Below are 48,907 nucleotides of genomic sequence, written 5' to 3' on the forward strand. Positions count from 1 at the left end.
CAGAACTGATTGGGGCAGCAGTTCCAGAGCTTCAAAGCTATTTGGGATAGCTGGCGGTTTGATTTCCATGGTTCTACACTACTACTCATCCTTCCCTTTTTGTCAACCCCATCACCTGAATGCTTACTTGATCAGGGCAGGGCTATAACATTGCTCATGAATAAATTGTAAATTAAATCGGGTGAAAGCTAGCTGGGGTAATGGAGAGAAGGTTTTTTTCAGGTTAACAATACCTTTTTATTAGCAAAAATCTCCCTATCTCCCTATCTCCCTATCTCCCTATCTCCCTATCTCCCCAGAAATCCATTTTAGTCCGACAATGAAACAGCCCTGCTTGATCAGGTCGGTAATGCTGGGATTGCTTTTAGCTTTTGCCTTCATCAATCACTTGATAAACTGTTGCGCATTTACATTGGATATTATTCAGTCAGAAAAAAAACCGTCAAACCCTCTCCACTGCTCCCCTGCTATCAGAACAATAGAATTTAAATAAAGACTAGCTTACCAATTTGGGAAATTACGGCTGCACATCAACTTCATATCCTCATCACCCCATCGCCCCATCGCCCCATCGCTCCATCTGCATATGTAGTCTAGCTTTGAAGAATTGGTATGACTTTATGACACACATTATGCACTACATTGTGTAGTTCTAAAAGATTACGAATTTTGAGGATTTTGCAATGGGGCTTACGCCGCCGCCTGAAGGGCTAATCACAAATCCCTGGCTAAACCTGAGTATTTATACTTATGCTGAAAAGTCAGGATGAGCATTACATATATTACTTAATGTAATACAAATTGAAGTTTGTTCAAAAATAAACGGTGCTACATTAAGTAGTGTTAAAAAATCACCCATCCTTGCTCCAAGCAGATGGAATAAAAATTCACAAAAATTTACATAACTATAAAAACTTTGGTTCGACTAGTGATAAGCATTGGGTTATCCCCAAATGGGCTGATAAGGGACACGCTGATAGCGTCCGTCAAAAGCTCAGTCCCAAATTCGGTCACCTTCCCTGGTTTATCGAGATTTGCGGCTATAATGAAAAGGCGGTGAGGGGGGACCCAGAGATGAGGAGTGTGTATGAAAATTTGTTTCAACACTGGCAACTATGCAATTAAAATGCACAACAGCTTAATTGCACAACTTAATTGCACAACCCAAGTAGGAGGTTAGTCACCTTAATGTCTATGTTATCATAAAAGGTGAGTATAGGTATCGGTTGCAGTTTTTGTTTTCAGTGTTGACAGGTTTCTTCTGTTTCATATTGCTAAGCATGCCTCCGAAATTTCTATCTCTACATAAATCAAATTTTGGAGATATTGTATGTCTGTCTACGTTGGTAACCTTGCACGTGAGGTGACAGAAGAGGATCTGAAATCTGTGTTTGAAGAATATGGCCAAATCAAGCGAATTCACATGCCCACCGATCGCGAAACAGGTCGCTTAAGGGGCTTTGCTTTTGTGGAAATGAACACAGAGGAGGAAGAAGCAAAGGCCATTGAAGAGCTTGATCGAGCTGAATGGATGGGGCGCGAGCTCAAAGTCAATAAAGCCAAGCCTCGGGAAAAAAGAAACTCATTTGGGGGCAATCGCGGCAGAGGTGATAACTTCGGTGCTCGTCGCTACTAAGCTCGCTTTGATCTAAATCAAAACCCAATTCTCTGGTCTGAGGACAGGGCAGGGGTTTTACCCCTGTCAAGTTCTACGCTGCGCGTCAGAATTTAGGGAGTAATCCTGGTAGGGTAAAGCAAACCCGAACTATAGTTGAAAGATACTAGTGTGCTTAGGATTGCTGTCTATAAGTGGATTGAAGGCATCTTAAACTCTTTGATTCAGACAAGTATGGACTTTTAAGACCTAGAGTAGGAAAACCCACATAGGTAGTGTTCAGATCGAGAATCACACTAGTTGTAGTGTGTGAGTTAACCAAAAATATCATTAATTCGGTATTGCTGAATCAAGGAATGAATATGAGTGGGGTCGGCATCCTGGCTGCCCGAAAATATTGAGAAGGGGCAAGATGCCCATTCCAAAAAACTCTTCAAATCATTCCATTATTAAGCAAAGCCATTAATTCCACGGCTCATAGCTAAAGTCAGTTTTAAGCGATATATTGTAGCAAACTCTGCAGGCTGAAGCGTGGAAATAAACCATCACAGTTCCCTTGACAAGGAGTAAGGAAAAAATAAGGATTTGAGAGCTTGCTTTTGGCAGGCTAAATTCGGATTTCCTTGCCATAGACGAGTGCAGGCTATCCAGGTGCAATATTATGATTTTTAACGGACTTGAGATATGAGCCATTCGTTTTAAAAACTGGCCGGATGCCAACACCTTCCGTCAGTTGTAGGAGTTTTGTCAGTCAATCAGAGGTTTGCCCTGTCCTGTTCTTATGGGATGAATGATGACTTGTTATTCGACCACGGAAGCGATCAAAACAGGAGGACATTGAATGACCCAAGTGGTGGTTGGTGAAAATGAGCACTTAGAATCAGCCCTACGTCGATTTAAGCGAAAAGTCTCCCAAGCTGGCATCTTTGCTGATATGAAAAAGAATCGTCATTTTGAGACATTTGCACAAAAACGCAAACGTAAAGAAATTGCGAGACATCGGGAACGTCGAAGACTCCGAAACCGTAGAAGACGGTTCTAGCAGGGTAGATTCCTATATTAATTTTTTAGATCCACTCCGGTAGCATCGTTATTGTAAGGCGTGGGTAATAGGTAAGAGGTAATGGGTAATTGGCAATTGCGATTACTCCTGTACCATTACCGATTACCCCTTGCCTATTTCTGTTACCGATTACCCAAAACAACCTTCGATTATGAACACTACAAATGACAAACAACAAAAGCGGACTTGATATGACCTGATTTTTTGCTCAAGTTGTTAATGGCTGAGGATTCTTAGTCAGTAAATTTCGCAACCAGCGTCGAGTATTGGGAGAGAGTAGCCACATACCGAAGTACAAACCTATATCCATAGGTAGGGGTTTGCCACAGCGAATGGCTTCCCACAGAAGGGGAAAAATGCCTTCCACTCACAAGCAAAGGCAGCTATTGAACTTACCTCTGTCAAGATAAAGGATGCGTAAGCACGGGGTCTGACTAAGTCTTGTACTTTTTGAATCCAGTTTAATGAATTCCGCCATTTAGTAGTGCTACTAATACTAGGACGGTTTTATCCTAAATACCACACTGACAATGGTTCAGTCACAAACTCAATTCCTACCTCTTCCAAAGTAGTGGCCCGTAACAGCCAGTCCCAATCTTCGTGAACCTCACCGCTTCTCCTGGGGGGGATTTTTTGCAATAACTCTTTGGATGTAAAAATAGTTGAACCTTGAATTACTGCTTCTCCCTGGAATAAGGTATTGCGAACAAATAGATATTAACTCATTGGTTCTAATTTAGAGGGAATTATTCTCGGCCAAATCGAATCGTCTTGGGGAGTCCGAGCAATTAGGTAACAGCTGACAATGGGGTATTTGTATTGGGAACAATTAGCAGCTTCCAGTTGCAGTTCTAGTTTTTGGGGCATCCATTCGTCATCATCATCTAGATGAGCAATCCATGGGGCTTGAGCCGCAGCAACCCCCACCCTACGAGCGGCGGTGCAACCTTGATTGGTGGGCAGTTCAATCACTCTTAGCCTGGAGTCATCCACTTCTGCAAGTGAGGCACAAGTAGCTTCATTCGGACCATCTATAACAACAATGACTTCAATTTGACTAAGGGTTTGAGCTAGAGCGCAACAGCTCGTTTAACTAATTTTGGTCTGCGATAGGTAGGTATTACGACACTAACTAAGGGTTTCAAGGTTATATCCTCCTGATGATATGTGAACTGAAAACTTTATGCTGATTATAAATCCTATGATTGGCAATTTTTTTTAAAAAAATAACCAGTTTCAGGGACTGATTAGCATTACTACCCATATTTGGGTAGTTAGGGGGGCGAAACCAACTAAAATTCGTAATTCCTTTTAGGAAGAAATATTAGCTAACAGCCTCTTTATATAGCCCCTACGCCAATAGGATGATTTGAATGAACTGAATAATTTCTAAAATCTCACTCAATACTAGTAGAGGGATATCAGTGGGAGGTTTAGCAATATACCGTTTATCGTTAATATTTCCAAAACTTTCAGAATGCTCAATATCTCCCAGTTTTTCGGCTTCATAAAGAGTGGGATTTTTGATAACTCTATACAAAGGTTGAGTGGCAATTTTTTTGAGGGGCTTAATGAAGGGATAGTTTTGGATAAATTTCTGGTATTGACTAATGAATTATAAAGCACCCTTTTGGATAAGTAGGGCTTTTATTCTATCCTGTAAGCTGAGGTCATGTTCATCAAGCAATGGCTTAACCTCTTGTCCTATACAAGCATACTTATTAACACTGCCATGGGGAGCGGCATGGATAAACTCCAACAATGGCAAGCATAGCTTTACTAGATTTTTGTAATATTTCGGCTTGCCTAAATCAATTAGATAACTAGACAATCAATTCTTTGTTTATGATTTTTTGCCGCCTGCTTAAGTGTTTCACAATAGTATCCGTTGATTTCTATATCTTTTCTAAAATTTTTAAGCAATGTAGATAGATAATCTTGCATGGTTCCATTCCCTAATATATCTACTATTGCTATTTATTGATCATCGAAATAAAAATAAGTTTTATGTAATTTTAAAAAAATAATTCAGATTTTTATAACTGTCTAATCTCACTATTTAATAATTCATATAAATTATTAAATAGGATATAATCTTCTTTAGTTTTAACCTTTTGATGACTATCTAAAAAACCAGCCATTTGAATTTATTGCTGATATTGCTTAGGGTCAATATCAATTCGCTCTAAAAACTGTGAAACTGTTAAGATACCCGTTCCACTCGCTAAAAAATCCATCGCTACATCGTTTAATTCAAAGATGCTAGGAATATTGAGAGCTCCTCTTGAGGCATACATATATTCTGCCCTTGGACTATTATCTCTATATCCGGCTAGCAGGTAATAAACCTTATGCATGATATAACCATCACGGGATAAGAATAAAATTTTGTCTATGCCATCTTTAGTGGTTGCATCTAGCAACCAATTCATGAAACTAAAAAAAAGGATTCCAACATTCTTAAACCCGAAGTTATACCAAAATTACTCTTCGTAACTAGTTTGATTATCCTGAGTATCACAATAATACTGATTGATAATGGTTGCTAGATAAAATGAACTGTCAAGAGATTGTTTTTGTTAACAATCTGATGAAACTTTTCCTTTTGGAACCAATAATTTTTGATAGCTATATGTATTATTTTTTTATTAAAAAAAATAATACACCATTGGCTTTGGCATTTAAAATATCAGACTGATAATTATCACCAATGTGAAGGATATCTTCTGGGTTACATCCTAGCTTTTCAACAACATATCCATAAATATCTCCTCTAAATTTAGTTTTGCCTATAGTAGAGGATAAAAATAGCTTTTCACTATCATCATAGCCTGCCGAATGAATAATTTTATTGATCACCGATAGGGGGAGATACATATCTTAGATAAAAATAATCTGTTTATAAATTTTTCGGCAATAGTTATAGACCGAAAAAATAAATTCATTACGTCTGCAAACATCCCCTTCGGTTTGTATTTCAATTTTTTTAGTATTTGTGCGCTTTGGTCATTAAGTCCAAAATCTTCTACCAAACACTCAAATATGGTATCCAAGGTAACTTCTGAGAGGATATATGAAAAGTTTTTTGATACTGAATTTTGCCCCCCTAGCCCCCCAAATTTGGGGGAAGAGTCAATTTGCTTCTAAAAGTCCCCCAATTTTGGGGGATTTAGGGGGCTTGGATGTAGCAAATGATACTTCTCAGACAACCTCTGAGACCTGTTCTCGTCTCCAGAGTTTGTCCCTAGATTTTTTTTATGCTTTTTGTCTAAGCTTAGGATAATTTGGTAATAACTCGGAATGACAATAATCATATTGCTTTTGAACCAGTGTAAAGACATCACTTTGCTCTAAAACATTGCGTATAATTGCGGTATCAAAGATATCAAATGATACGTATTGGGATGTATTGATGATCTTGGCTAGTGTGTGATCCATCTGACCTATATTGAAACTAAGCTCCTAAAAACCCACCTAATCCAGTGTTGGGTTTGCCTTGCCATATCTATGTGTTCCTAACTACTCTGATTTTGCTATTCAAGGGAAAAGTAAGGATAGATAAGCAGTTAATGGGACTAGCATTGACAAGAGTAATTAGAAAACGGGCAATAAAAGCATTGCCCTGGCTAAGTGAGAAATCTCAGACTATCTAATGACAGAATTCCCATTAGTGGAGAAAAAGTAACACTATTACTCTCAACCATAAAAATTATCGATCATGAAAGCAGTGTCTTTGTGGAAACTCCAAAACTCTCTCCCGATCTTGGAAGGTTGGTGAATTACCTCTGTGGTGTCTATACAATTGGGATACAACTATACACCACATAAGACCCCCAGCTTGGCCGCAGGCTGACTGGGGGAATGCTGCCAAGGTATTCACAGCATTTTGCCTATGTCAATAGTGATCAGTGAACCGACACTCTCAAATGCCGAAATATACCTGAAACATACCAAGTGTTTTGTAAACGTCAAGCGTAGCTAATGGGCAAGTGATACTAAGTTGGAATCAAAGATAGTATCTTCCTCAAAAGGTGATGGGGTGATGGGGTGATGGGGTGATGGGGTGATGGGATGAAAGTGCTAACTATAAATGCAACTTAGTATCACTTGGTATGAATCACGATCATGGTGGTCTTGCACCATGACTGAGACAAAATTAATTTTAATTTTATTAAAATTAATTTTATCAGTTATTCTGAGTTTACTGACTAGAACTCGCTAACAGCTGCAGATCAGGTGCATCCTGATTTTGCTAGTTCATTCCCTGAGGTAATGGTGAAAGAAGGCTGACAGGCTCGCCTAAACTGTGTTTTTGTCCATTTAGCATGTACCCCTTCTTCTCTACTCTCAAAGGTTGTGCATAAAATTTAGCTAGAGCAAGTTGAAAGAAAAAGGCTGGATTACCGAGTAAGTAGCGAGCTGCCAGACGTTTGGGTTCACGGGATAAACGATAAAGCCACTCTCCACCAAGATTGGAAATAAATTCTGGACAGTCAGGAACCAAACCTGCCAATCGGTCGATCACTGCACCACAAGGCATGAACACATTGACATTAAGACGACTACGATGCTGCCAAATCCATTTTTCTTGAATTGGCATACCCATGCCTACCAATAAAATATTAGGTTTTGTGTGGTTAATTTTATTAATTATCTCTTGATTTTGGCTGGGGTCTTCTTTATCACAATATCCGTGGTGACCATTGACAATAATATTGGGGTATTGTTGTCTAAGGTTAGTAAGGGCTGTTTCTAGATGCTTAGGCTTTGACCCCAGCAGAAAAATTAACAAGCTATTTTGGTTAACATTCTCCAGCAATTTTGGCAGTAATAGTGTGTAATAAGCGCGGTATTTTAGTGATAAATTGTACCCCATAAACTTAAGGGCTTTTAAGATACCCATACCGTCACAATGGGCGATTTATGCACTTTGGATAAATTCATAAAACCAGGGTAGCTGCATCGAAAGATTAAAACTATGTACGTTATAGTTAGCTACGGTTATTTTTCTGTCTTCAACGCAAGCGGCATGAATGGCATCTACAATCCTAGGGACGGTTACACAAGATATTCTACGCTCTAGCAAATGTACATTAATAGCAGGTAAATAATCTAATTCATTCAGTTGATTTTTTCTGGCCATTGCCGTAATAGTTAGAGTAGTGATTATTTACAGTATTGCTACCGGCTGTCCGCGATCGCGTTTTCATGATGTCCAAATTATGAATAAGTTATGTGTGTCGATCACAAGTAGGACTTACCCAGGTTATCGAGAAATTAAGGTTTTAGCCAATAGGGAACTTCGGCTCTGGAAAGAACCGGCAATAGGGAATTACAGCAGTTTTACAGATCTGATTTTACAGATCTGAGTGGGTCAGTCTTGAGGAGGTAAAAGGCTTGTATGGTGGCATGGTATGCCCCTATTACCCCCCTAAAAAAGCTGGGTAAACAAGAGGCTTACATCCATAGTCTTTACAAATGACAAATGACTAACTTATCTTTTCCAAATTACCAACATTACACCGCAGATAATCACACCCAAGCCCACGGCACGACTAAGGGGGATGGTTTCCTTAAAGAAAAAATAGCCCATCAGTACGGAGAAGACGTAAGTCAAGGATACTGAAGGACCAGCAACGCTGAGATTTACCCGCGTCAGCAACAAAATGTATGCCAGTGCCCCTAAACCATAACAACTTAGCCCTGCTATAATTTCTGGGGTCTTGGGTATACTGAATATCTGATCTAGCCAATTGCTAGCGTTAACTTTATCCAGCTTTTCGGCTCCAGTTTTGAGCAAGAACTGTCCAGTAGCACTGGTTAGGACTGACATTAAGAAAAGACTAAATTCTGCTAGAGTCACGAATATCTCAGAATTATAAGTGGTCGATGCTTCTTAATCCGATTGCTATTTTGATGTTATAGGCTTCAACCTTATGGAGCGATTAGTTATTGTGATTGCTCCTAAAATAGTGTTAGGAGATTGATTTTAAGTATTTATGGCTACTTCCAGCACTGCTACCTACACCGAAGAACAGATTTCAGCTTGGCTGCGGGGTTTATTTGCCGTTGCCTGGGCTGATGGTCACTTTGACCCAGAAGAACAAGAGGTTATGGCTCAAATCACCCAAGAGACATTGGCTCCTGGCACTGATTTGCAGTCTTTTGATCAACCCATTACTCCTGAAGAACTGGCAGCAGCTTTAGGTAAGGATAACACAACGGCAGAGAATTTTCTACGAACTGCCGTAATGGTAGCCTTGGCAGATGGGGTGTACTCTGCGACTGAAGCTGATGTTCTACACCAGTTCTGTGAAGCGCTAGGTCATAAGGTTGAGGCTCTTGAATCACTGCAGGTAACTCTTTATGACGGTAAGGCAACTGAGCAAAGCGATTCTGCTGATGCCTTAGCTCAAGAACCAGGAAGTTCTGACCATCCCCATTCGGATATTCTACAGCCAATGCGGGATTGGTTAGATGGTATGGATGTTAATGACCCACGGGTCGCTCGATTTATGTGTAAACTGATTCCTTCTCAGTGTCCGTTTGAACGGGACGTGAAGCTATTTAATCACAAAATCGTCCACATCCCACCGATGTGTAAGCTTAATCCTCTCTATGATCAGTTAGTCGGCTTGCGCTTCCGGGCTTTATCTTATTTAGCCGATGATTGTGGTGAAGATGTTTCAGCATATTTATAAGTGGTGATTGGTGATTGGTGATTAGTCATTAGTCATTAGTCATTGGTCATTAGTAGTTAGATTAATTAAGGGTAATCGGTTCAACTGACTGATGTCAAGAAAACACTAAGGACTAAGACCTAAGCACTAAGGACTAAAAACTAATTATGCAATTTATCGACCAAGCAGAAATTGAAGTTGTCGCTGGTAACGGGGGCGATGGAATTGTGGCGTTTCGGCGGGAAAAGTATGTTCCTGCTGGAGGACCGGCGGGGGGTAATGGTGGTCGGGGGGGTAGCGTGATTTTCAATGCTATCGAGCACCTGCAAACATTGCTAGATTTCAAATACGCCCATTGCTTTCGAGCTGAGAATGGGGGTCGGGGAGGCCCTAATAATCGGACGGGAAAAAATGGTAGCGATCGCATTATTGAAGTTCCCTGTGGCACGGTTGTCTACAATGCTGACACAGGAGAACTGCTGGGGGATTTGGTGAAACCTCGGCAAATGCTGTGTGTTGCCAAAGGTGGTAAAGGAGGTTTGGGAAATCGGCATTTCCTGAGTAATCACAATCGCGCACCAGAGCATGCTTTACCTGGACTACCAGGAGAGCAACTCAGGTTACGCTTGGAGTTGAAGTTACTGGCGGAGGTGGGCATTATTGGTCTACCTAATGCTGGTAAGTCTACTCTGATTTCAGCACTCTCAGCGGCACGACCCAAGATAGCCAATTACCCCTTTACCACTTTGATTCCGAATTTAGGTGTGGTTCGTAAACCAACTGGGGATGGTACTGTATTTGCTGACATTCCTGGGTTGATTGCTGGAGCTCATCAAGGTATTGGTCTGGGTCACGACTTCCTACGTCATATCGAACGCACTCGGTTGTTACTGCATTTGATTGATATTACTGCTGCTGACCCGATTGCTGATTATCAAACCATTCAACAGGAGTTACAAGCCTATGGCAGAGAATTGCCAGAACGTCCCCAAATTCTTGCCCTTAATAAGGTAGATGCGGTTGATCAAGACATGATCGATGAGGTGTCTACTTACCTAAATCAGCTTACTCAGGTACCAGTTTTTTCAATTTCAGCTGTTGCTAAAATCGGCTTGGATGCTTTGTTATCGAAAATCTGGCAATCTCTAGATCAGTTGTCAGTAGCAGATTGCTCAAAGGCAGCAGTCAACCTTCAACAGTCAACTTTCAAGGTTTAACCGGTAATTAATAAATAACTAATTATAAATTGCTAATTATTCAAGTAGTCATAGGCTTGTCGAGAAATGGTGCGAATCAGTTTTTCGGCACTGGCATCATTAAAGGGGCGTTTGACCATTACGCTGATAATGTAACGCTTGCCGTTGGGCATTTTTACTAAACCTACATCGGCCAGAAGTCGGCCAAGGGTGCCAGTTTTATGGGCAATGGTGGCACCATTACCTAGTCCTTGGGGTAATAGTGTGTTGGTCTTAGTTTGGATCATGATATCGATCAGGTCAGTACGAGATTGGGGAGAAATCCACTTACCTTGCTCAAGGTGAAAAATCAAACTAGCCAGTTCTCTTGGGCTAGTGGTGTTTGTTCCTGGCAAATCTGGTAGGGGGTTGCGCAGTACAGTTTTTTTCAAACCCCAAGAGCGGAATCGTTGATTGAGAACTTCGATGCCACCAAGACGTTCAATCAGCATATTCGTAGCAGTGTTATCACTAATGGTGATCATTTTGGTGGCTACTTCCAGAGCTTTGTACTGTTTGCCTGGTTTTTGATATTGCATGTTTCCAGAACCACCAGCAATCATCTCTGGTTTCATGGTTATATATTCATCTAAGAAAACTTTGCCTGCATCTACATCCTGAAAGAAAGCAATTAGAATTGGTAACTTAATGGTGCTAGCAGCAGGAAAAATGAGACGGCTATTTGATTCTAGGAAAGCACCGGTATCGAGATCATGGATGAAGATTCCGGGTTGCAATTGGGGGTGTTGCTTTACTAGAGTTTGAATTTGTTTTTGTAAGGGAGATTTGTTGAGCAGCAGGGGTGTCAATTGAGAACTAATTGTCTGACTCAAAGTCTGCTGGACTTCAATTGGAGCATTGTCTGTGGTTTTGGTAGATGGTTGGCTAGCAGTACCCAAGCTCGATAATACGGTACCTGCGATCGCTCCGAGACCAATTCCTACAATCAGCAAACGGATAATCAAAATCCATAGCCTGGTAGAGGAGTTTTCGGAACGGCGCTCTCGGCGAGTTCTCCGAATTTGTACAGATTGGTGATTGGGGGTTGGGAGGGGTAGTCTAGCTTTTAGTTGGCTTGTTTTGGAGGATTTAGGGGATAAATCAGCAACTAATTCTGGCTGAGGACGTTGCCGAATTGGATTACGAGAATTGGTTATGGTGGGCAAGGATGAGGACGCTCGTGTAGCAAAGGGATTGAGTCTTCTACGAAGGTTTGGTAACTGGGGTGTTCGGTATGCTACCCTCAGCTGGGATTGACTGGAGGGAATTGTAGAAGAGTTTGGTGAACGGGATAGACGAGCACGGGTACGCGGGGTAGGTGGCGGAGTTGACCGAGATTTATGTGATTTTGCGGATGAGCTTTGGCGGCGCGCTTTCTGTTTTGGTTGGGATTTGGAGGGTTTAATCTCCTTAGTTTGTGGCTGTTTACTAAGGTGGCGACGCGGGCGGCGGCGGGAGGAGGTTGGTTTCTGTTGTTTTTCCACTGCTGAATCTTAGGCTGAAGTTTACCAGATACATAAAACCCGAAAAAATCGGCTAGTTCTCGGAATTTTCTGAGTATGGTCTAATGATAAGGGAGAGAACTTTAATGGATATAGCAGTATCAAACTTCGCTTTCAGTTTTTCGTGAGTGTTCCGATTACAGAGTTTTGATCTAGTACCAACAGTTGAAGCGCCCATCTATCAAACCTCCAATAGAACCTATGCAAGCCTATTTTAGGACTGGTTTGGTTTTGATGGATCATCTACCCCAGACTTTGGTAAAAATTGTAGCGCCCATTCTACCTGGCGGAGCATTCCTCTGAGCATGTTGATCTCTTCTGTGGTAGGGGTTGCTCGGTTTAATAGACGTCGCAGCTTTTCCATCCGTGCTGCTTTGGTATGGGGATAAAGATAACCAATGTTCAATAATAAGGCTTCTAGATGCTTAGAGTAGCGTTCTATCTGGTCCAAAAGAGCAGAATCTTGGTAGGGGGGAGCGGGGGATAAGGGTTGACTTGGGACTGGTGATGGCTGGTGTGTACTTTGATAAAGTTGATATTGATAAAGTTCATAACAGCACACTGTTACCGCTTGGGCTAGGTTTAAGACTGGATAGGTGGAACTAGTGGGAATCCGGACAAACCGCTGAGCATGATTGAGTTCATCATTGCTCAATCCCCTAGATTCAGGGCCAAAAATCAGGGCAGAGGTTACGCCAGCTGACAATAACCAGGGTAAGGCGGTTCTGGGATGTTCGAGAGTAGTGGGAATGGCGCGGCTACGAGCAGTGGTTGCGATCGCTCTTTGACACCCGACTAAGGCATCTGGTATGGTTGCTACGACTTGGGCTTTTTCTAAGATATCTACCCCATGCACTGCCATCTGCTGTGCTTCTTGGCTGAGATGGTCACACTGAGGATTCACTAGCACCAGCTGCGATAACCCCATATTTTTCATCACTCGCGCTACAGAACCCACATTCAATGGACCAGCGGGTTCTACTAAAACAATCCTGACTCCCATAAACATTTTCAAGGTTTAAGAAGGTTGTTCTTGCCCAGGCCTCCCTTGTCGGGTAGGTTGAAAGTCACCCTTCCAGCACAAAACAGTTGCACCATTTGTGCAAGTTCAGGACTTACCCAAAACTGGGCAACAAACACGCTGATGGTATAGGGTGCGTTATTAAGGCACCCTACAGGTAGAGTCGCTGCTTCAGTCCTGGTTCCTCTTGTCCCTGCTGATGGGGAAGCGACTGCATCAAGACATGGTGCTATCTTTGAGGGCAACTTTGGTATTCACCACTTGATATTAACCTGAGTTGGACTCAAGTCTGGACTAAAAATTCCTCTGGATCAGTATCCCAATTTACCCAGCGAATTGCCTCACGGGCTGATTCTACATCAGGCGGCACTCGCATAATGTGAACAAAGTTGGTGCTAGGACAAGTCATCTTGAGTAGAAAAATTGGCTCTATATCGATATCGTTATTAATTTTTAATAGGGTGTATTCTTGCCAGGAATCCAATCGCTGTGCTTCTAGGTCTTGGCAAATTCGGGCGTAACCAATTCCTTCAATGAGGACTCGCCTAAGTTCAGCGTTGGGTTCTTCTAAAAGCCATTCAGCTTGCCACTGGTTGGGGTTGACTGTCCCGTATTTTTCTGGTATAATCACGCCGTGATAGGAGTATAAGCTGAAACCATCAGCAAATTCCATGGCTGGCTGTCCTTCTCTATGAAGGCGGTGTTGAGTGTCAAATGAGAGCTTGGTTGGGCGATCGCAAACGAAGCAGATGTTTTCAAATGGGAACATCCAACTACAGTGTTTGACTAGGGATTGGAATATTTCCCATGTGGTTTGATGGTGAGGGCAATTTAAGACGGAAATATAAAAGTCAAACCGACTACTGTAAATACTCCAGTATAAGGGTGACATGAATAGTCTCAATTCAGTCCCAAGTTGTTCAAGTACTTGCAAGCCAATTCGAATTCGCTGTTGACTAACTGTTGAGGTATCTAGTTCATATAACAATTGGTTTTGCAATTGCCTGTGTAGTTGGGTTCCCATGGAAGTGTCCAAGGGTTGCCACAGTTTCTCTTCAAGTTGACGGCTAATCCGTTTAATGTTAAGCTTTCGCCCGAGTTGGTAGAGTAGCTCTTGTTGGAGTTCTTTGCCGAGTTGGGTGTTGAGATGTTGCCGTAGTTGACTAATCAATTGACTCTCCACTCTTGGCTGGAGTTGACTCTTTAGTTGGCTGTCAATGTGTTGCTGGAGTTGATTGAGGAGAATTTTAAAAAAACCGTAAGGGCTATCACAAAAAACAATATCTGGTACTGGTTTGCCAATGGCTGTATAGGCAGCGTTTATGGCTAATGTTGCTTCGTGACGATCAACGGCTCCAGTCAATAAAGATAAATTGTACCATTTTTCTTGATAATTTGAAATTAAAGTCTCTTGCTCTGGGGTAAGATGTTTGATGTTGGGTTGCCACATATCGCCATACCTGTGTTTGATATTCCGATTAAATCCCGATTTGAGAATAGTGCTGAGTGCTGAGTGCTGAGTGCTGAGTGCTGAGTTTAGTAAGTGGGGGAGTGTTTTCATCCAACGCTAGTTAGCTACGAGTTATGGGATCTAATTAGTTATTCAGGTTAAGCTGGCTGTTTTTACACTAAAGTATGTTTTTTTGTAACAATTATTCACAAATTAGGTCAGCTGTCAGCTGTCAGGTATCAGCTATCAGCTATCAGCTTGTTTTTGACTACTTAGGATTGAGGATTAAATAATCTGGATATTCGGTACCTTTTATGCTAAAATGACAGATTACATTAAATAAACCTACTACGTTATATAGCTTTGATATTTTGATAATTTATTTTTTATGCTAAATTAGCATACTAATTACGGAAGAACCCCCCTCTAGATCAATCATCACTGTATTCTAAAACGCTATATTTTTTGCAAGGAGTTATAAGATAGCTACGATAAGAAATTACTCGTCGCTAATCACAATTACCAAAGCATGAACTGGTTTCCCCTATCCCGCAAACACTGTTCAACTACCAAATTCCTAGCTTTATTCCTCTGTAGCTGCTTCCTAATTATTAGTTGTGGTGGTTCTCCTAGCAATCAACAGACAGGTTCCTCAAGCAGCAGTAACAGTAATAGACTCACTATTGGTACTACCCTAAAACCCAGAACTCTCGATCCAGCCGATGCCTACGAACTAGCAGCTAGTAACATCCATTACAGCTTAGGCGATCGCCTTTATACCTACAAGCTGGGTACCTCAGAATTAGTGCCACAACTGGCAACTGCTATGCCTAGCATCAGCAAGGATGGCTTAACTTACACCATTCCCCTACGCCAAGGTGTAGTGTTTCATGATAACACCCCATTTAACGCTGAAGCCATGGCATTTTCCCTGCGTCGGTTTATCGAAAATGGTGGCAAGCCCTCTTCTCTACTCGAAGGTTTGGTAGATTCGATTGAACCATCTGGAGAGTACGAACTCACCATTAAACTCAAAAATCCCTTCGCTGCTTTTCCAGCACTGTTAGCTTTTTCTGGAACCTGTGCTGTTTCCCCCAATGCCTATGAAATTGGTAGTGGTAAATTTGAACCGACCAAATTTGTAGGCACTGGTCCTTATAAACTAGTTAAGTTTAGTCCTAACGGTATTCGCCTAGATGTGTTTGAAGACTATTGGGGTAAAAAACCAGCCAATAAGGGATTAAATGTTCAAATCCTGACCAATTCCGCTAATTTATTCAATTCCATCAAAACCGGTGCTGTAGACATTGGTTATCAAAGTTTAGATCCCGATCAAATCCTTAGTTTGCAAAAAGGAGCACCGTCTGGCGGTTGGCAAGTCATAGAATCTCCTAGCAATAATATTAATTACATGGTGCTCAATACCCAGATGGCACCGTTGGATAAACCAGAAGTCAGACAAGCGATCGCTGCGATTGTTAATCGTAAACTGATCAACGAACGGGTGCTAAGAAACCAAGCTGCACCAGCCTTTAGTATCATTCCAACTAGCTTTGATGTTTCCAAGCCAACCTTTAAAGACGCCTACGGTGACGGTAATATTGCCAAAGCTAAAGAGCTGCTAGCCAAAGCGGGATTTACTAACAACAATCCGTTGACATTAGAAATTTGGTATTCCTCAGGTTCAGCAACCCGACAACAACTTGCGAGTCTTCTCAAAGAATATGCTGCCCAGGAACTTGGGGGGATTGTCGAAATCCAGCCCCAAACTGTGGAGTCAGCAAATTTCTTTGGCAATCTAGGTAAGGGAGTTTATCAGAGTGCTTTAGTCGATTGGTATCCTGACTTTTCTGACCCTGATAACTTTATTCAGCCTTTAGTTAGTTGTACTAAAGGTTCCCTTGGGAAAGGGTGTGAAGCTGGAGCCAGTCGCTCTCAGGGATCCTTTTACTATAGCGATCGCATGAATAAACTGATTCAGCAACAGCGTCGGGAATCAGATCCAGCCGCTCGAAAGCAGATTTTTGCGGAGATTCAACAACTGCTGGCAAAGGATGTACCCTTAATACCCTTATGGCAACCAAAGGAATATGCTTTTGCCCAGCCAGGGTTAAAGAATGTCCAGTTAGACCCAATTCAACAATTGCCACTGTGGGAGATTGATAAGGGAAATTAGGTTAACGGGCTGCCCCCGTGCTTTAAGCCGGGGGAAAGTTCAACCCCCCAAAGTTCTACTTCTGTTGGATTGACAAAATCCTCATTAACTGGTAGGTTTTGGTTAAAAGCAATATTAATAGGAATAAAGCCAAGTACAAAAGAACTGAAAAACATCACAGCAACCACATCAAGCTCACTGAAATAATTTTGGTTTGACCCTTGAGAACGACTCATATTGACCTACCTCGTTTTTTTAGCCTTTCTTCTCAGTTTCAACGGGTAATGTAGGGGATCAGGTGTGTTTTAGAGGAAATTTTTATGTAGAATTTTATGTATAGTTTGATAGTTAAAGTTTTTTTTTATAGTTCAAGTTTATAGTTAAAGCTTGAGCACTATTTTGTGGTCTTAATTTTTCAGCAACAAATAGTACAACTCTCCTGTATCATTAATCAGCCCTGCCCGATTACCTGCCAATTTACCAGTACCCATAAATATATCCACTCGACCCGGCCCTTTAATCGCACTACCAGTATCCTGATCCAACACATAGCGACTGACCAGCCTAGATTCCAACTGACCCACAGCATTGGGATAAGGAATACTAGTTTGGATAAGGGCCAAGGCTCCTGGAGGCATGATAGATTTATCCGTAGCAATCGAGCGCTCAGCCATTACTGGCAAACCAAGACTACCGGTAGCAGGTGCCCCCCTGGTTTCCCGAAAGAACACAAAACTTTTATTGCGGGGTAAATATTGACTCAGTTCCGTCGGTGAAGTGCGGAAATAATCGATCACCGCAGGCAGGGTAAGTCCTTCTAGCTCCATCTTGCCATCGTTAACCAGTTGTCCCCCGATACTAGTGTAGGGATGACTCGTCTTACCGGCATAGCCCACGCTCATCAAGGTGCCATCCGGCATTCTAACTCGCGCTGAACCCTGAACGTGAATCAAAAACGCCTCTAAGCGATCGCGTAACCAAACTAGTTCTTTCCCTCGTAGTGGGCTATTTTTCCCTAAACCATCCCATCCTTCCAATGCCGCACGGGTTGGGTGAGGTTTTTGCCAACGTTGGAAATCAGAAGGTAGTCGGTAAAGGGGATAGCGATATTCAGCACTAGGTGTGCGACTCCCAGCATACACTGGCTCAAAATAACCCGTGAACCCAACAGTTCCCTGATTGTCCTTCCCCACACTCTTGTAAAAGAGAAATTCTTGTTGGATGGCCGCTTGCAACGCTTTAGGAGTAGGGGACTTGATCAGCAGTTGGCGGAAACGGACTAGAGAACGGCGGACGCGATCGCGAGTTACTCCTGGTACGGAATAGTTTTGGTAAGCCTTAGCAGCACTAGGGGTTTTCAGATAACGCAAGCTATTGTCTATGGCTTTCAACATGGCTCGCCAGTCCCCTGACTGACCACCAGGACGCTTCCAAAGCTGTTCATCTAAACCCAATGGATCCTGATTGAACTGAACAGTCTCTGGTTGAACCGCTTCCAGCGGAACACTAGCAACTGCAGCACCACTAATCGCTAGGAGGGCTATTCCTATAGTCAGGGAAATCCGAGTTAGAGTTTTTCTCATACTTGCCAAGAATTCAATCACCAGCTATTGCCCAGTCAAAGCAGTCAAGCTGTATTAAAAACGTTCGACGCTACCAGAGAAAATAGGTTCCACCCGCATAGCAGTGATACGAGCAGGACGTACAACCATGTACTCCCCTTGAACATTTTTAATGGGTACGCTAATGAAGTCTTCAGAGTTAGATTTTGGGATAAGTTCGCCGCTATACCACTTTTGAAACTCTTTAATTGTGGCAAACCGTACTTCTTCCCGGTGACCACTTGACAAAAGAATGTGAACAGCGTACTCGTCTGGGGTTCTTGGCATAGAAAATTCTCCTTAATCCATCCCAACTATTATCAGCGACCTTGAAGGGGAAGGCAAAAAGTCAAAGGACAAAGGTCAAAGAGATTCCCAATACACCAAATCCCCTTACACGTCCTTTGTCCTTTATCCACCAGTCTTGCTTGACATTCACAGACTACTTAGGTTGATAAATTAAACCGTTTCAACAAATTTTCCATCACCGTTGGCAACATTTGGCGCAGTTCCTGTGGATTTTGCCAGATCAGCTGCTGGTAGCTAGGCAGATCAAAAGGGAACTGTCCTGGTAAATCTGGTCGTTCCATCTTCATCAGCAAAATCTGTTCCGTCGGCTTAGCCGTTAAAGCATAGCCGATTTCGACACAAACATAGGGACTAGGGATCAGTAACGGTTTGTTTTCCGTTGCTAGACCAGCCACCGGGGTGCCATCAGCAATGAACACTAGACTTTTGCGGATTTTGCGCATCTGGGTACTCCCCAGGCGCATTGGTTCACCAATTGGGCGTCGGGATTCTTCTAGGGTTAAGGGTAAACGCGATCGCTGATTAAAGGTATCTAGGGTATCTGACAGGGTGCTACGCAAAGCCTCACTAGAGGCACTGTATTCAGTCTGGTAACTCACAAAGATTATTGGCGACAGTTGTGCCATTACCTCTCGCTTCGTGAAGTAAATCTCGTGAGAAATCAAGTCAATATTGGAAATGGCATAGCCCCCACTACCTTCTATGTAAAACTCGACTGTTTCCCCTGCTAGGTAACGCTTAAACCATTCAGAGTTTTTCACATCCTGGCTATCATCCAAAAAATCTGCTCTTAAGCCTGACTTAAGCAAACTATTTTTGCTTAAACGCAGGTCATGGTGGCGTTTCTCCAATTCTTTGATGGGTTCGTATTTCTGGAGATACCAGGCTTTTAGGGCAATAATGGCCATGATGTTTTCTAATAGGCACGGTTTCCCGACGCCCGCAGCTAAAATTCTCGTTTCGGAATTTTAGCAGTAACAGGTGATATCTTCACCACATTCATCGGCCAGATAAGACAGTGCTCGGAAGCGCAGGGCTACCACTTCATCATAGACAGGATTGAGTTTACACAATGGTGGAATCCGAAGTAGAGTGCGATTGAACAGTTTAATCTGCCGTTCAAAAGGACACTGGGCTGGAATTAGTCGGCAGAGACGGTGGGCGAATTTGGGGTTATCAACCTCAATTTGGTTCAGCCACTCCCGTAATGGCTCCAGCAGATCAAAAGTCTTCCTGGTCTTGCCGGGTAAGGCAGGAATTGTAACCTTGGAGGAATCTGTTCCTGGGTTAATCCAAACCCGACTTGTAATGATTAGCTTACTTATTGTATAATCAGATACACTCATGTCTTTTACCTGTGATACTACTAGTAGGCGGTAATCCAGTCGCCTGTAATATAACTACACAAGATATCTTTCTCATACCGGATTGACAGAGGATCATTTTTATGTATATCTTGCCAGAGCAAGATAACACCCCCCCTCTGCCTGAGGAGAGCCGATCTTGATGGTTATTACAGGCATACCGCCTTTTTTTTGTCCTTACCCTATCACTATTGGAATAGGGTCTTTTCGCCGCTGGATATCAGCAGCTGATCTTAAAATCGAATTAAATATATATAGTCAATCGACACAAACATGACTAGGTTAGGAAAAATCCTATAGATAGCAGTTAGTGTAAACCAGGTAAGCTAATACCCATTTACGCTACTCAATTGGAGCCATTGGTGCGCGATAGTTCCGAGGGACATAAACTGAGCTTTTGGTTTAGTACTCCAGCGTCAGCTCCTTCGCTACAGGGGCATCAGAGCTGATAGCTGGCAAGGGTAGCTTTGAAAGCAGCAAGCTTAAAGCATAGTTGACTGTTAAGGGTTAAGCATCAACTGCCAACAAGCTGTGATCAATTCCAATAGATCAGTTGAGTGTGTACTAGCTTATCTGTGAGACTAGCTTATCTGTGTAATTAACTGCATCTACTGATATGCTGCCAAGATCCGTAATGACCAAGCTTGGTAAGTCTTACGGATCTTTGGCAATTTGGCAATAGGGATTGAGTAATCACACTGATTAGAATAACTCATCATTGCTATTAAAATAACTCATCAGTGGCTCTAATGTCATAAAAAAAAAGACTGACTTCAACATTTAGTGGTTTCCTGAGTGTTGAAGTCAGTCTTTTTGGGAATTAAGTACGAAAAGAAGGCAAAAAGGACGCCAAGGGCGAACCTTCACCCTTCTGCTTATGATGCCACCTTGGCAGTAGAGCGCCGACGTCGCGTACCTGTGACCTTAACTGGTGGTTCCTCTGGGGTTTGCAGCAAGAACACCACCAGCGGACGACTCCTGAGTTCCCGGCGAGCTAAACGCTGGAGGTCAGCTTGAATTTGCTTTTGCAAGCCTTCCCAATCAATTTCCGTCGGTTTGCCTGTCAAGGATTTATCAAAATCTGACCAGCGATCACTTAATGTCCGTTCAATTCTTTTGATCACCAACTGTTGCAGGAGGGATGTTTCTAACGGTGAGACCACACCCCGAAGATGAATTTCTGGCTTGGCAAGGAGTTTGCCATCCCAACTGAGTGCGGCAGCTACAGTCACTACTCCATCTCCAGCCAACTGCTGACGTTCTTTCAAAACATTGTCATGAACAATACCAGTGCGGTCTACCAGTTCAATACCTGAGGGGACGTTACCTGTAATACTAATGCTTTCCTCAGATAACTCCACCACATCCCCATTATCGGTAATCACAGTATTTTCCACAGGGATACCCATAGTATGAGCCATCTTGGCATGTTGAACTAGCATTCGATGTTCACCATGCACCGGCATAAAGAATTTTGGTCGTGTTAGAGCCAACATCAGTTTATGGTCTTCCTGAGCCCCGTGACCAGAAACATGAATGCCATGCTTACGACCATATACAACATTGGCTCCCAGCTTCATTAACCGATCAATGGTATTCACCACCGCAATTGTATTACCAGGAATAGGGTTGGCAGAGAAGACCACTGTGTCCCCTGCTTGGATTTGAATTTCCCGGTGTTCCCCTTTAGAAATGCGAGTCATTGCGGCTAGCGGTTCACCTTGAGAACCCGTTGTCAGAATCAGAATTTTTTCTGGTGCTATATTTTTAACAGCTTTTAAGGGCTCAAACAAGTTATCTGGGCATTTAATGTAACCCAGGCTACGAGCGTGGGCAATCACATTCAGCATGGAACGACCCACAATTGCCACCTTCCGGTTTTGTTTTTGGGCGATATCCAGGACTATACTTATCCGGTGAACTGAGGAGGCAAAGGTAGTCACTAGGACTCGTCCTGGTGCTTGGGCAATGGCTCGTTCTAGATTCGGATAAACCGAACGTTCAGATGGAGTATGTCCAGGAACTTCGGCGTTAGTCGAGTCACTCATCAAGCACAATACCCCTTTTTCCCCATGTTCCGCTAGTCTTTGGAAATCGAAGAATTCTCCATCCACAGGGGTATGGTCAACTTTGAAATCACCTGTATGGATAATCACACCTACTGGCGTACGAATGGCAATGGTAAAGCTATCAGCAATCGAGTGAGTGTTGCGAATAAATTCTACAAGGAATGAAGAACCGATACGTACCGTTTCACGGGGCATTACACGTTTCAATTCTGTGTGGTCAGCTACACCAGCTTCTTCTAGCTTGCCTTGAAGTAATGCCATGGCTAAGCGGGGTCCATAAATCACGGGAATATCAAATTGCTTTAAATGATAGGGAATGCCACCAATATGGTCTTCATGACCGTGAGTGACAATCATGCCCTTGATTTTGTGCTGATTTTCCCGTAAATAGGTCATATCGGGGAGGACGATATTAATTCCATGCATCTCATCATTAGGGAAGCCAATCCCAGCATCTAAGAGCAGGATTTCGTCATTGAATTCAAAAACACAAGTGTTCTTGCCAATTTCATGGAGTCCGCCTAGGGGAATAATTTTTAAAGCTGGTTTAGATGTTTGCTTAGTCATTTTAATCCTCGGTTTTTTCAGGCTAGTAAAAATTTAAACAAATGATACCAATTACCTTTTTAATATAGATATCAATCACACATATAAAGCCATGAATGATGGTGAGCTTTTTATGATAAAATCATTAGTAGCAAATAAACGTGAAAATAATAGGAAATAAAATAATATAAATTAAAATAATAGAAAAAAATTAGGGATAAAGGAAGCCCAACTTAAATCAACTATTAATAGCTCGCTAATCTACCTCAAAATCCCTAATATAGTCTTCCCTAAGCAGTCATTCATTTTTTCTACCTTACAAAGCGAAGATAGATCTGATGAAATAGATCTGATGAAAGGTAATTGGTACAAAAAAATGAGTACTGATTTAAATTAAATCCAGCTCAATTAGAACCTCCTTTAAACGGGATTTTAATTCAGAGGGTAGCTCGCAAAGCGGTGAGCGAAAACTACCCACCTGCCAACCTTGAAGTTCTAGTGCTGTTTTGATCGGGATAGGATTGGTAGTACAAAAGAGTACTTTAAATAAGGGAAAAAGCTTGAGGTGAATAAGAGTCGCCTCGGTAGTTTTCCCATCCTCAAAAGCTTGAATCATCTGTTGGATTTGGGAACCAACCAGATGACTGGCTACGCTAACTACACCTGATCCTCCTAGTGCCAGGGTGGCTAGGGTAAAGGAGTCATCGCCAGAATAGATGGCAAAATCCGGTGGGGTTAAACGCCTAATTTGACTAGTCTGTTCGAAGTCGCTACTAGCCTCTTTGACAGCTACGATATTAGGAATTTGGGCTAAACGAGCAATCGTCTCCGGTTGGAGATTTTGTCCTGTGCGACCCGGTACATTGTAGAGCATCAGGGGAAAGTCAGGACTCGATTTTGCGATCGCTTGGAAATGTTGGTATAGTCCTGACTGTGGCGGCTTATTGTAATACGGTACAACTTGTAATGATCCATCTAACCCTAGTTTAGCAGCTTTTTCAGTAGCAGCGATCGCTTCTTCTGTAGAATTTGAACCCGTTCCAGCAATTACCTTGGCTTTACCTGCAACTGCTTTTTGGACTACTTGGAATAGCTGGTACTCTTCATCCCAGGTAAGGGTAGGAGACTCCCCAGTGGTGCCGCATACCACCAAAGTATCTGTCCCATTCTCAACCAAATGAGCTGCTAAGTGCTCTGCCACAGCATAATTGACGCTGCTATCTTCCCTTAACGGCGTAATCATCGCCGTTAGCACACGTCCAAAATTGACCACCCTTTTCTAACTCCTCATTAATTATTGGTCATTGCTCATTAGCCATTATTCATTAGTCATTGCTCTTTGGTAAAGCTTGCTGTTCCAGAATACTTTTTGCGCTTCTAAAAAGGACTAAGGACTTGGTACTAAGGTCTTTAGCCAATTTTTGGCTACCAATAACTCAGCAATTTGCACTGCATTCAAGGCAGCACCCTTACGAATCTGGTCTCCACTCAACCAAATTTCTAGACCACAAGGGTGAGAAAGGTCTTGTCGAATCCTACCCACTAGTACTTCGTCATTACCGGACGCATCAATAGGCATAGGGAAGTAGTTCGCCTGCCAATCTTCCACTAGTTTTACTCCAGGGGCAGTGGCTAATACTTCTCTTGCCTGAGCTACTGGCATAGGTTGGTCGAATTCTAGGCTAACTGCTTCTGAGTGAGCACGCAGTACGGGAACCCGTACACAGGTAGCACTAATTTTTAACTGTGGAGCATTAAATATTTTGCGGGTTTCATGGACCATCTTCATTTCTTCCTGGCAGTACCCCTGCTCATTTAAGGGGGAGTTGTGGGGGAACAAGTTAAATGCCAGAGGATAAGGAAAGCTTTCTGTTGGTGGCGTTTCTCCTTTCAAAATTGCCTGAGTCTGTAATTTTAATTCTTCCATTGCTTTCATTCCAGCACCACTAGCGGATTGATAAGTAGCTACCACTATGCGTTTTACTGGCTGTACCTGATGTAATGGCCATACTGCCATACCCATTAAAATCGTAGTGCAATTGGGATTGGCAATAATTCCTTGATGATTTGCCGCTGCCTCTGGATTGATTTCCGGAATCACTAGAGGTACTTGTGGATCCATCCGAAAGGCACTGGAGTTATCAATGACCACTGCACCACTTTCTACAGCAATAGCTGCCCAAGCTTTCGACGTTGCCCCCCCAGCTGATGCTAAGACCAAATCTACCTGATCAAAAGAGTGCTCTCCCACCGCTTCGACTCGTAACTTTTCTCCCTGAAAGGGGATGACACGACCAGCAGAGCGGGGTGAGGCTAACAGCTTAAGGTCAGCCAGTGGGAAGTTTCGGCTTTGCAAGAGTAACCGTAGTTCTTCACCTACAGCACCAGTTGCGCCTAAGATGGCAACGCGAACTTGACTAGACAAATGACTTTCCTCCACTCATTCAATTCAACATACTTAATGTTTTAATAATTTAATCAGTGCATTCTTTAAGAGTATCTAAATTTTTTTTCCCTTACTAGGTATTTCACCTCTGATAACGCTTCGGTCTAGCAGGGTAAGCGCCATCACCATTGAGCCAAAATGTGATATATGGCAAGGATTATGACCAGAATAAGCCTTGATTCTCATTACTATTGCACTTTTTTATCATCAATATTGTTGATAATAATGCCTCCTTATTGATTCTTGCCCTCACCCTGTTCGCTATAGCCCCTTGGCGTCTTAATAAAATGCCTGGAATGCCCACATATTAATAAACTTATCAATTAGATCGAGTGTAATCACTTACACTGCCCTATTAAGCCCAGGCCAGAGTCATCGACTGGCGTGTTAGGTAGACTTGAAAAGCTCTGATCGACAAGAGCTTGCATAAAGGCTGTAGTAACCACCTATATATAGTCTCTACTGCCAGAAAGGAACTGGTAGATGTGCTTCACGCTTAACTGGTTGTTAGGATCAGCATACCATAATTGCTTAATTGCTTTCGATGCTCCTGTCTAGTTCCATCGGAGGTAGAGGTTGTCCATGTGTATCGATACTTGATAACGGTTAGTTTTACCCTCTACTCCTTTGGAGATCGGGGTTTTGAGTCAAACCCCTTGAGAAATTAGTCAAAGGGACTTTGTTGCCAAACCCCTTGATGGCAAAGCGTCGGCTAGGGCAACTAGTGCATGTGGATAAATACCTTGGCTGAAACAATGTAAATCTTTTTGGTGAATTTTGTTGGTCCAAGCAGGCAACACCTAAAGTAATATAGGAGTCCCCAGGTGGAATCTTTGATTAAGCCAGGTTGACTATCCATTGTCCCAACTAATTAAACAATTAACTCTTCACACCCAAGCGTCAATGAAAGTAACTCAGGAAAAACTTCCCGCTAGCCAGGTTGCTCTGGAAATTGAAATTCCGGCTGAAACGACCAAACAAGCCTATGAAAAGGTTTTACAGAACCTTTCCCGCACAGCCAGAATTCCTGGGTTTCGGCCAGGGAAGGTACCCCGTCAGGTTTTGCTACAACGTCTTGGTTCCCAACAGGTAAAAGCTGCTGCCATCGAAGAGTTGCTCGACAGTAGTCTAAAGCAGGCGATTGAGCAAGCCCAAATTGAGGCACTAGGAAACTATAATTTAACCTCTACCTTAGAAGATTTGCTCAGCCAGTTCAAACCAGGAGAACCCCTAACCTTCACCGCATCGGTGGATGTGCCACCAGTGGTCAATTTAGGGGAATACAATGGCTTAAGTGTGAAAGCTGAGGAAACTAAGGTTGAACCGGATGCCGTCGATAATTTTCTCGAACAACGGCGTGTTGATCAGGCTACCCTAGTACCAGTGGAATCACGCCCAGCCCAGATGGGAGATGTGGTCGTGGTGGATTATGTCGGTCGATTTACTAGTGATAGCGAAGAGGATGAAGGCTCAGTAATACCTAACGGTGAAGCTAAGGATTTTGAAATTGAACTTGGGGAAGGCAAGTTCCTAGAGGACATTCTTCAAGGGATTGTTGGTATGAATCCTGATCAGAATAAAGAAGTAGCAGTGACGTTTCCTGAAGATTACCCCCTAGAAGATTTAGCTGGCAAGTCGTCGGTCTTTAGCATCACCCTAAAAGAAATCAAGGAAAAAGAGCTGCCAGAGTTAGATGATGACTTCGCTCAAGAAGTTAGTGATAAGGAAACCTTGGCAGAGTTACGGGAATATTTACAGCAGGAGTTTCAGGAAAAAGCTGATCAAGAAACGCAAGCCAGCAAGGAGGAGGCTTTAATCAACGCGCTCCTGGAAAAGGTTGAAGTTGACTTGCCTGAAACGCTAATTGACCAGGAACTCCAAACAATTTTGACCCAAACAGCAATCCAGATGCAACAGTTGGGCATGGATGTTAAAAGGCTGTTTACTGAAGAGAATCTACCACAGCTGCGAGAGCGATCACGTCCTGATGCTATCCAAAGCCTCCGACAATCCCTAGCTCTTAAGGAAGTAGCTAAACGTGAATCCCTAACCCTTGAAGATTCGGAAATAGAAGCGAAAAGTCAAGAATTGATGAAGCAGTTGGCTGGTCAAGAGGTAGATCCGGATCGCCTGCGGGAATTTGTCGAGTCGGATTTGCTCAAACTCAAAGCCATTAAATGGTTAGAAGATCACGGTACTATAGAGCTGGTTCCCAAAGGAACCATCACCGAAGAAGAAACTGAAGCAGAAGACACGGCTGTTACAGTAACTGAACTAGAAACAACCGATGCGGCTTCCCAGACTATTGAAGTACCAGCTGAACCAGTTTCTGAGTAAATCCTAGGGTTGGTCTTGTTGGTGATCTTCCCAGGGGACTTGGTAGCGAGTGGCTAAGGTGTTACGGATTTAACTTTTAGAATTCTGAGACTGAAACCCAAGGCTCAGCTTAGATCGCTTTTCAACACTAGATCCTCAACAGCTTAGGCTTATAGATAAGCCTCAACTCTCTAACCGTCAACTCTTGCACCAACAAGCAAACAGTTAAGGCATAATAGTTTCTATAGAGACTTTGACTTTATGCCTATTCGTGCCCTTGTTAGATAGCACCTTTATTAATAAATCGAGAGGTCTTGGCAAATTGTATCCTATGCTGCAATCTATGCTGCAATCTGTGTCCCCTCATTGCTCAATCACCAGCTTAAGTTCTATAGATAAATACCAAATCACCTCCAGTAGTGTTGTACCAATGGTGGTAGAGCAGTCTGGAATGGGAGAACGGGCATTTGACATTTATTCGCGGCTGCTGCGAGAACGCATTGTGTTTTTGGGCACCCAGGTCGATGATGTGGTAGCTGACTCAATTGTTGCCCAGCTGTTATACCTAGAAGCTGAAGACGAGGAAAAGGATATCCAATTGTATATCAACTCCCCAGGTGGCTCGGTAACTGCAGGGATGGCAATATATGATACTATGCAGCAAGTGCGCCCAGATGTGGTTACCATATGCTATGGCTTAGCTGCTAGTATGGGCGCATTTCTCCTAGCAGGGGGAGCTGCTGGTAAGCGGATGGCATTGCCCAATTCTCGGATTATGATTCACCAGCCCCTTGGCGGTGCTCAGGGACAAGCGGTGGATATAGAAATTCAAGCTAAGGAAATTCTATACCACAAGCAAACCCTTAACGAATTACTGGCTAATCACACCGGTAAACCGGTGGCTCAAATTGCCGAAGATACCGAACGCGACTTTTTCATGTCAGCGGCGGAAGCTAAAGACTATGGTTTAATTGACCAGGTGATCTCCCGGCAGAATCTTCCTAACCAGGAAGCAGCTGTCGCTTCTATTTAGAAAGAGGCTTCTTATGTCTAAATACGACTCCCATCTAAAATGTTCCTTCTGCGGTAAGTCTCAAGAGCAAGTACGCAAATTAATTGCTGGCCCCGGAGTCTATATTTGTGATGAGTGTGTTGATTTATGTAATGAAATTTTAGATGAGGAGTTACTCGATTCCGGTGCGCCTGCTCCCCAGCCTGCTCCTCGACCAGAACCTGCCAAGAAACGTCGTCCCCGTGCTAACCGCATTTCTATGAATCAGATTCCCAAACCCAGGGAAATTAAACGGTATCTAGATGACCATGTGATTGGTCAGGAGGAAGCCAAAAAAGTTCTGTCAGTTGCTGTGTACAACCACTACAAGCGCCTAAGCTTGCTCCAATCTAAAGCTCAGGGTCAGGGTCAGGGAATAATGGATGATGGCATAGAGCTACAAAAGTCCAACATTCTTCTAATTGGTCCTACTGGTTGTGGTAAAACATTACTCGCCCAAACCTTAGCCAAAATATTAGATGTGCCTTTTGCTGTGGCAGATGCCACAACCCTGACAGAAGCTGGTTATGTTGGGGAAGATGTAGAAAACATCTTACTGCGACTATTGCAAGTGGCAGATCTGGATGTAGAGGAAGCCCAGCGAGGGATTATCTATATCGATGAAATCGATAAGGTAGCCCGCAAGAGTGAAAATCCCTCCATTACCAGGGATGTTTCTGGGGAAGGAGTCCAGCAAGCATTACTGAAAATGCTAGAAGGCACCATTGCTAATGTGCCCCCTCAAGGTGGACGCAAACATCCTTATCAAGACTGCATTCAAATTGACACCAGCAATATTCTGTTTATTTGCGGTGGTGCGTTTGTTGGTTTGGATAAGGTGGTTGAGCAACGCCTAGGCAAGCGTTCCATGGGATTTATTCAGCCTGGAGAGAATCAGTCGAAGGAAAAGCGCACAGCGGATATTCTGCGACACTTGCAGCCAGATGACTTGGTGAAATTCGGCATGATTCCTGAGTTCATTGGTCGGATACCAATGGTAGCGGTCATTGAACCCCTGGATGAAGAAGCCCTGATGGCAATTTTGACAGAACCCAAGAATGCACTGGTAAAACAGTATATAAAGCTGCTGAAGATGGACAATGTTAACTTGGAGTTTATGCCAGATGCAATTCGAGCGTTGGCCCAGGAAGCTTACCGTCGTAAAACTGGTGCTAGGGCGTTAAGGGGCATTGTGGAAGAATTGATGCTGGAAGTGATGTACGAGTTGCCTTCTCGTAAGGATGTCACTCGCTGTACAATCACTAGGGAAATGGTAGAGAAGCGTTCAACTGCTGAACTATTGGTTCATCCTTCTTCATTGCCAAAGCCGGAATCAGCATAGTAGTAATTTGTCATTGGTCAAAATCAAATTTATTGGTTGTTGATTGTTAATTGTTAATTGTTAATTGTTAATTGTTAATTGTTAATTGTTAATTGTTAATTGTTAATTGTTAATTGTTAATTGTTAATTGTTAATTGTTAATTGTTAATTGTTAATTGTTAATTGTTAATTGTTAATTGTTAATTGTTAATTGTTAATTAACAAAGGACAAAGGTCGAAAAATGCCTTACATTCAAATTCGGGGTGTAGAACACTACTATGAATGGGTAAAGAAGTCAACAGCTTCTGGAAATAAACCTGTGATGGTCTTTATCCATGGCTGGTGTGGCTCGTCTCGCTACTGGGAAAGTACCGCTAAAGCTCTATCCAATACCTTTGACTGCCTCCTATATGACCTAAGGGGGTTTGGTAGGTCAAAATTACCCCAACAGGGGACAAACTTGACCTATGAGATGGAGGACTATGCTGAAGATTTAGTGGTGTTGTTAGATACCCTGGGACTTGATCGTATCTATATCAATGCTCATTCCCTAGGGGCATCTGCTGCTACGATGTTTCTCAATCGTTATCCTGGGCGGGTTGAGCAGGCAATTTTGAATAATAGCGGTATTTTTGATTATGACGAGAAATCCTTCACCGCTTTTCACAAAGTTGGTGAGTTAGTAGTTAAGTTCCGCCCCGGTTGGTTGTTAAATATTCCCTTGGCCGGTACCGTGTTCATGATGCGATTTTTGCACCATCCCCTACCTAGGGCAGTGAGCCGGGTTTTTTTGGCAGATTACCTAATGGCAGATTATGAGGCAGCTTTGGGAACAATGCTGACTGCGGTTAGTAAGTATGCGGCTGAGGTAATGCCTAATAAGTTCGCTCAGTTAAAGGTGCCAACCCTGCTAGTTTCTGGTGAATACGACAAAATTATTCCTTCAGCACTAGGGCGTAGAGCTTCACAATTAAGTCAAAACGTGAAGTATGTTGAAATTCCTGATACAGCTCACTTTCCAATGTTGGAGGCTCCAGGGGTTTATCTAGAGCAGCTGCGGGAGTTTATTTGTCTTAGCTGAGGCTTAAAGAAATTACTACTCTTCGAGGAAAATAAGTGGTTAGTGCTCAAAAGACTGAACCACAGAGGAATAGGTAAAAAAATCAGGAAACCCCCAACCTGTAAAAGCTGGGGGCGGTGATCAGGGTGCATCTACTACTTCCTTATTCGAGTAGGTGTGACCCTTCTCCGGACAGATTTTGAGAGTGAGTTTGCTTCAAGAAGCGCATCCTCGGCAACTGCCTAACGGGGAGATCGGGAAAGAAGCTAGTATGTATGACGGCAACTAGGTTCTTCGAGATTAGTGTGCATAGGCTACTGATGTTAATTTTTATAAATAGCTCAATAATTTCCTTAACTTACTGAAAAATATATTTAGGAATATACAGCAAGTTGTGAGGAATCTTATCTCTGGTAACCGAGGTAAAACAGAGACATAACTGCTGAAAATGAGCAATGGAGATGGGCTACTCAAGTTTCTTGGGTTCCATCATCCCCCCTCCATCTACATCAGGGAGCAATATTACTATGGCACATCTGGTTCAGAATCTAGTTGAAACTGAAGTCGATCAACACCAAAACAAGACTGCAGGAGATGACCCTGTCCAGCCTCAATCTCGTAAGTATCGCAAAAATCAGTTACAAAATATACTAAAAACACTGCAAAACACCTTAGCAATTTGTCAAACTAACGAAGATTTGGCTGCTCAAGTTGATACTCTCAAACGCATTGGGTTAGTTCATTGCCGTTTGGGAGAGTATGCCTGGGGAATCAAGTGTCTCGAGCAAAGTTTACAAATGGCCAATGATGTTGGTTCACCCAAGAGTTTAGGGGTCATTCTTCATCATCTCGGCATGGCTTATTCCCAGACTAACCAGGATGATAAGGCATTTAAGGTTTATCTAAAAGCATTGAGGATTTTCCAAAAAACTCAAGCTCACTCAGAGATTGCTAAAATCCTTAATCACCTAGGGGAAATTCACAATAGCTGGCATCAACCAGTACTGGCTCTGAGATGCTTTCGCCAAGCGATGAAGATTTTTCAAAACTCAGGCAATTCAATTGAGGGCGAAGGCAGAGCACTGGCAAATATAGGGGAAGCTTATACCCAGCTTGGAAGATACCGTCAAGCTCTTGCTGTCTTGGAGCAAGCCCTAACCATTCACGAAAAAAAAACATCCTCTCGTTACTCTAGTCGCAAGTTAACTACTCTTGAGAGGATTGGCACAGTTTACTTCCGACTAGGTGAGGAACTACGGGCATTGGATTTCTATCATCAAGCTTTGGAGATTGGTCAGGAACTGAGTAAATCACTTCATGGTAACACCAGAAGCTTAGATTATATCGGAGCGGTTCACTACCACTTGGGAAATTACCCCCATGCCTTAGCGTATCACTTACAAGCCTTAAGACTTTGGCAAGAAATCTCCCATCCTGGCCAGGGGGAGAGCTTGTTCCATGAAAAGCTTGAATTCTCTCAACTGAAAAAAGTTTATAACTGTCTGGGTATATCTGAGCAAGGGGTGCAGTGCAGCAAACAAGTACAGAAGATGATCCTTAACTGTGGTTACCGAGTTAGTGAAGAAGAGATTAGCCAGTATCTGAGTCACGGTGGAAGGTTAAACCATAACTTAGATTGATAATGCAACGTAGAATGATTAATGCCTGGTAGCCTAAAGACTCGTTACAATAAAGATTCAAACCCCCAATAATTTCCATTTAACGACAATTAGATAATTATCGATAAACAGCAAAACTGTGAACTGGCAGAGCCGATTTAGGTATAAGCTGTGAAGCATCTAGTTTGATGAGAGCGTATAAGCGTGCATCTAAGATTAGAGGCTGATAATTATCTTTCTTGACGATGCACAATAACTTAACACCAAACCAAAATTAGGAGTCACAAGTAAGCAATGGCACAAGCAACTGAGTCACAGCAAAAAGGTATTCAACTGACAGACAAAGCCCTAAAGCATGTTTTAGCCCTGCAACAAAGCCAAGGAAAAGACCTTTACCTGCGAGTTGGTGTTCGCCAGGGAGGCTGTTCAGGACTGTCTTACATGATGGATTTTGAAGAACCTAGTAACATTCGGGAGAATGATGAAATCTTTGACTACGATGGTTTCAAAATAATCTGTGATCCAAAAAGTCTGCTTTATCTCTACGGTCTGGTACTGGATTATAGCGATGCTATGATTGGTGGTGGATTCCAATTCACCAACCCCAATGCCAATCAAAGCTGTGGCTGTGGTAAGTCGTTTAGCGTTTAGGGGATTGTTAGTTGAAAGTCTGTCAGTTCAAGACCACCACCAAGGACTAGAGGAATTAGGCAGTGGCGCTATATAGGTTGGTGCTTATAGGTAGCGCTATATCTAGTTAGGGCGCAAGGCTTGTAACCCTACAATAGATTAGGCTTGAGCCAGAGATTTTGGGGAAGTCCTAGACTAATAAGTAATGACTAATGACTAACGACTAACATATTATTTTCAGCTAATGACTAAAACATCACTATTTGGTCTGAAGGCAGATCATTTTCGTCATCCCCTAGATTTGGAAGCAACCACAGCCCTGAAACAGTTGCCAGGGATAGACTTGGTGGTGCGAAATTTACTAGGTCCTGTAGCGGAACAGTTTTTTTACCTGAACAATATCTCTGCTAGTGTCTTGGTGGGACAAAATCAACTGCCCCATCTTCATAAACTACTCGAAGATGCCTGCACAACTTTAGATTTAGAGCCGCCTCAACTTTATGTGCAGCAAAATCCCTCTCCCAATGCCTATACCTTCGCTATGCGGGGTAAGCAGCCTTTCATTGTCTTGCACACCTCTTTAATTGATCTGCTGACACCAGAGGAAATTCAGGCAGTTATTGCCCATGAACTGGGTCATCTCAAATGCGAACATGGGGTGTACCTGACACCGCTCAATATCATGGTATTAGCTGCTAGTTTAATTCCGAATTGGGGGATGCTCATTGCTCAAAGCATACAGGAGAAGATGTTAGAGTGGCTACGATGTGCGGAATTTAGTTGCGATCGCGCTGCTTTACTGGCTACTCAAAATCCGAGAGTGGTCATGTCTGTATTGATGAAACTGGCTGGTGGTTCCCCAACTCTGGCACCACAACTGAACCTAGATGCGTTTATTGCTCAAGCTAGGGCTTACGATAGCGCTGGTGATACTGAGCTGGGTCAAGTACTCCAACAATTGCAGATCTCTCAACTGAGCCATCCCTTACCTGTACTACGGGCGCGAGAAATTGACCGTTGGGCAAGTTCTCAATCTTATCAGTCCTTGTTAAATCAGCAGCTAATTAGTTATAATAATGGAGATGCCCAAACGGGCGGGTGGCGAAATTGGTAGACGCACCACACTCAAAATGTGGCGGCCTTATGGTCATGAGAGTTCGAGTCTCTCCCCGCCCACTGTAACTAAGGGGCTAGCAACTGTTGACGATTTTCTACAAATATCTTGCAGTATCTACAAAAATATGTTAGACTTTGATTAGTTTTCTAGTGTCAAAGAAAACATTCTGTAACTTGAATTGAAGCCGAAAACCAAAGCTTTAATGATAGTGGTTGCGTTTTCTATTAAACACAGATTTATGCGCCTTGAGCGGAACAAAACCGATCTTGGCCTTGGGAGATACCCCCTGGCTGCGAGAGCAGCTTGCATTAGTGGGCTAAAATCTGCAAAGTAGATTTTGGTAGCTAAAAAGTATCGGAAAGTCCGAAAGTACTCCAAAACCAAAATCAAGACAACCAAAATCAATACCAAAATCAACAATGGGGAAGAGATATCAATGCTCTTCCCTATTTTTTTTGTAGAATCCTCTCTAACCGGCTCAAAATATTCTTTGTCCTAAACCAAACTATGAAATACTTACCATAAGCTTAATAAATCTTTATAATATTCTTAACAAGCTTAACAAGATAGATATTAGCTCATACAATGATTGACCAGCGCCTTCAACGCAGTAAATTGGATGAGAGCGATGATGCTCTATTCTATTCATTTCCAAGGTTTGTGACTCATGTCGATGAGGGCTTTATCGATCAGCTGGTAAACCTATACCGGGAACGACTACAACCCAACACGCGAATCCTGGATCTCATGAGCAGTTGGGTTTCTCACTTCCCAGAAGATATGGAGTTTGCTCATGTTGAGGGGCATGGGATGAATCTGGAAGAATTGGTCAAAAATCCTAGACTTAATCACTACTTTATCCAAGACTTGAATCAAAACCAGCAATTGCCATTGCCTGACCAAGACTTTGATGCTGTACTGATTGCTGTTTCAGTTCAGTATCTTCAGTACCCGGAAAAAGTTTTTGCTGAGATTCATCGCGTCTTAAAACCAGGGGGAATGGCAATTATTAGCTTTTCTAACCGAATGTTTTTTCAAAAGGCGATTCAGTCCTGGCGAGATGGGACCGAGACAAGTCGAGTGGAGTTAGTGAAAACCTATTACCAGTCTATTCCTGGATTTAGTTCCCCTGAGGTTGTTGCTCGACCATCGCCGCTTCCTACTTTTCTGCTACAGCTTGGGATCACTTTAGGCGATCCATTCTATGCAGTACTGGCTAATCGAACTACCTGAGCCTTTTGATAAAAAGGGTTTTGTTGATGGTAATTTTTAAGAGTCAACAGCCAAGAGTAAAGAGTCAACAAAACAGAAATTAACTAACTTAATAACTAATGACTAATTACTCATCAATTTGCCAGACATCTTGACTCAAGGCTTCATCCAGAATTTTTTTCGGTCGTAATACTAGGATGAGGCGTCCCAAAAAACTAACATCAGGAGAATCTGGAAACCACTTAATCTCCAACTGTCCTGATTCTTCAACCAAAAAGTAGCTGTCCCCATCCCACTGCTGCTGTGAGCGGTCAATAATAAGCAAAATCTCTTCAGGTTTGTTATTCTGTTGAATAGGCAGCTGATTACTGTTACACAAAATCACCACTGGATCTTGTGCCTTCAAAACTACCTGCCAGCCGGGTACTGCCACGAACGTCTGCTCTCGAAGCCCTTTAACTATATTGAAAGCACCGGTATAGTCAGTTTTAGGAACCTGGTTGAGATCAGCTATTGTCAGGGGTAAGGATCCCACTACGGGAAGCAAGCGGGGTAAATCTTCTTCAGCTTCGAGGCGGTATATGGGTAATCTGGGGGCTGGACGCTGAGTGCTACCAAATGCTCCTGTGAGTAATTCTTCGATTTGTTGCCGGGCTTGTTGAGTATGAGCAAACATTAAGCCTCGGGCAATCAAACGAGAACGTTCTTGCAAATCATTGTGTTGTTTGGCAAGTTTCCAATACTGATAGGCAACAGCATCACCAGGATGATTGGTGAATCCCTCGGGTGGACGGCTTCTGCGGGAAAAGGTCTTGAGTGCTTTGGCAACTTCATGGGCTCCTTCGGAGTTCAAGTTTCTAGCAACCAGAAATTCAGCAGCAGCAGCTCGTTCTTCTTGGGTGAGAATCCGCAACTCGTACAGGGAATCGCTACCAGTACTCTCAAAACGCGATCGCACTTGATCGGACACTCCAACTGTAATCAAACTTGTGTAAACCTGAGATGCCACCATCACTTGATTCTGTTGAATTGGCTCAAACCCAGTTTCTTCAAAAATTACCTGAGAACTGTAGCCAGCTTTTTGTAGCTGCTGACAGGCTTTACCCCACTCCACCCAGTTGCGTTCTTTGCGCCGCAGTAAGTTTAATAAATCTTCAGCATTTATCTGTTCTGAATTGGTTTGAGGGTGACTTTCAGGAGAGCCTGGTGGTACTTCAGTCATGGTTTAAACAAAAAGAAAACGAACCGTGCCATCAACGGCAATGTGTATTATATCCCGTTAGGGTTTAGTGTGGGAGGATGTCACTTTTTAAAAAAGCCTACAATAGATATTGGGCATGAAATAAATTCTTGAAGTATAAAAGATGAAGATAGTAAGTGTAAAGGCAGCAAGGATAAAGGTGAGGGATGGTGCATCTTTAAATTAATCCTCAAACCTACTAATTGTTAAGGAACCGCAGCCATATATAGCGCTTCTACTAGTAATGAGGTAGACAGGATTTTTTCCCTATTCGCTGTTCCCTATTCCCTATTCCCTATTCCCTATTCCCTATTCCCTATTCCCTATTCCCTATTCCCTATTCCCTATTCCCTATTCCCTATTCCCTATTCCCTACTCCCCCAAGGGCGGGGTACCTCACCTATTTAAGAAATGCTATAACTATTGTACAATTCTGACTTTATCCATCATACTTTAAACTTGCAGATTACCTGCTTTTTAAGTTCTACACAACTCGATTTTTGTTTTGGATCTGTTTAACTTGTTCTTGTTGTTTGTTCCTCCTATAGCTGGGGGAATTATTGGCTATTTCACCAATGATTTAGCCATAAAAATGTTGTTCCGTCCCTACAGACCAATTTACCTCGGTAAGCGTCAGCTACCTTTTACACCAGGTTTAATTCCCCGCAACCAGGAACGGCTGGCTAAGCGAGTGGCTGACACTATTATGGGGTCTTTGCTGACGCCAACAGAGTTACAGCGTTTGGCAAAGCGTCTGCTGCATACTGAACGTGTGGAAGCAGCGATCTTGTGGCTATTAAACTTAGCGCTAGATCAAGTCCGGTCGGATAAGCAACAGAAAACAGCTCATATTCTTGCTGGGATTCTCCGAGACTTGATCGGGGAATCGTTGCCACGTATGCTAAAAGTATTAGCCCGTCGTAAGGATTTTCTAGAAGCCCAACTTAATCATGTTTTTGACCAGATTTTATTGGAGTTTCGACTGGATCAAGAACAAGCTCGGAAGCTTTCTGAGTGGATATTAAAAGTAGTACTCCCCCCAGATATTTTGCGACAGGCAGTTATTGATTTCCTAACTGACCGCAACATTCAAATCATTGATGAAGACTTTCGGGAAAAGTCCAGTGGGACATACTGGGTAGTGGCAAATTTATTTGGTCTGCGCAATGCTTTGATCCGCCTGCGAAGCTTTTGCCTTGACGAAAAAGAAGCGACTAATGCTCGCATCGAAGAGTTAATTGTGGCTCTAGGAACTCGCGATCGCTTGCGGGAATGGTTGCAAAATGTTTCATTGCAAAATCTGCCTTTGTCAACAGTGAGACAGCTACGGAAAACTATGCGGGATTCGGTGCGTGCTTATATTCAAGAGGGGGGTGCTGGATTTATACAAGGATTAAATCAATCTATTGACTGGGAAAAGGTGTCTGTGTTAATTGTTAATCGGCTCCGAGAGTCAGCAATTATGACTACATCCTTGGCAATGATTAGCAAGGAACTCGCCTTGGTTATAGAGCGCTACCTGGAGGAGGATTTGGAAAAAATTATGACTGAAGTGATTCCGATTTTATCTATTGATGAGGTGATTGTTGAACGGGTAAACGCTACTTCTCCAAAAGATATGGAAATCACGATTCAGACTTTAGTAAAAAGTGAATTACAAGCTATTGTGAATTTAGGGGGTATTTTAGGAGTGATGGTGGGACTATTTCAAACAGTGTTGCTGCTGTTGACAGGAGGAATTTAATCAGGAATTTAATCAGGATACTCTCTAGGATTTATCCTGAGGCTGATCTGATGGAAGGTGACGTTTATCCAAGTTTATGCTAAGACCGATGACTAATTATGGATAAAAGTTTACGAGAACGAGGACCTCGGTATCTTTCGTATAGTAAAAAGTTGGGTACTATCGTTCTGATGGAATAGAGTAAATTTAATAACCAACGATGATTAACTTTAATTTTGCCATTGAGCAGATACACTGGTAATTCCACTAATTTAGCCAGTCTAGTAAAACTTTCCTGGTCTTTTTCTTCAAAACTTTTTTCTATCAAATACTTAATACTTTTTTGGCAGAATATAACTAAGTTTTTGTGATTTTTCAAGACAATTTCAAAATAATTAATGTAAGACTCCCGCATCAGTGAGCTATTATCGGTGAGATTGAATCGGTGTTTTCTATAATAGGCTCCGATGATTGGAGTATGGACAAATTTGACGTTCCGTTGCAGAAGTTCCAATACCCATTCTCGATCCTCACAGGCTTTCAGGCGAGTCTCAAAATTTCTCTGGTCTAAAAGTTTTTTCTTGAACAGCATCGATTGCTGTAACAATGGAAAAGGAGAATCTGCAAGAAAATCTGGACAGATTAGCAGTCGTTCGATTAGCTGTTCTTTGGTGAGAGCACCAACAACATGAGGCTTAGTTTCAATAATGTTTTCGTCTTGATCAACATAGACCCGTTCATAGTCGGAGTAAAATACTACATTATCACCATTTCCCTCTAAACAGCTCAATTGGAATCTGATTTTATCTTCATGAATCCAATCATCAGCATCTAAGAATTGAATCCATTCTCCAGTGGCTTTATCAGCGCCAAAATTACGAGCAGATGATACCCCTCCATTGTCTTTATAAAAGTACTGTATCTGTGGGTAGTACTGGACTAACTTATCAGCAACTTTGCGGGTATTATCAGTAGAGCCGTCATCGACAATAATGCATTCAACCGGGGAAAAGGTTTGGGCTAGTACACTCTTTACTGATTGTTCGAGGTACTGGGCTTTATTAAAGGTGGTGATAACTACTGAGATAGATGTATTCATGAAATAAATTATTTATACCATAGGTGAAAAGTCAGTAATGACCAAATTTTGTTGGCATTATCTGGTTGGTAGTCTTGGATTCAGTTATAAACGTTTGCTTCTATAAACGTCTGGTCGGGAAATACTGGTTTCAGGTAATGATTTGATCGACTGACATACATCCTCCCAGAGGTAATCTCTGAGCTAAGAGCTAAAAGGCGATCGCCAGCGGTACTTTTTCAGCTTTTGCACCACTTCTCAAAGAAGATATCAGAAAGTAGAACTCAGTAACCCCTTGTCTTCCGGCCAAGCTAATTTCCTGGGAAAAGGGTATAGCCATAGCATACTCGACGAACTGGTAATTTTAAAAGGGGGTGGGGGGTTTCAAGGCTGCTTTAATACTGGTCTTATGGGGGATTCTGCCCCCTGATGGGATTTTGTTCAGCTATAGTCAAATTCAAATCCATGTAGAGCGGCGCATTTTGGTGGCTGATGGGTGATCTGATGTTTGTTAAAACATCATTAATAAAGAATCATAGTAACTATTAACAGATAATTAGCAACAGTTTTGGGTTGGTGAGATTAATGAGTATAACCCTCTTGAAAAGGCTGATTTATTAACATAAATTAGCTGCAGTCACTGTCTTGATGCAAAGGGCGAGTGCTTTGGGTTATGTGTGGGTCACGTGGATGCACCTTGTAAGCCTCGTGGGGACTCCTTTGGCCGACTGAATCCCTATGTTTATGTAGAAACTGGCTTGTAATTTAAATTGGCGATCGCGTTTTTAGAGCTAGTTACACAGAGGTATTGAGTATTTTCCTCAGAGGTCTATTGAAATTTATACCCTCTGAGCATTTCCGCATCTGACTATCTGAGCATCAGCCCCATTCACAATTTAAATGGGTGACAGCTTACTCTTTCATTTGAGTCACTCATTGTTAGTTTAGCTGATTCAGGGACAAGCCTCTAAATGTCCGATAGTCAAGGAAAAAGTTAACGTTGCGATGCGACACCGAGCTTTCTAATGGTGCTAGGGAACGGGCAACAAGAGGAGGGAGTTGAGGGTTAATTCAACAATCGGTAATGTTAACTTTCTTTGTGATCTAACTAGCTCTAGGATCCAAATCAATGGTATATTAGCTAAATTTGGAATCATAATTAGGTAGTCATCACTAACCCCTCGATGAGCCCCTTATCTGGAGAGACAAAACCCGCAAAAGCCCTAGTAGGCGGACGCTACAAAATTATCAACCAACTGGGAGCTGGTGGGTTTGGTCGAACTTTCCTGGCACAAGATATACATTTGCCAAATCAACCCCAATGTGTGGTTAAACATCTTTTGCCCCAAACCGAACAGACGGCAACGCTGCAAATGGCAAGACGCCTTTTCGATAGAGAAGCTCGATTTCTCTACCAGCTAGGTAATCATGACCAGATCCCCCGCCTACTGGCGCATTTTGAGGAAGATCAGCAGTTTTATCTGGTTCAGGAATTGATTGAAGGACAACCTTTGAATCGAGAACTTGTCAAGGGTCATCCGTGTTCACAAGAGCGAGTGATTGCTTTATTAATAGATATTCTACAGGTATTGGCCTTTGTCCATCAACAACAGATTATCCATCGGGATATTAAACCCTCTAACTTAATCCGCCGCCAAGGGGACGACAAAATCGTGCTGATTGACTTTGGTGCTGTTAAGCAAGTCAGTAGCCAAAACATTAATCCTGAAACTGGGGAAACTCATTTAACGGTTTCTATTGGCACCCAGGGCTATATGCCCCATGAGCAATTGGCAGGAAGGCCCCGCTTTAGCAGTGATATCTATGCTGTCGGGATGGTTGGAATCCAAGCATTAACTGGGGTTCATCCCAAAAACTTGAAGGAAAATCCCACAACTAGTGAAATTGATTGGCAACACTACGCAAAGCAGGTTAGCCCAGAGTTGGCCCATATTCTTGACATTATGGTGCGCTATGATTTCCGTGACCGCTATCAGACAGCAGCTGAGGCTCTAGAGGTACTGGCTAGTTTACCAAGACAGCAACTGTTGTCATTAGCTGAGGAAGAAATCCCTACTCAGGAAATTACCGGTGAAAGCCAGTCTGGGATGGAACTCCCAATTCCCGACATTAGGAAGCTAGCAAACACTACAGTCCCCTCGTCAATGATCACCAGGAGTCAAAGTAGAACTACGCCTCAACTTGACATCACCGAACATTCGAGAGGTTCAGCAACTAACCGGACAACACTATCTATTCCGCAACGATTGGTGAAGTTGGGCTTAATTACTGTATCGATAACTATCTTGGGGGTGGGCTTGGTGCTGTTGAAAACTTTTCTATCTGCCCAAGCAACTGGTGAAAATACTGACTATAAGGCTGACTATATCACTGAATATAAGACTGACTATAGTACTGAGGCTAAGGTCACAGCGGAGCAACTTTTAGACGAAGCTGACCAATTGCGGAAATCTCGACAGTACCAGGAAGCTCTAAAACTATACGACCAAGCGATCGCTAAAAAAGCAGATTTTGCGCAAGCCTATTGGGGCAGATGCTACAGTCTGAATAAACTCCAACAGCCGGAGATGGCAGTTGTTGCTTGTAATGATGCCTTATATTTCAAACCTAACTACCCAGAAGCTGTGTGGAGCCTTGGTCAAGCCTTTGACCAACAGCAACGGTCTGTAGAAGCCCTCAGACTCTATAACCAAGCCCTTACCCTTAAGCCAGATTTAACGGAAGCTTGGCTTTCACAGGGAATAACCCTCCAAAAGTTGGGTCGTTCTGTTGAGGCGATTACGGCTTTGGAGAAAGCGATCGCACTTCAACGAGATTTGGCAGAGGCTTGGATGACTAAGGGGGAAGCTCAGATAACACTAGGACGCTTTAATCAGGCAATCACTTCTTTAAATAAGGCACTCCAGATTGAACCTAACCACCGGAATGCCCTGAAGCTACGTCAGCAGGCACGGAAGGAACTGAAACGCTAAATTCAGTAGTTCCAAAACTCGAGTCTCGGACCATCTGCATCTGTAAGTCCTACTTTTACGAATTGGTATTACTTTACCGATTTGCCTACACTATCGATATTTTCTCTTATTTTCCAACAGCGGGTTTAATTAAGAATTAACCATCTAAGAATAACAATTAGTAACAATTACACAATAATTAATAATTCATAGTTAATCTTAACAATTAACTGGCAAGGATGAAAATGACCAATCACAGCGGTAATTGTTAAGTAATGTCACGAACTTTTGTTAAGGTGTATTGCAACTTGACCCCAAATATTAGGGAAGGTTCAGATCACAGGAAAGTCCATGATAGTATGCTTTCCGTAGCTTAAAAAACCATGGGAGAAAACATGCCAGCACTAAGGGTTGCAGTAGTTGGTTCGGGACCAGCAGGCTCTTCTGCTGCCGAGACGTTAGCTAAAGCAGGAATCGAAACCTATTTGTTTGAGCGTAAGCTGGACAATGCTAAGCCCTGTGGTGGTGCGATTCCACTATGTATGGTGAGTGAGTTTGACCTGCCACCAGAAATTATTGACCGGCAAGTGAGAAACATGAAGATGATCTCACCGTCTGATATTGAAGTTGATATCCATATAGAAAAGGAAAACGAATATATTGGGATGTGCCGTCGCGAGGTGCTTGATGGGTTCATGCGCAATCGTGCGGCTGAGTTGGGGGCTAACTTAATTAATGGCACCGTTTATAAACTCGATATTCCCACCAGTAACTCTCAACCCTATACCATCCATTATTCTGACCATTCTGATGGCAGTGTCAAGGGAATCCACAAAACCTTGAAAGTAGATGTGGTGATTGGAGCTGATGGAGCAAATTCCCGGGTTGCCAAAGCAATTGATGCTGGGGATTACAATTATGCGATCGCATTCCAAGAGCGCATCAGTCTGCCAGATAACATGATGAATTACTACCAAGACCTGGCAGAAATGTATGTGGGCAATGATGTCTCTCCTGATTTCTACGCTTGGGTCTTCCCTAAATACGACCACGTTGCCGTTGGAACCGGCACTATGAGGGTAAACCAATCCCTGATCAAAAAGCTACAAGCAGGGATTCGTGCCCGTGCGGCTAAAAAACTTGTGGGTGGGAAAATTATCAAAGTGGAAGCCCATCCTATTCCTGAGCATCCCAGACCTAGACGTGTAGTTGGTCGGGTAGCTTTGGTAGGTGATGCTGCTGGAACAGTCACTAAATCCTCTGGAGAAGGGATTTACTTTGCGGCTAAATCAGCTCGCATGTGTGCTGAAACCATTGTGGAAACCTCTAACGGTGGTAGCCGTATCCCCACAGAGAGTGACCTCAAGCTTTACCTGAAGCGCTGGGATAAGAAATACGGCATGACCTACAAAGTCCTAGATATTCTACAACGAGTTTTCTATAACTCCGATGCTAGCCGAGAAGCCTTTGTAGAGATGTGTGCTGACAAGGATGTGCAGCGGCTGACTTTCGATAGCTATCTCTATAAAACCGTTGTACCTGCTAATCCTCTTATCCAAATGAAGATTACAGCGAAGACAATTGGTAGCTTGTTGCGGGGCAATGCTTTGGCTCCCTAGAACTTGATCTATTTCTGGTCAGAAGTAGCCAACTGAGTAACGGTGAGAAAGCTTACCCCCGGCTTAAGGGCGGGGGCTTTCCCATCTAGGTTAACAAAGTCGATTTGTAGTAGCTCTGACATCACCAAGTTCATCCTAGGCAGTCGCCGAATTCACTTCTAGGGTCTTTTCTGTATTGGGCAACTCTAAGCAATAACCTGCTCCATAAACGGTTTTGATGTACTTAGGATGGCGGGGATCAGGTTCTAGCTTGGTTCTCAGGTGACGAATATGTACTCGAATGGTTTCGATATCATCGTCAGGGTCATACCCCCAAACCTCTTTAAGGATTTCGCTGGGAGAAACAGTTTGACCATGGCGCTGGAGTAAACAGTGCAGTAGTTCAAACTCCAGATGGGTCAGTTTCACGGTTTTATCAAACCAAATCGCCTCAAACCTTTCTGGAACCAGGGTCAAAGGACCATAGTTCAGGATTTCCGTATGCTTAGCAGCTTGGGGAATTCGGTCTGTGCGCCGTAGTAATGCTCGCACTCGCGCCAGCATTTCTTCGAGTTCAAAGGGTTTGGTGAGATAATCATCGGCACCAGCATTAAAGCCTTCTACCTTGTCTTGGGTTTGACCTAGGGCAGTCAACATCAATACTGGAATATCGGAAGTGCGTTCATCCCGACGTAACCGTTGGCAGACGGTGAAACCATCTACCTTGGGTAGCATCAAGTCTAACATAATCAGGTCTGGCTGCAGTTGCAGAGCTAGAGCCTGACCCTTGATGCCATCCATTGCTTGACTAACATCGTAGCCAGCCATCTCCAAATTGATGGTGACTAATTCTGAAATTGCGGGGTCGTCATCGATGACCAGTATCCGGGGCATCACTAAGGAGTTGTTGCTAAGGTGTATCCGTTAACGTTCGATAAGAACAATTTGAGATTAGTAACAATACTTATACGATTATAAAGGCAGACTTTACGTTTTTTGTAAACAAAAGCTAAGAATTTTTAAGATTTTTTAATTTTACCAGAAACTCCCTAAACCTCAGTGCTAGAGTCATAAGTCCTGAGTAGACAGGATAAATCCATGGTGCTTGCACTGTGGAAACGGGAGTATACTCTGCTGCTCAGGAGGTTTTACCACTAAGCCGCCCTCAGAACTGAATCCGCTCGGCAATCACCAGGGTAGTACTCAAGGTACTACCCTAGGGGAACTTACGTCTGTTCAGGACTAATCAGTTTCACGTTTTTGGCTAAACCCAGCTGTTGTAGGAACTGAATCGTCATCCAAGTCAGGTCAATTTCCCACCATTTAATGCCATGCCTTGCAGAATACTGATAAGCATGGTGATTGTTGTGCCAGCCTTCACCATAGGTGAGTAGGGCTACCCACCAACAGTTTTTTGAGCTATCTTTAGACTCATAGGTGCGATAACCAAATTTGTGAGTAGCACTGTTGACAAACCAGGTACAGTGAAACACAAGCACTAGGCGCACAAAAATCCCCCACACCACAAATGGCCAGCCACCGAGGGCATACAGCAACAGTCCTAGAACCACTTGAATAAGCACAAAATACTTGTCCAAAAACTGATAAACCCGATCTTCAGAAATATCTTTCGTGAATTTAGGAATGTCCTGATCAGCAGGAATTTTATGCAACATCCAAGCCATGTGACTCCACCAAAACCCTTGATGGGAGTCATGAGGATCCGGTTGGGTGTCAGAGTGCAAATGATGGATGCGATGTAGTCCTACCCAATCGATCACTCCTCCTTGACAGGAAATGGTACCACATAAAACTAGGAAGTATTCTAACCACTTGGGTGTCTGAAAACTGCGGTGGGTCACTAAGCGATGCCATCCCAGAGTTACCCCCAAGCCCCCTGTCACCCAGTGGAAAAAGATCATTAAGCCCACTGCTGTCCAGTTAAAGTTGCTCGGAAGTAAGGCAAACAGCGCTGCTAGGTGAATAAAGGCCATATAGGTAATAACGACCCAATCTAAACGAAGATTATCTGAAGTAGCAATTGTCATGCAGTAAGTCTAATAGGATACAAATTGTAATAACCCGCTCTCTTTGATCTAAAATTTCGAGGCGCGAATTTTGGGAATGAACAGCTCTCAAAGGCTGCAAGCAGCAGAAAAAGCACTATTTCCGATCTTTTATGGTATTGACACCGCCGTCAAGCAAAATCTCAAAAAGGTACTGAATTCTTTTCGAGCACATCGTGTAGGAGTGCATCACTTTGCTAGTGTTTCAGGCTATGGCCATGATGATTTAGGACGTAAAACTCTCGATCAGGTATTTGCTGATGTCATGGGAGCTGAAGCTGCCGCTGTGCGCGTACAATTTGTGTCCGGAACCCATGCGATCGCATCTTGCCTGTTTGGGGTATTGCGTCCTGGTGATGAAATGCTAGCGATTGCCGGTGCCCCTTACGATACTTTGGAAGAGGTCATTGGTTTACGGGGTGATGGTCAAGGTTCCCTAATAGAATTTGGGATTCGTTACCGCCAGTTGTCCCTAACTAGTGAGGGAAGTTTAGATTGGTCAGCCTTGGCAACAGCGGTAGGAGAGAATACCCGCCTGGTTTTCATTCAGCGTTCCTGTGGGTATTCTTGGCGAAACAGTCTTTCACTATCAGAAATAAAAAAAATTGTCAAGCTTGTCAAACAACAAAATCCTGATACTATCTGTTTTGTCGATAACTGTTACGGGGAATTTGTAGAAGAGCAAGAACCGACAGCAGTAGGAGCAGATTTAATGGCGGGTTCCTTGATTAAAAATCCTGGGGGGACGATTGCTACGGCTGGAGGCTATGTCGCTGGAAAAGCTGACTTAGTTGAAGCGGCGACCTGTCGTCTAACTGCTCCAGGGATTGGTAGTTCAGGTGGGGCGACTTTCGATCAGAATCGATTGCTGTTTCAAGGATTATTCCTAGCTCCCCAAATGGTTGGTGAAGCCCTCAAAGGGAGTCATTTAATCGCTCATACTCTTTCAGAACTGGGTTATCCGGTCAATCCCCCACCGATGCTACCCCGTCGGGATGTGATTCAAGCAGTTGAGTTGGGTTCAGCGGAAAAATTAATCGCTTTCTGTCGAGCAATACAACGGCATTCTCCGGTAGGTTCCTACCTCGACCCTGTACCAGCGGCAATGCCTGGTTATGAGAGTCAGTTAGTGATGGCTGGGGGGACTTTTATTGATGGCAGTACCTCAGAATTTTCTGCCGATGGTCCGCTCAAGGAGCCTTATATTGTGTTTTGTCAGGGAGGAACCCATTGGACTCATATTGCGATCGCATTAGAAGCTGCCATTGAAGCCATCGGAACACCTGATAGCTGATAGCTGAATGCTTTCTTGTCGCTAGTGTTATCAATATTTAATTTATTATAGCGCTATCGTTCTAAATCCTTGATCACCTTCTCCCAATACCACTTTTCTGGCATTCCTGGGTATTTTCCTTTAGCCAAGTCAAGTAGGCGTGTTGCGATATCCGATTGTCCTCCTACCAGTCTCAGTAGTCTTTGTTGCAACTCCCTACTAGGTTTGGCATTTGATGGTGCTTGTGATTCTTGATTGCTCGACCCCTCGGTCAGTTCTAATGGCTGTAGCTGTTTGAGTTTATCGAGTAGTTTCCGATAATTAGTCCAGTCTTGTTGATCGAAATACAGATTTGCCGCTTGTTGATAATCTTCAAATGCTCCCCGTAGATCCTCAAACTTTTCACGAGCGGTTGCCCGATAACGATATGATTGAGCATCATTGGGTTTAAGAGTAATAACTCGGGAATAGTCTTCGATGGCTTGCCGATAGTCTCCCATCTGGATATAGGCATTACCCCGATGAATCAAGACATCCCGATTTTCCGGATTGCTTTGTAGTAACTTGGTCAAGTCATCAATAGCTCCCCGGTAATCTCCCAGTTCAATGCGGACTAATCCTCGATGGTAAAGGACCTGAGCATCTTGGGGATTTAGTTCCATAGCTTGACCAAGGTCTTGAATTGCTCTGCTGTAATTACGAAGTTTGCAGTGAACAATACCTCGATAGCAATAGGCTTGAGCATTTTTGGGGTCAACCTCAAGCAGCCAGTTGAAATCTTCCAAGGCTTCTCGGTACTTCCCTGTGTTAACTTTATTTATTGCTTGATGGCAAAAATCGTTAGTCTGCGCTCGACCCAACGCTAGTATTTGCTGTTGTTGAATTTGATTGATACTCTCAAGACAACGACGACAATTTAATTTATCTTTTTGCTCTAGGTAGAGCTGAGCTGCTTGTTTAAATGATGCGATCGCAGCCTGATTATCTCCTAACTTACGGTAGGCACTACCTTGAAGCTTACAAGCAGCAGGCTGGTTAGGATTAATTTTAAGTATTTGATTGGCATCTTCTATTGCTCCAGTGGCATCTCCGAGTGCCAATCGAGCCAAACCCCGCCCGAAATAAACTTCAATACTTTCAGAATTGATTTGTAAAGCCTGAGTATAATCGGCGATCGCGCCTTGTTGATCCCCTAAGTCAAAGCGAGCCATAGCTCGTTTATAGTAGGCTTCGGCGAAGTTCGGATTAATCTCTAAGGCTTTATCAAATTCCTCAATTGCTTCGTTCAAGTCTCCTTGACGAATTTTATCTATTCCTCGGTAGTAAAACTCTGCTTCCATTGCTTCTGACTCTGAATCAACTACCATTCTTACTTTAGTTGCTTTATTACTGAGGGGGCGACGAAATAAGCTAAAATGCAGATTCTATAAGCAACCTAGCCCTTATACCTCGTTGATAATACTTTCGTTTATTAGGATTGAGTCTCATTAATTCGGTTACTAATTCTAGACAACAATCCTTAAACTTTACCCAGGTTTGACCATATAAACCAATGTAAAAACTGCTATGTCTCC

Annotated in this window: 44 protein-coding genes, 1 tRNA gene and 1 pseudogene; 20 read left to right on the plus strand and 26 right to left on the minus strand. The window is 42.9% G+C overall.

Annotated features, from left to right (window positions below; translation table 11 throughout):
• Window positions 1-840: 840 nt before the first annotated feature.
• The 3 genes from F6K46_RS20370 to rpsU all read left to right on the plus strand — a co-directional run bounded on the left by F6K46_RS20370 (window position 841) and on the right by rpsU (window position 2,657).
• Window positions 841-1,125, plus strand: a complete 285-nt coding sequence (locus F6K46_RS20370; RefSeq protein WP_293066409.1) for a hypothetical protein — start codon at window positions 841-843, stop codon at window positions 1,123-1,125.
• Window positions 1,126-1,330: 205 nt separating this feature from the next.
• The gene (locus F6K46_RS20375; protein ID WP_075900939.1) at window positions 1,331-1,636 is read left to right on the plus strand and encodes an RNA-binding protein; all 306 of its coding nucleotides are present in this window, start codon (window positions 1,331-1,333) and stop codon (window positions 1,634-1,636) included.
• Between the two features lie 820 nt (window positions 1,637-2,456).
• A complete protein-coding gene (gene rpsU, locus F6K46_RS20380) occupies window positions 2,457-2,657 on the plus strand; it encodes a 30S ribosomal protein S21 (RefSeq protein WP_070394310.1) in 201 nt (66 codons plus the stop codon).
• A gap of 738 nt (window positions 2,658-3,395) precedes the next feature.
• Here the strand turns inward: rpsU and F6K46_RS20385 are convergent.
• From F6K46_RS20385 to F6K46_RS20405, 5 genes are all read right to left on the minus strand, one after another.
• Window positions 3,396-3,731 (minus strand): glycosyltransferase, encoded by a 336-nt coding sequence (locus F6K46_RS20385; protein ID WP_198954311.1) that lies wholly within the window; start codon window positions 3,729-3,731, stop codon window positions 3,396-3,398.
• A gap of 298 nt (window positions 3,732-4,029) precedes the next feature.
• The gene (locus F6K46_RS20390; protein ID WP_293066412.1) at window positions 4,030-4,218 is read right to left on the minus strand and encodes a hypothetical protein; all 189 of its coding nucleotides are present in this window, start codon (window positions 4,216-4,218) and stop codon (window positions 4,030-4,032) included.
• Between the two features lie 75 nt (window positions 4,219-4,293).
• Window positions 4,294-4,509, minus strand: coding sequence for a hypothetical protein (locus F6K46_RS20395; protein ID WP_075900937.1), 216 nt, complete (start codon window positions 4,507-4,509; stop codon window positions 4,294-4,296).
• A gap of 316 nt (window positions 4,510-4,825) precedes the next feature.
• Window positions 4,826-5,110 carry a hypothetical protein gene (locus F6K46_RS20400; protein ID WP_070394311.1) on the minus strand — a complete coding sequence of 95 codons (285 nt, stop codon included), beginning with the start codon at window positions 5,108-5,110 and terminating at the stop codon, window positions 4,826-4,828.
• 205 nt (window positions 5,111-5,315) lie between these two features.
• Window positions 5,316-5,537 carry an HAD-IA family hydrolase gene (locus F6K46_RS20405; protein ID WP_293066416.1) on the minus strand — a complete coding sequence of 74 codons (222 nt, stop codon included), beginning with the start codon at window positions 5,535-5,537 and terminating at the stop codon, window positions 5,316-5,318.
• A 771-nt stretch (window positions 5,538-6,308) separates the two neighbouring features.
• Here F6K46_RS20405 and F6K46_RS20410 point away from each other — a divergent pair.
• Window positions 6,309-6,506 carry a hypothetical protein gene (locus F6K46_RS20410; RefSeq protein ID WP_143727740.1) on the plus strand — a complete coding sequence of 66 codons (198 nt, stop codon included), beginning with the start codon at window positions 6,309-6,311 and terminating at the stop codon, window positions 6,504-6,506.
• Between the two features lie 424 nt (window positions 6,507-6,930).
• On the opposite strand, the gene F6K46_RS20415 is transcribed toward F6K46_RS20410, so the two are convergent.
• From F6K46_RS20415 to F6K46_RS20425, 3 genes are all read right to left on the minus strand, one after another.
• On the minus strand, window positions 6,931-7,599 hold the full coding sequence (locus F6K46_RS20415; RefSeq protein ID WP_293066428.1) for a WecB/TagA/CpsF family glycosyltransferase: 669 nt from the start codon (window positions 7,597-7,599) through the stop codon (window positions 6,931-6,933).
• Window positions 7,600-7,821, minus strand: a complete 222-nt coding sequence (locus F6K46_RS20420) for a hypothetical protein (protein ID WP_229415409.1) — start codon at window positions 7,819-7,821, stop codon at window positions 7,600-7,602.
• Window positions 7,822-8,172: 351 nt separating this feature from the next.
• A complete protein-coding gene (locus tag F6K46_RS20425; protein WP_293066419.1) occupies window positions 8,173-8,541 on the minus strand; it encodes an EamA family transporter in 369 nt (122 codons plus the stop codon).
• A gap of 136 nt (window positions 8,542-8,677) precedes the next feature.
• Here F6K46_RS20425 and F6K46_RS20430 point away from each other — a divergent pair, with 136 nt between their 5' ends.
• Window positions 8,678-9,379, plus strand: coding sequence for a Mo-dependent nitrogenase C-terminal domain-containing protein (locus F6K46_RS20430; protein WP_071105569.1), 702 nt, complete (start codon window positions 8,678-8,680; stop codon window positions 9,377-9,379).
• A gap of 146 nt (window positions 9,380-9,525) precedes the next feature.
• Entirely contained in the window at window positions 9,526-10,575 is a 1,050-nt protein-coding gene (gene obgE, locus F6K46_RS20435) for a GTPase ObgE (RefSeq protein WP_293043128.1), read from the plus strand.
• 32 nt (window positions 10,576-10,607) lie between these two features.
• Here the strand turns inward: obgE and F6K46_RS20440 are convergent, their stop codons facing one another.
• The 3 genes from F6K46_RS20440 to F6K46_RS20450 all read right to left on the minus strand — a co-directional run bounded on the left by F6K46_RS20440 (window position 10,608) and on the right by F6K46_RS20450 (window position 14,677).
• Window positions 10,608-12,077 (minus strand): serine hydrolase, encoded by a 1,470-nt coding sequence (locus F6K46_RS20440; protein WP_293066422.1) that lies wholly within the window; start codon window positions 12,075-12,077, stop codon window positions 10,608-10,610.
• Window positions 12,078-12,309: 232 nt separating this feature from the next.
• On the minus strand, window positions 12,310-13,104 hold the full coding sequence (locus F6K46_RS20445; protein WP_293117288.1) for an RNA methyltransferase: 795 nt from the start codon (window positions 13,102-13,104) through the stop codon (window positions 12,310-12,312).
• Window positions 13,105-13,399: 295 nt separating this feature from the next.
• Window positions 13,400-14,677, minus strand: a complete 1,278-nt coding sequence (locus tag F6K46_RS20450; RefSeq protein ID WP_293062408.1) for a DUF6745 domain-containing protein — start codon at window positions 14,675-14,677, stop codon at window positions 13,400-13,402.
• Between the two features lie 418 nt (window positions 14,678-15,095).
• Here F6K46_RS20450 and F6K46_RS20455 point away from each other — a divergent pair, with 418 nt between their 5' ends.
• Window positions 15,096-16,742, plus strand: coding sequence for an ABC transporter substrate-binding protein (locus F6K46_RS20455; protein ID WP_293062406.1), 1,647 nt, complete (start codon window positions 15,096-15,098; stop codon window positions 16,740-16,742).
• Here F6K46_RS20455 and F6K46_RS20460 read toward each other — a convergent pair.
• The 8 genes from F6K46_RS20460 to F6K46_RS20495 all read right to left on the minus strand — a co-directional run bounded on the left by F6K46_RS20460 (window position 16,739) and on the right by F6K46_RS20495 (window position 25,035).
• Window positions 16,739-16,957 (minus strand): hypothetical protein, encoded by a 219-nt coding sequence (locus F6K46_RS20460; RefSeq protein WP_293062404.1) that lies wholly within the window; start codon window positions 16,955-16,957, stop codon window positions 16,739-16,741. The genes F6K46_RS20455 and F6K46_RS20460 overlap by 4 nt on opposite strands.
• A 171-nt stretch (window positions 16,958-17,128) precedes the next feature.
• Complete coding sequence (locus tag F6K46_RS20465) at window positions 17,129-18,304, minus strand: murein transglycosylase A (RefSeq protein ID WP_293062402.1); 1,176 nt, start codon at window positions 18,302-18,304, stop codon at window positions 17,129-17,131.
• Between the two features lie 54 nt (window positions 18,305-18,358).
• The gene (locus F6K46_RS20470) at window positions 18,359-18,610 is read right to left on the minus strand and encodes a hypothetical protein (protein WP_075902058.1); all 252 of its coding nucleotides are present in this window, start codon (window positions 18,608-18,610) and stop codon (window positions 18,359-18,361) included.
• Between the two features lie 158 nt (window positions 18,611-18,768).
• The gene (locus F6K46_RS20475; protein WP_075902060.1) at window positions 18,769-19,539 is read right to left on the minus strand and encodes a hypothetical protein; all 771 of its coding nucleotides are present in this window, start codon (window positions 19,537-19,539) and stop codon (window positions 18,769-18,771) included.
• A 60-nt stretch (window positions 19,540-19,599) separates the two neighbouring features.
• Window positions 19,600-19,977, minus strand: a complete 378-nt coding sequence (locus F6K46_RS20480; protein WP_075902062.1) for a Mo-dependent nitrogenase C-terminal domain-containing protein — start codon at window positions 19,975-19,977, stop codon at window positions 19,600-19,602.
• Between the two features lie 893 nt (window positions 19,978-20,870).
• Complete coding sequence (locus tag F6K46_RS20485; protein ID WP_293062399.1) at window positions 20,871-22,631, minus strand: ribonuclease J; 1,761 nt, start codon at window positions 22,629-22,631, stop codon at window positions 20,871-20,873.
• A 367-nt stretch (window positions 22,632-22,998) separates the two neighbouring features.
• Window positions 22,999-23,883, minus strand: a complete 885-nt coding sequence (dapA, locus tag F6K46_RS20490) for a 4-hydroxy-tetrahydrodipicolinate synthase (protein ID WP_293062397.1) — start codon at window positions 23,881-23,883, stop codon at window positions 22,999-23,001.
• Between the two features lie 114 nt (window positions 23,884-23,997).
• Complete coding sequence (locus F6K46_RS20495; RefSeq protein ID WP_293062395.1) at window positions 23,998-25,035, minus strand: aspartate-semialdehyde dehydrogenase; 1,038 nt, start codon at window positions 25,033-25,035, stop codon at window positions 23,998-24,000.
• Window positions 25,036-25,959: 924 nt separating this feature from the next.
• On the opposite strand from F6K46_RS20495, the gene tig reads away from it, so the two are divergent.
• The 9 genes from tig to F6K46_RS20540 all read left to right on the plus strand — a co-directional run bounded on the left by tig (window position 25,960) and on the right by F6K46_RS20540 (window position 35,404).
• Window positions 25,960-27,393, plus strand: coding sequence for a trigger factor (gene tig, locus F6K46_RS20500; protein ID WP_075902070.1), 1,434 nt, complete (start codon window positions 25,960-25,962; stop codon window positions 27,391-27,393).
• A 322-nt stretch (window positions 27,394-27,715) separates the two neighbouring features.
• The gene (clpP, locus tag F6K46_RS20505; RefSeq protein WP_070396835.1) at window positions 27,716-28,405 is read left to right on the plus strand and encodes an ATP-dependent Clp endopeptidase proteolytic subunit ClpP; all 690 of its coding nucleotides are present in this window, start codon (window positions 27,716-27,718) and stop codon (window positions 28,403-28,405) included.
• Between the two features lie 13 nt (window positions 28,406-28,418).
• Entirely contained in the window at window positions 28,419-29,765 is a 1,347-nt protein-coding gene (clpX, locus tag F6K46_RS20510) for an ATP-dependent protease ATP-binding subunit ClpX (RefSeq protein WP_293062392.1), read from the plus strand.
• Between the two features lie 221 nt (window positions 29,766-29,986).
• A complete protein-coding gene (locus tag F6K46_RS20515) occupies window positions 29,987-30,826 on the plus strand; it encodes an alpha/beta hydrolase (RefSeq protein WP_293062390.1) in 840 nt (279 codons plus the stop codon).
• Between the two features lie 506 nt (window positions 30,827-31,332).
• A complete protein-coding gene (locus F6K46_RS20520) occupies window positions 31,333-32,445 on the plus strand; it encodes a tetratricopeptide repeat protein (protein WP_293062388.1) in 1,113 nt (370 codons plus the stop codon).
• Between the two features lie 273 nt (window positions 32,446-32,718).
• Entirely contained in the window at window positions 32,719-33,075 is a 357-nt protein-coding gene (locus tag F6K46_RS20525; RefSeq protein ID WP_070394331.1) for an iron-sulfur cluster assembly accessory protein, read from the plus strand.
• Between the two features lie 223 nt (window positions 33,076-33,298).
• Complete coding sequence (locus tag F6K46_RS20530; protein WP_075902074.1) at window positions 33,299-34,168, plus strand: M48 family metallopeptidase; 870 nt, start codon at window positions 33,299-33,301, stop codon at window positions 34,166-34,168.
• Window positions 34,147-34,230 (plus strand) — tRNA-Leu (locus tag F6K46_RS20535). The genes F6K46_RS20530 and F6K46_RS20535 overlap by 22 nt, the downstream gene beginning before the upstream one ends.
• 526 nt (window positions 34,231-34,756) lie before the next feature.
• Window positions 34,757-35,404: a class I SAM-dependent methyltransferase gene (locus F6K46_RS20540; RefSeq protein ID WP_293062385.1), complete on the plus strand. Its 648-nt coding sequence runs from the start codon at window positions 34,757-34,759 to the stop codon at window positions 35,402-35,404.
• 106 nt (window positions 35,405-35,510) lie between these two features.
• Here F6K46_RS20540 and F6K46_RS20545 read toward each other — a convergent pair whose 3' ends face one another.
• Window positions 35,511-36,605, minus strand: coding sequence for a RuBisCO accumulation factor 1 (locus tag F6K46_RS20545; protein WP_293062383.1), 1,095 nt, complete (start codon window positions 36,603-36,605; stop codon window positions 35,511-35,513).
• 523 nt (window positions 36,606-37,128) lie between these two features.
• Between F6K46_RS20545 and F6K46_RS20550 the strand changes: the two genes are divergently transcribed.
• A complete protein-coding gene (locus F6K46_RS20550; protein ID WP_293062381.1) occupies window positions 37,129-38,367 on the plus strand; it encodes a DUF445 family protein in 1,239 nt (412 codons plus the stop codon).
• A 79-nt stretch (window positions 38,368-38,446) separates the two neighbouring features.
• Here F6K46_RS20550 and F6K46_RS20555 read toward each other — a convergent pair whose 3' ends face one another.
• Together F6K46_RS20555 and F6K46_RS20560 are read right to left on the minus strand one after the other, a co-directional pair.
• On the minus strand, window positions 38,447-39,445 hold the full coding sequence (locus F6K46_RS20555) for a glycosyltransferase (protein WP_293062379.1): 999 nt from the start codon (window positions 39,443-39,445) through the stop codon (window positions 38,447-38,449).
• Window positions 39,446-39,635: 190 nt separating this feature from the next.
• Entirely contained in the window at window positions 39,636-39,764 is a 129-nt protein-coding gene (locus tag F6K46_RS20560) for a hypothetical protein (protein WP_293062377.1), read from the minus strand.
• Window positions 39,765-40,608: 844 nt separating this feature from the next.
• On the opposite strand from F6K46_RS20560, the gene F6K46_RS20565 reads away from it, so the two are divergent.
• Together F6K46_RS20565 and chlP are read left to right on the plus strand one after the other, a co-directional pair.
• Window positions 40,609-42,417, plus strand: a complete 1,809-nt coding sequence (locus F6K46_RS20565) for a serine/threonine-protein kinase (RefSeq protein ID WP_293062375.1) — start codon at window positions 40,609-40,611, stop codon at window positions 42,415-42,417.
• Between the two features lie 374 nt (window positions 42,418-42,791).
• Window positions 42,792-44,015: a geranylgeranyl reductase gene (chlP, locus tag F6K46_RS20570; RefSeq protein ID WP_366510765.1), complete on the plus strand. Its 1,224-nt coding sequence runs from the start codon at window positions 42,792-42,794 to the stop codon at window positions 44,013-44,015.
• Window positions 44,016-44,150: 135 nt separating this feature from the next.
• Here the strand turns inward: chlP and F6K46_RS20575 are convergent, their stop codons facing one another.
• Together F6K46_RS20575 and F6K46_RS20580 are read right to left on the minus strand one after the other, a co-directional pair.
• Window positions 44,151-44,888: a response regulator transcription factor gene (locus F6K46_RS20575; protein WP_070394338.1), complete on the minus strand. Its 738-nt coding sequence runs from the start codon at window positions 44,886-44,888 to the stop codon at window positions 44,151-44,153.
• A gap of 332 nt (window positions 44,889-45,220) precedes the next feature.
• Entirely contained in the window at window positions 45,221-46,042 is an 822-nt protein-coding gene (locus tag F6K46_RS20580; RefSeq protein ID WP_070394339.1) for a fatty acid desaturase, read from the minus strand.
• A 76-nt stretch (window positions 46,043-46,118) separates the two neighbouring features.
• Between F6K46_RS20580 and F6K46_RS20585 the strand changes: the two genes are divergently transcribed.
• Window positions 46,119-47,354: a methionine gamma-lyase family protein gene (locus tag F6K46_RS20585; RefSeq protein ID WP_293062410.1), complete on the plus strand. Its 1,236-nt coding sequence runs from the start codon at window positions 46,119-46,121 to the stop codon at window positions 47,352-47,354.
• A 53-nt stretch (window positions 47,355-47,407) separates the two neighbouring features.
• On the opposite strand, the gene F6K46_RS20590 is transcribed toward F6K46_RS20585, so the two are convergent.
• Together F6K46_RS20590 and F6K46_RS20595 are read right to left on the minus strand one after the other, a co-directional pair.
• The gene (locus F6K46_RS20590; RefSeq protein WP_293062370.1) at window positions 47,408-48,700 is read right to left on the minus strand and encodes a tetratricopeptide repeat protein; all 1,293 of its coding nucleotides are present in this window, start codon (window positions 48,698-48,700) and stop codon (window positions 47,408-47,410) included.
• A 43-nt stretch (window positions 48,701-48,743) separates the two neighbouring features.
• Window positions 48,744-48,907, minus strand: a pseudogene (locus tag F6K46_RS20595) (IS4 family transposase); the annotation flags it as partial.

Source organism: Moorena sp. SIO3E8, assembly GCF_010692445.1.
Taxonomy (GTDB): Bacteria; Cyanobacteriota; Cyanobacteriia; order Cyanobacteriales; family Coleofasciculaceae; genus Moorena; species Moorena bouillonii.

Bases quoted from the DNA above. Each gene is read 5' to 3' on its own strand.
- F6K46_RS20375 (WP_075900939.1), top strand. From the start codon at position 1,331: ATGTCTGTCTACGTTGGTAACCTTGCACGTGAGGTGACAGAAGAGGAT.
- rpsU (WP_070394310.1), top strand. From the start codon at position 2,457: ATGACCCAAGTGGTGGTTGGTGAAAATGAGCACTTAGAATCAGCCCTA.
- F6K46_RS20400 (WP_070394311.1), bottom strand. From the start codon at position 5,110: ATGAATTGGTTGCTAGATGCAACCACTAAAGATGGCATAGACAAAATT.
- F6K46_RS20420 (WP_229415409.1), bottom strand. From the start codon at position 7,821: ATGGCCAGAAAAAATCAACTGAATGAATTAGATTATTTACCTGCTATT.
- F6K46_RS20430 (WP_071105569.1), top strand. From the start codon at position 8,678: ATGGCTACTTCCAGCACTGCTACCTACACCGAAGAACAGATTTCAGCT.
- obgE (WP_293043128.1), top strand. From the start codon at position 9,526: ATGCAATTTATCGACCAAGCAGAAATTGAAGTTGTCGCTGGTAACGGG.
- F6K46_RS20445 (WP_293117288.1), bottom strand. From the start codon at position 13,104: ATGTTTATGGGAGTCAGGATTGTTTTAGTAGAACCCGCTGGTCCATTG.
- F6K46_RS20450 (WP_293062408.1), bottom strand. From the start codon at position 14,677: ATGAAAACACTCCCCCACTTACTAAACTCAGCACTCAGCACTCAGCAC.
- F6K46_RS20455 (WP_293062406.1), top strand. From the start codon at position 15,096: ATGAACTGGTTTCCCCTATCCCGCAAACACTGTTCAACTACCAAATTC.
- F6K46_RS20460 (WP_293062404.1), bottom strand. From the start codon at position 16,957: ATGAGTCGTTCTCAAGGGTCAAACCAAAATTATTTCAGTGAGCTTGAT.
- F6K46_RS20465 (WP_293062402.1), bottom strand. From the start codon at position 18,304: ATGAGAAAAACTCTAACTCGGATTTCCCTGACTATAGGAATAGCCCTC.
- F6K46_RS20470 (WP_075902058.1), bottom strand. From the start codon at position 18,610: ATGCCAAGAACCCCAGACGAGTACGCTGTTCACATTCTTTTGTCAAGT.
- F6K46_RS20475 (WP_075902060.1), bottom strand. From the start codon at position 19,539: ATGGCCATTATTGCCCTAAAAGCCTGGTATCTCCAGAAATACGAACCC.
- F6K46_RS20480 (WP_075902062.1), bottom strand. From the start codon at position 19,977: ATGAGTGTATCTGATTATACAATAAGTAAGCTAATCATTACAAGTCGG.
- F6K46_RS20485 (WP_293062399.1), bottom strand. From the start codon at position 22,631: ATGACTAAGCAAACATCTAAACCAGCTTTAAAAATTATTCCCCTAGGC.
- tig (WP_075902070.1), top strand. From the start codon at position 25,960: ATGAAAGTAACTCAGGAAAAACTTCCCGCTAGCCAGGTTGCTCTGGAA.
- clpP (WP_070396835.1), top strand. From the start codon at position 27,716: ATGCTGCAATCTGTGTCCCCTCATTGCTCAATCACCAGCTTAAGTTCT.
- clpX (WP_293062392.1), top strand. From the start codon at position 28,419: ATGTCTAAATACGACTCCCATCTAAAATGTTCCTTCTGCGGTAAGTCT.
- F6K46_RS20515 (WP_293062390.1), top strand. From the start codon at position 29,987: ATGCCTTACATTCAAATTCGGGGTGTAGAACACTACTATGAATGGGTA.
- F6K46_RS20520 (WP_293062388.1), top strand. From the start codon at position 31,333: ATGGCACATCTGGTTCAGAATCTAGTTGAAACTGAAGTCGATCAACAC.
- F6K46_RS20525 (WP_070394331.1), top strand. From the start codon at position 32,719: ATGGCACAAGCAACTGAGTCACAGCAAAAAGGTATTCAACTGACAGAC.
- F6K46_RS20530 (WP_075902074.1), top strand. From the start codon at position 33,299: ATGACTAAAACATCACTATTTGGTCTGAAGGCAGATCATTTTCGTCAT.
- F6K46_RS20540 (WP_293062385.1), top strand. From the start codon at position 34,757: ATGATTGACCAGCGCCTTCAACGCAGTAAATTGGATGAGAGCGATGAT.
- F6K46_RS20545 (WP_293062383.1), bottom strand. From the start codon at position 36,605: ATGACTGAAGTACCACCAGGCTCTCCTGAAAGTCACCCTCAAACCAAT.
- F6K46_RS20555 (WP_293062379.1), bottom strand. From the start codon at position 39,445: ATGAATACATCTATCTCAGTAGTTATCACCACCTTTAATAAAGCCCAG.
- F6K46_RS20560 (WP_293062377.1), bottom strand. From the start codon at position 39,764: ATGGCTATACCCTTTTCCCAGGAAATTAGCTTGGCCGGAAGACAAGGG.
- F6K46_RS20565 (WP_293062375.1), top strand. From the start codon at position 40,609: ATGAGCCCCTTATCTGGAGAGACAAAACCCGCAAAAGCCCTAGTAGGC.
- chlP (WP_366510765.1), top strand. From the start codon at position 42,792: ATGCCAGCACTAAGGGTTGCAGTAGTTGGTTCGGGACCAGCAGGCTCT.
- F6K46_RS20575 (WP_070394338.1), bottom strand. From the start codon at position 44,888: ATGCCCCGGATACTGGTCATCGATGACGACCCCGCAATTTCAGAATTA.
- F6K46_RS20580 (WP_070394339.1), bottom strand. From the start codon at position 46,042: ATGACAATTGCTACTTCAGATAATCTTCGTTTAGATTGGGTCGTTATT.
- F6K46_RS20585 (WP_293062410.1), top strand. From the start codon at position 46,119: ATGAACAGCTCTCAAAGGCTGCAAGCAGCAGAAAAAGCACTATTTCCG.
- F6K46_RS20590 (WP_293062370.1), bottom strand. From the start codon at position 48,700: ATGGTAGTTGATTCAGAGTCAGAAGCAATGGAAGCAGAGTTTTACTAC.